We start from the raw sequence: 55498 nt of genomic DNA, 5'->3' as shown, positions 1-55498 counted from the left end.
CTTCGGGAAAGTCGGGTGTACCTCAAAGATACTCGTGGAGAAAGACCGGGACTTCGTACGGGAAAACAGAGTTTGCCTGTTCAGCAGTCATCTCAAACTCTTCCTCAAGTAACTCTGGAACCGGAGTGTCCTGAAGCGCACGTTCGTACTCCTTCAACACTCCAAATAGGATAAACAATGAGAAGTATACATTCTCACCCATTTGAGGCTCGTTATACTTTCCGTCAAGATATGATCCATCAATTCGAAATGGATGCGCTGCTCGTTCACTCAAGTACCCGTACATTTCTCCATAACTCTTATATTCATTTTCAAGTGTATCTTTCCCGCTAGCTCGCCGGCTACGAAGGTAATCGATGTACTTGAAGCCGAAAAATGGGAATTCGTCTGTACCACCGACTAATGCGTCAAGTTGAACACGGAATTCGCGCCACTTTCTCGCTACTCGCTCGGAATCGTCCGTGTTCACTCCTTTTAGCGTGAGGTACGTCTCGTATTGATGTCGGAGTTCACGGTAACAAGAATTGTAACAGTTGTGGCTGAGGAGGATGTAGGTAGACCGGAAACTGTTCACAGCTCTGTGAACGAGTTTGTGCTGAAACTTGTGTCGATCCTCGATGTGTTTCGCGTACTCCTCTTCTGTCTCGATTAGTTGTTTGATCATCCTGAGATTGTAGGTGCAGATGGCAAAGGATTGTACGACCGCATTGGGTGCATTCAGTTCGGAAAAATCTCTTGTGTCTCCGAGTAGCTCTTCGCGGACTTCTTCGTACTTAGACATTCTTATCGTGTTATCCAGGACGGATATGGCTTAAAACCGTATCGTCCGAACAACTCCTACTCTGACTCCTCCACCAACGCCCAAATATTGATACAGGTTTGTTATGGACGATATCAAACGAACACTGCTTATAGGGCGCTCATACGGTATTTAGGCTTAGCCACCGAGTGCTGGATCTTAGATAGAACACCCTCATTTCGACTGCTTCAACTGGAGATATGCGTGCGGAGGCGGGGGCGGGGCGGTGTAATTTTTTGGTCTTGTCCCCTTGGGGACACCCGCCAAGGGGGTTTTCGCGCGAAGCGCGAAACGACCCCGCTGGCGACGCGGTGCGGCTGCGACGCGATCGCGTCGCTCGAGGCGACGACTTCAACAGCACTTGAGTAGCTGCCGCTATAGTCCAACCTGAGTTGCTGAAAGAAAGGCGACGAAAAGCGTTGCCACTACGGGGGTCGGTTCAGCGATCGGCGATGGCGCCGATGAATCCGGTTTCAGTCGTGCCGCCGGGCGTCGTCCAGGTCATCGACGTCCGCCGGAGCACTGCCGGATCGTTCCCCGAACGCGTCCACTTCTCGAGGGCTTCGCTCGCGACGCGCTGAGCGGTCTCAAAGCTGTCCGCTTTGAACCAGGAGAGGATGGTGTCGATCCGGAGGCGCTTCGGGTTGCCTTCCTGGTCGAACTCGAGGTCGGCGCCGTTTTCGGCGAGCCACCGCTGGAAGGGTGAGCACTCGGCGACGTGGTCGGCGAGGCCCATCACGTGCTGGAGGCGGTCGGCGTAGCTGTCGATCGCGTACTCGGCGCTCTCGACGAGCGCACGGATCTCTTCGCGGTACTTCCGCACGCGGTAGGAGACGTGGCCGTCTTCCAGGTCGACGATCTCGCCGAGGTCGGTGATCGCTCGGTAGATCGTCGCGGGGTGTTTCCCCAGCTGGTCGGCGAGTTCGTCGACGTCGGCACCGCCGTCGGTCGCGACGATCTCGGCGATCTCCTCGGCGGTGTTGCCCATGTCGCGAAGCGTCGTCAGCAACAGGTGGTCGGACTTCGCCTCGAGGCGCGGCGTCGGGTCGGGATAGAGCTCGACCGGCGTCTCTCGAGCCACGGCGTCGAAATGGTCGTCCGGGACGTAGACGCCGGTTGCATCGGGTGCGAGCGGGATGTCGTCCCACGCGAGGAAGTTCATCAGCGTCTCGTCGATCTCCTCGACGACGCGCTGTCGATCGGCCCATGCCCATGCCTCGCCGTCGTTCATCTTCTTGTTCGCCAGGACTTCCACCTTCGGGTGGTACGACGGGTGGTCTTTCGACACCGCGTCGGGGTCGGCGAGCTGGTAGATCTCGAACTTTCGGCCGTAGGTGTGCCCCGGCAGCAGTTCGGCCACCGACGCCGGGTCGAGTACGAGCCGGTTCTGGTGGTTAATGACCTCCCGGTTGTCGATTTTCAGCTCGGCTTTCACCCCTTCCATATCCGTCAGGTGGTGCATCACTTTCTGGAGCACGCCCGACTTCACCAGCGTCTCCGCGCGCTCGCGGCGAATACGGACGTACCGCTCGTGTGCCCACTCGCGGCTGTACTCGGGGTGTGGCGGCTTTCGGAAGTACTCGTGATAGATCGGCTCACCCGCCGCTTCGAAGATCGCGGCGTAGAACTCGGGAAGGAGCTCGAGGGCGCGCTCGGGTTCGACGTTCGACGGGGAGTACTCGACGTCGACGCCGTCGACTTCGCCGAACTGCGAATCCCACGGCAGGTTCACGCGATCGCCCGTCTGCCAGTGGCGCATATTCGGGTGGCGCGGGCTGATGTTGAACGATGCTTTCGCCTCGCCAGGCCCGCGGCCGACGATGTCCCACTCGTACAGCCGCGAGGCGTTGATGTTGTCTCGTGGGCGGGGGGCGAACCCCGACTTCGAGTAGGTCACCTGGACGTGCCAGGGCTCGCCGTCGACTTCGAGATCTAGCTCGAGGTGTCCCTCGAACGGCGGGCCGAGCATCACGCTCGAGAGCGCGTCGTAGGGGCCGCGCCCCCAGTCGTCCCACTTCCAGCGGCCGTGGGACTCGTGAGGGGTGGTTTCGACCTGAGTCACGCCAACCCCTCCCGTTCTGCGAAACAGTCCGGACAGAGCGGTACTGACTGGCCGAAGCGGGTGCTCACCTCGTAGCCGACGTACTCACAGTCGAGACACGCTGCCCAGATCGCCGACTCATCGGACTCCTCGTGGGCTATGGGCTCGTCGTCGGCCGGGTCCTGTGGCTCGAGGCCGAAGGCGGTCAGATCGCTCATCACGCACCTCCGGCTCCAGCGAAGTCAGCGAGACTCGCTTCCGGCGACTCATCGGGTTCCTCGAGGGGGATCGTCGACGGGTCCGGGTGGTGGACGACGTCGACGTCCTCGAGGTCGGCGACGATCGCGTTCGCGAGCAGCCGCCGGTGACACCAGCGGGCGTCTTTCTCCCAGCAGACGAGCCAGACGTCACGCTCGCGAGCGCGATCGCGCAGCTCGTCGACGACCAGACTCGGTCCCGGTTGCTCGAGGTGAGCGAGATACCGCGGTTTGTATCGAACAGAGTCCCAGGCGATCGCCGACGGGTTCGGATCGCCGTTCCGGTCGGCCGCGTTCTCGACGGTCTTGAACGCCTCGAGGAGATCGGCCGGAGGCGCAACGGCCGGGATGTTCCGGTCGGTGAGCCGCTCGACGAAGTCCTTCGGATAGCGAACGACGCCGAAGACGTCGTCACCTTCGGCGGGTTCGAATCGGGAGTTCAGCCCGCCGAAGTAGGTCGTTCGAACCGTCACGGTCGCTCACCCCCATCGCGGTCGACCTCGGCCGGATCGAAGATCCGACTCCAGGACAGCTGGGCGTAGTCCGGCCGCTCACCGGCGTCGATCCACGACGACACCAGCTCGTCGACGATCGTCGCCGGGACGATCTTCACCGCGATCACGTCGCGGGAGGGGGCCGGAACACAGACCGCGAACAGGTACACCGCCCCGTGCTCGAGCAGGTGGCGGTGTTGCTGTTCCCGGAGGTAGTAGCGCCCGCGAGCCTGGTTCTCGCCGTAGACGACCATCACCGACTTGATCTCGACGAGCGTGCCGACCTCGAGGACCGGGAGCGCGACGGTCGGCACGTCAGACCGCGCCACCAGGACGTCGGCCACCCGCGCGTCGACGTGTTCGTTTTCCGTATCCTGGACGTACTCGAGTTCCGGAACCCGCTCGAGGACCGCGGCCTCGGCGGTCTCGCCCGCGTGTTTCGACGACGCTCGAGCGGCGCTCACAGCGGACCACCTCGCGCACGACGGACTTCGCGAGCACAGTCGGGACAGAGTCGCCGAGAGACGTCGACGGTGGCCTCACATCGCGCACACTCGTCGGACTCGACGAGACGGCTCATCGCGAACCACCGTCCTCGAGGTTCTCGGTCAGCGACCGCGTGACCACTACCCAGTATTCGGCGCGGCGCTCGCGACGCTCGACGTCGTACAGCCGGTTCGCCGGAACGAACGGTGTCACCGCGGCTCACCCCCGTGGCGTCCTGCGGACGTCTCCGGATCCGGGATCGGAACGTCGACGCCAGCAGCGGAGCCGCGGCTCAGTCGGGCGTAACTGTCACACTCGCCACAGCGGTGGGCACGATCGCGATCGTCACCGAACACTCGGCAGAACTGGTCAGTGACGTGGGAACCACAGTGAAGGCACCTCGAGGTACTGGCCGACTGCCAGGTGTGGACGCTCACGCCGACCACCCCACGTTGGCGCAGTGAATCGCCCGACTGCGAGGGGGTACAACAGGAATCGTACCGATATCAGATTTGGAACCCCCTTCGAAAAACGGCGAAAGTGCAAAAATCGACGGTGTAGAGGTGTCTACGGTCTGGTCTGAATTAGTCGTAAAACGCGACGTCTGCTGACGGGCGCGACGGGATTTGAACCCGCGACATCTTGGTCCGGAACCAAGGACTCTGTCCACTGAGCTACGCGCCCTTACGAGTGGGAAGTTTCCACGCCCCTATAACGCTTCTGACCTGTGATCGGGACCCGAACGCGTTGTCTCGACTACTCGCGCCGTCTGACCTCGTGGCGGCCGAAGCCGTACCGAAGCCGGTTGGCGAGTCGCCTCGAGAACCGTTCGTCCGCCCGCGAGCCGAACCGCTCGGCCAGGGCCGTGTAGAGCAGCGGGACGGGGACTTCCTGCTCGAGGCCCTCCTGGACGGTCCAGGTTCCCGTGGAGCCACCCTCGATGTGGTCGGCGACGTCGCCGAGGTCGGATCCCTCCTCGCGGAAAGCTTCCTCACAGAGCTCGAGTAGCCACGAGCGGATGACGGCGCCGTTGTTCCAGACCTTCGCGACGGCCTCTAAGTCGAGGTCGTACCGTCCCTCGGAGAGGAGTTCGAAGCCTTCGCCGTAAGCCTGCATCAGGGCGTACTCGACGCCGTTGTGGACCATCTTGACGTAGTGGCCCGAGCCGGCGGGACCCATGTGGGCGTGGCCGTCGGGGCCGGTGGCGACGGCGTCGAAGATCGGCGTCAGTTCCTCGTAGGCCTCGGCGGGGCCGCCGATCATGAGCGAAAAGCCCAGCTCGGCGCCGGCAGGGCCGCCGGAGGTGCCACAGTCGAGATAGCGGGCGGGACAGCGTTCCGCCCGGCGGACCGAGTCCTGGAAGTAGGAGTTGCCGCCGTCGACGACGACGTCGTCGGCCGAGAGGTGGTCTGCGAGCGTCTCGAGGGCGGCGTCGACGGGTTCGCCCGCGGGGACCATCAGCCAGATGTGTTTCTGCTCGCCCAGCTGCTCGGCGAGGTCGACCACCGAGTCGGCTGGTTCCGCGCCGGCTTCGGCAGCGTCTGCGATTGCGTCTTCGTCGAGGTCGAAGGCGACGACGTCGTGACCTGCCTCGAGGACGCGCCGTGTGACGATCTGCCCCATCCGTCCGAGTCCGATTACGCCAAGATGCATGTGGTGAGGTGTGCCCGCCGATGTGGTATGGATTGCGATTTCGTGGTTCGGGCGCGTCTCAAGCCGGGACGCCGATCCGTCGTTCGGCGCGTTCTCTGACGGCAGCGTTCATGCGTCGAAAGCCGCGCTCGACGCGCTCCTCGTCGAGCAGGGCGGGAACGAGCGCACCGCGGAACGTCTCGCGCTGGAGCAGTCGGGTCCGTTCACCCCCGTCGATCGGCTCGAGTCGGAACTCGTGGTAGGCGTCGAACGCGAACGGCACCAGCAGGCGACAGAGCCAGGCGAGCCGGCGGTTCTCCTCGGCGACCAGCACCTCCGGTCTGAACGTCATCCCGCGTGACTCCGGCGGTTCCATCCGAATCCTGAGGTGTTCGCCCTCGACCGGGATCCCCTCGATCGAGCGCACGAACGGGTTCCACTCCGGGTAGCTGTCGAACTCGAGCAACACCTCCCAGACGACGTCGGGTGGGGCGTCGATCTCCTCGAACGCCTCGACCTGTCTCATGTGCTAGCTCGACGCACTCGAGTGACATCCCGTTGTCGCCTGCCCGGGGACGGATTAGACGCGTTCGAACTCGAGTCCGAGTGGCGTTCCGTTCCCGACGTTGTCGCTGACCGGACAGCGTTGCTCGACGGCCGCGAGCCACTCCTCGAGCGTCTCGTCGTCCGCGTCGGCGTCGACCGTGAGCGAGATCGTGACCTGCTGGTACCCGGCGCGAGCGTCCGTCTCCTCGCCCAGGAACGCCGCGTAGTCGACGGTGCCCTCGATCGTTCCGGTGAGTTCCTCGAGGTCGATCCCCATGTCGCGGGCGACGAGCGCGCCCGTGGAGTTGACGCAGGCGAGCAGCGATCCCAGGAGGTACTCGACGGGACTGGCGTCGTCGCCGATCACGAATTCGGCGTCGTCGGTCTCGATCCGCATCCGGCGGGGACTCAGGCTGGTTCCCGTGAGCGCGTACGTCGTCAGGTCGTCCTCATCGTCGGTGTTAGCTGCCATCTGAGGATCGTTCACGTGTGTGGGCAAAGTCGGTTCCGATGACCGGCTCGCGGACGCTCGCGTCTCGTCACTCGCTTCTTTCGATCTACTCTCGCGTCCTTCGACCTACTCGCTCCCCTCGGTCGCGGCTGGAGCGAGCGTCCGGTCGACGTACTCGAGAACGTTCGCCGATTCGGCCATCGTCACGCCCCGTTCGTCGTCGACGAGCACGGGGACGAGCCGCTGGCCCGAGACGCGTTTTACCTCGTCGCGCTCGGAGTGAAGCGCCTCGACCCAGACGGAGTCGTAGTCGACGCCCGCCTCCTCGAGTCGATCCGCCACCGCCTCGCAGTAGGGACAGCCCTCGAGTTCGTACAGCGTGATCGCCATACCACCGATTCGAGTCGAGACGGCAAAGTCGTGGCGACGCTTCCGGAAGCCGCTGTCGAACTGGCGAGATCCGGCGAGCAGGTCGCCATCGATTGGAAGTAACGAGACAATTAGCGTCGTTAACGACTGCCGAACTCGGCGGCGAAGCGGGGATTACGTGTTCACTCGACGTACAGGGCAGGCGAGAGATCAGGCCGCAGTGTCCCGATTATGGCTTCCCTCACGGCCTATCGAACCCGCTCCGATTCGTCTGGGGCGGTGTCGTGGATGGGGGAGTGGCTGACGACGAGGCAGGCGGTGGTAATTCGTCCATAGACCACGTCCGAACGCGTTTACAAGACGGATAACTACGTCCCGAGCACGCCACCAGACGGTCATGATCGAGTGTACGAACTGTGAAACCCCCCAGTTCCTACAGATCACCCGAAGCCGCGTCTACTTCGAGGACGGCGAGATGATCAACGAGATAACCGAAACGTACGAGTGTACGCTCTGCGGCGGGACGGGCACCTACACGTTCCACGGCGATGACGACGAGACCAGCGTCACCGGCGACATCGAGGTGACCAGAGAGCGGCCCAGATTCGCCTGACGGTCGGCCCCTCGTCCCCGGGGGCCTCACGTCATCGGCCGGTCGCCCTCCAGCCCTCCACACACCGCCGTTCGAGGTGCATCGTCCTCGCTCTCGCTTCGGGAGGGATTCACGCTCGTCAGCGAACACTCACTCTCGCTCCGTCGAGTGCTCGCTCTCGAGTTCGGATTGCGGAGCCGAGTCGGCGGCCCTCACTCGCCGGCTCGAGCCGCCAGCGACCGCCTCGTCTCGCCGACGATACTGCCGCCGGGCGACAGCCGCCTTCCGCCGACTTGTGTCCCACTCCTCGAAGAGCCCGTACTCGGTCATCGTCTCCATTCCGGCGACGACCGCCGTGAGTTTGATCCCGACGAGCGGAATCTCGGCGACAGAGACGATGACGTCGGCACGGAGGACGACGCCCTCGCGCAACACCACGTCGAGCAGGTCGACGATCGCGTCCTCGTCGCGTTGTGGCTCCACGGTCACCCCCCACTCTCCTCGCCGAACGCCGGCGCGAACGTGTACGGCGGCCACGGTCCCGTAAAGCGGACTTCGAGTCCGGGCTCGGCCGCCACGTCGTCGAGCACCGCGCCGAGCTCGTCCTCCCGGTCGACGTGGGCGAGCAGCGTCAGCCGACAGATCGTCTCTTGCTCACCGCTCTCGCCCTCGTCGCTGCCGCCGCCGGCGATCCCCTCGAGGGACGCCCCCGGCGTTCGCTCGAGTTCGTGGACCTCGCGGGCGTACTCGGCGAGGCGCTCGCGCAGGTCGGCGGTCAGCGCCTCCCGTCGGGCGCGTCGACGCTCCGTCACGCGTCGATCGTACTGCTTCTCGAGCAGGAACGCGGCCCCCTCGTCGGCGTCGTCGATCCGGTCGGCGAGCTCGGCGAGGCGGGCGTCGTCCGCGGCGAGACGTTCCTCGGCGATGGGATCGGTCCTGACGACCTCGATCCGGTACTCGCGGTGGCCGGCGAGGGAGTCGAGGGCGGTGGCGAGGCGCTCACGCTCCTCGCGGAGCCACGCCCGGACCGCCTCGTCGTCACCGCGGACGATCGTATCGAACTGGAACGGTAACGGCGTGTCGAACGCCTCGGTGGCCTCGTCGACGACCGACTGATGGCGAACGACCCACCGGCGGATCCGACCGAGGTCGGCCGAGTCGTACACCTCGTCGGTCTCGTGAACGACTGCCCCGACGCCCGCCGCGGTCACGATCGAGACCGGCTCGTCCTCGATCCCGGTCGCCTCGAACGTCGCGTCCTCGTCGGCCCGGACGACGCAGTAGACGTACCGCCCCTCCTCGAGTTCCGGGAGTTCGTCCTCGCCGGCCGCCGTCGCGTCATCGTTCTCGCTCGAGGTGGCCTCCGTCGGGGGTCGATCGTGGCTCACTCGACATCACCTCCGAAAACCGAGTAGCCGGGTTTTCGGTGGTCCTCGAGGTCGGCGTCGAGACGCTCGATCGCCTCGGAGACCAGCCCGTCGAGGTCACCCCGGAGGTCGTCGACGCTCTTCTCGATCTCCTGGTCGCGCTTGAGTTCTTCGAGCTCCGCCTCGATGGCCGCGAGCTGTCTCCCGAGACGGTCGATCTCCTCGTCAGTGAGCTCGCCCGACTCCATTCGCCGGATCGCCTCCCGTTCTAAGGCGTCGATCAGCAGCTCGACGACGGTCACGACGAGCGCGACGACCCCGTTTGCGGCGTCACCCTCGCCGTCGACCTCGATCGTCGTCATCGGTCACCACCTGCCCCCTCGCTCGAATCGTCTCCGCTCTCGTTCTCGTCACCGCCGTCGCCGCCGTCGCTGTCGTCTCCCTCGCCGCCCACGTCGAGCAGTGACTCGCCGATGCCGCTCGAGCCGTCGTCCTCGGTCAGGTCCATGTCTCCCTCGACGGGGGTGTCGGGGTCCGGTCGCGCACCGAGGCGTTCGGTCCCGCGCTCGCCGTCGGTTCCACCGTCGCTGCTGGTGGCATCCTCGCCGGAATCACCCTCGTTCGAATCGCTATCGTCGGAGTCGCTCCCGCCCGAATCGCCGCCGTCGGAGCTGCTCGAGTCGTCATCACCGTCTACGCTGGAGACGTTGACCCCGCGCGTCGGGTCGATCGGCACCGCGGGCCGGTCCATCTCGGCGAGTTCCGGCTCGTCGACCGCCTGGGCGACCCGTCGCATGTCCGTCCCCTCGGGGAACTCGAGGCCGTACTTCGCCGCGGTCTCGAAGGAGGCGATGGCGGCACGCACCTGGACGCCGAGCAGTTGCGTGTCGCCGATCGAGACGACGATGTCGGCGTTGATCACGACGCCCTTGTCGAGCAGCATCTCGACGACGTCGGCGAGGTCTGACTTTTGTCTACTGGGCTGGAATTCGTCAACCATCGGTCTCACCTCGTCGCTTCTCGAGTTCGCGCTCGAACCGGCGGCCGTAGATTCGGTCGAAGCCGGGAGCCGTCGATCCCTTCACCCGTCGGGGGACGGTCGTGCTCCGGGCGGTGCTCCCCAGGTCGGCTCGCTCCGTCGGCATCGTCGAGACGGCCGTCGGGTTCCGCGAGTGCGTGCTCGTGTCCTGGCGGCGCATCTTCTCGCGGTTGAACTCGTACAGCTTCCGGAACGTCTCGTGCGCGTAGAGAACCGCCTCGCGGAGTTCCTCGACGCCCTCCAGCGCCTGCACCTGGATCATCTCCTGGTAGGCCTGCGTGTCCTCGGCATCGAGGCCGAACGAATCGCCGTCGGCGAGGTCGAACTGCGCTCCGAACTCGTCCTCGACGACGTCACCCACGTCTCCCTCGAGCAACTCGTCGTCCTCGTCGCCGACGAGGGGATCGTCGTCGGTCACACTCCCGGCTACGTCCGTCGCGGTGTCGACCGCCTCGGAGACCACGCCCTCATCCTCGCCGCCGTCGTCGTCGGTCAGCTCCTCCGTCGTCTCCTCGAGATCGCCCTTCGCGTCCCAGAGCTCGTGGACGTCCGCGGCGTTCCAGGCCTCGGTGAGGTCGATCGCCCGGATCAGAGGTCGGAGCTCGACCACGTCCCCGGCGTCGCCGTCGCCGAGCGTGTCGGAGATCTCCCCGAGCTCGATCGCCTCGAGCAGCTCCGTCCCATCGACGACGTCCGGGAGCTCGGTGAGGTCGATCGCGTCGAGGGCGTCCTCGAGCTCGTCGACGAGGTCGACGAGCCGGTCGACGGACCCGAAGAGGTCGTCGAGGTCGTCGTCCCCGAGGTCGTCGACGGACTCGACGCCCTCGAGGCAGTCGTCGACGTCCGCCAGGCAGTCTTCCGCGTCGTCGACCAGCGTCGCCAGCCCGTCGCCCGTGATCGCCGACTCGTCACTCATGGGTAATTGGCTCCACGCGGACGGTGAGGATGCCGTTTCGAATCGCCGCGTCGGCGGACGTCGCCTCCCAGGGCGTCTGCACGCGCTCGAGTTCGTGGCCGTCGACGCCGATCACGAGCGCCGGTCCGTCGAAGCCGACCGTGATCTCGTCGGGGTCGACGCCGGTGAGGTCGGCGGTGACGAGCAACTCGTCGTCGTAGGTGCGAGCGGTGACCGTGCTGTCGACTGACGGCTCGTACCGTCGCCGCGTTCGGGCGCGGTGACTGGACGTCCGGGCTCTCTCCGTGGCAGCGTCGTGGCGTCGAGCGTCGTCGGCTCGCCGCGACTGCAGGTCCTCGAGTGCGGACCGGGCGGAGATCGAGTAGTCGACGACCGACCGCTCCGACTGCCGACGGTCGGTCCAGGCGACCGACTCGAGTCGCTCGAGCGTGGTCAGCAGGTTCGAGAGCCAGCCGCGCTCGCTCGAGCGGCCGTGGTCTGGTGGCGATTCGTCCGGTCGGTCCGGCTCGTCGCCGGGCAGGTCGTCACTCATGTTTTCACCTCTACGCGCCCGCTCGTGAGCTCCTCGTGGACCTCGCGGGCGATCTCGAGCTCCTCCTCGAGTTCCGCTCTGCGGCGTTCGTACGCCTCCTCGGAGCGCTCGCCGAGTTCGTACAGCAGCTGGTTCTCCTTGAGCTCGTCCTCGATCGCCTCGACGTCGTACAGCTCGTCGAGGGCGGCGGTGTGAAGCGCGTCCACGATCCCGACGAGCGGCCGGAACAGGAGGTCGTCGAGGACGAACATCACTGGGCCCCAACGTGGATGTCCACGAAGCTGTAGGGCGCGAACGGCCCCGTGTACCTGAACGTCAATTCCTCGTGTGCTGACTCGAGGCCGGCGACCGTCTCGTCGAACCGTTCGCGGTCGTCTCGGGGGACGAGGTACGACTGATTCATGACCAGTCGATCACTGAACAGGCCGTTCTCGGTCGACGCCTCGGCGATCGCCTCGAGTTCGTTCGCGACCGCTTCCCTGATCGTCGCTTCGTCGACGTCGTCGTCCTCGTCGCGGACGACCTTCAGCCCGAGTTCGACCGTGCCGTCGATCTCGCGCATCGTTCGCCGGAAGGCCGGGCGGGCGCCGCGAAGCACGTTCTTCAGCGCCCGATCGCTCTCGAAGACCATCCCGAAGCGCATCGGGACGACCGTCCGCCCGCCGTCGTACGCCATGATCTCGCGTAACACCTCGTCGTGGCGCGTGGCGTCCTCGTCGGTTCGTTCGGGTTCGGTCGTCTCGACGTTGGAGACGACGGCGGCGAGCCGACGGTGACGGATCGAGTACACCGCCTCGGCGCCCGCGACCGCGTCAGTCTCGAACTCGACGGCGTCGCCCGCGTCGACGACGCCGTAGACGTATCGATTACTCATTATCTGTCCTCCGAACCGTCCCATCGCTACCGGGAGACCGTTCTCGTCTCTCGTTGCATCCCCCCGTTCCTTACGGTGGTGCTTGCACGAGCAACTTCCTGCATCCGCTGTGTGACTGCTTGCACGAGCAGTGTCAACCGTGATACGTGTCGGAACTGGAAACGAGAACGTACCGATGACATCACCACAACGAAGACCGGACTCCTCGAGCCTCGCCGAGGTTCTCGACCGAATCCTGGACAAAGGCGTCGTCATCGACATCTGGGCACGCGTCTCCGTCGTCGGGATCGAGTTGCTCACCGTCGAGGCTCGCGTCGTGGTCGCCTCGGTCGACACGTTCCTGCACTACGCGGAGGAGATCGCAAAAATTGAGCAAGCGACGGCCGAGGGCGACCTCGAGGAGCTCGAAGAACTCGAGATCGAACGGCGGCCGGAGTCGTCACCGGAATCGGCCACGACGGAGTAAGCGAGCAGATGGTCGACGCGTCGCTCTCACACCGGCCGTCGAGGACAGCGGCAACCTCCGGGTGGATTCGGAGGACACACGAGGACCATGGCTGAGGCGGACACGGGCTCAGACGAGCGGTGTAAAGCCCTCACGGGGGACGGAGAGCGGTGTTCGCGGTCGGCCCAGGAGGACGGGTTTTGCCACCAGCACGACGAGCGTGATCAGACAGTGAGCGAAACAGAATCAGCACAGACGGAAGACGCACAGGGAGGAGACCAAGAGCAGGAGCAAGAGCAAGAACAACGAGCCGAGAGCGAGGGCGAGACGACCGACCCCGGTGACGTCGAGATCGAGGAAGTCGACGTCGAGGTCGACGACGATCGGATCGAGGGCCTGATGGCGGTCCGCGAGACGGTCCAGCTGACGGCGACCGACCTCGTCGGCTACGAGTTCAACAGCGTCAGCGAGATCACCGCCACCGAGGACGGCTGGCGGGCGACCGTCGACGTGATCGAACGTCGGGCGGTTCCCGACACCCAGGACATCCTCGGCCGGTACGAGATCGAACTCGACGAGGACGGCGTCGTCGAGGGCTACCGCCGCATCGACCGGTACCGGCGCGGGGATACCCACGCGTTCGACTGAGGTCGGTGCCAGGCCGTAACGACGAAGGCCCCGCCGCTCCTCTCTCGAGCCGTGAGATTCGTCCACGGCGTTCCCGTCTCCGGCGTCGACGTCGATCCCGAAACCCGATGTGCCCACTATCGCGGCGACCGGGACGTCGTCGCGCTCAGGTTCGGCTGCTGTGAGACGTACTTCCCCTGTTTTCGCTGCCACGACGCCGTCGCCGATCACGAACGCGAGCCCTGGCCTCAAAGTCGGTTCGACGAACCAGCAGTTCTCTGTGGCGTCTGTGGCACTGAGTTGACCGCCGAAACGTACCTCGAGCTCGACGAACACGAGTGTCCGCACTGTGACACGCCCTTCAACCCCGGCTGTGTCGACCACGCGCACCTGTACTTCGAGGGAGGTGGGTGACGCGACCCCGAGGCGAGATTCGTCGGCGAGAGAATACTTAAGCGGGTGGGCTCGGCACGTCACGTATGGCGATCGAGACGATCCTGCTCGCGGTCGGCCCGATGGACGCGGTGCGCGCGGAAGAACTCGCTGAGACGACCCTCGAGCTCGCCGAGCCGCTCGAGTCGACCGTGGTGGTCGGCCACGCCTTCTCGGCTGCGGAGTACGAGGAGTTCCGCGAGCGACTCGGCTTCGAGGCGCGCGTCGAGGACGTCGATCCCGACGCCGTCGCCGCGAAGCGTCCGCCGGTCGGGGAACTGCGGTCGATCATCGAAGACGCGGGCGTCGACGTCGAGATTCGAGGGATCCTCGACGGCGTCGACACCGGCGTCGTCGACCTCGCCCACGAGGTAGACGCCGACCGGCTGATCCTCGCCGGCCAGCGAGGCTCGCCCGCACAGCGGGCCGTCCTCAGTTCGGTCTCGAAAGAAATTATGCTCGCCGCTCCCTGTCCGGTCACCTACTACCGCGACCTCGACATTATGGAGTGACCGTTATCGCACCCCTCGAGCGGCGACCGTGATCGTGCCGTCGCCCTCGAGCACCACTCGGTAGCCACCGTACGTGAACCTGAGACAGCCGTCGAACTGGCTGTCGGCGCCGAAGAGGGCGTCGATCGCGTCCGGCTCGACCGCGTCGTACAGCGGCGGGAGCGGATCGGCGCCGCTCCCGTCGGGCACCGGGCTTCGTCCCGACGCCGTGGCGACGGCCTCGACGACGGCGACGCTTACTGATTCACCTGGTTCGAGCCGTCGGCGGACGGCCGGTTCACCCATCGCTTCCTGGTTCGGAGGGCAGTTGATCGACATGGAGTCTCTACCTCGAGAGAGGCCGGCTCGAGACAATAGACTGTAGTTGGTCACTCAACCTGTTTAAGTATCGTCGTCCTCGGGAAGCGTGTGGCGCAGGTGGTTTGCCAGCCCGCGACGAACGAGCGCGGACAGCGCCTGGTCCGAAATCTCGAGTTCGTTGGCCAGCTCCTCGAGCGTCACCCGACGCGGCACCTCGAAGTAGCCGCGCTCGAGTGCCGTCCGGAGCACCTCACGCTGTCGGTGAGTGAGTTCGGAGCCCGCCTGCTCGTCGAGTCCACCCTGGTAGAGCCCGTCGAGCCGGAACGACAGCTCGCGGTCGCGACAGGCCTCACGATAGGCGAGCAGCGCCTCTCGAGAGGGGATCTGCGCGCGGTAACGAACGCCGTTTCCCCGACCACGAATCTCGAGGAACGTGATGCCGAGCTCGACCGCGTCGGTGTAGGTCATCCCGACGACGCCGGTCTCCGAAAGGGCGATCCGATACAGTCGGCGTCCGTCGACCTCGGCGAGTCGTTCGAACGCCTCGATCGACGGGTCGTCCGGGAGCGCGGCTTCGAACCGCTCGAGGTCGGCGGCGTCGCCGATCGTCCAGAGCACCAGCCGCGGCGGCTCGTCGGCGGCGAGCTGTTCGTCCTCGACCTCGACGACCACGTCGGGGACGGCCCGGCGCGTCTCCCGGAGGATCGGGTTCGACAGCTCGAACTCGGCGATGAGACTCATCGGTCGTTCGCGGTGCGTACTCGCCGACGGGTGAAGAATCCTCGCCCGTGGCTCGCGACTGGCCCCTACTATCGCTTCGAATCTCGGCTCGGGGATCTACAGATGAGCAAGGCGAGTTCCTCGGGGCTTGACCCCGAGGCGGTTCACGTGGAGCAACGCTAGAACAACGGCGAGACCACGAGCACGAGTGTGAGCGCGAGCACCGGCACGTCGAGTCGCGAGAACGACAGTGCCGGGAGCGTGGGGTTCCACGAGAAACACCGCGCCTGGAGCGCGAGCGAGAGTCGGTCAGCGCGGGCGAACGCTCGAGAGAGGCCGAGGGTTCCGACTCTCGCCGCACGGTCGATCGGCCCTCGCTGGTCGCCGAGTCGGGCGGCCGACGCCTCGCGGATCGTCCGCAGGTCGGCAAAGAGCACGGGCAGGAAGCGAAAGACGAGGCCGACGCCGACCCCGAGCAGCTGACCGGCTTTCCCCGGGATCGTCCGCTGGATCGCCGCCCGGGAGTCTCGAACCGCCGTCGACCGGACGTAGGCGGCGCTGACGAGCAGGATCAACAGCACGCGGTAGCTCGCCAGCGCCGGAACGATGGCCGCCTCGAGGTCGAGCCACGGCCGTCCGAGGGTGAGCGCCGAGACGAGCGGCGCGGCGGCGAGGGCGACCAGCGCGAACCGGTAGGCGTACAGCGCCCGACGGAGCGGGACGCGGGCGGCCGCCAGGGCGAGCAGGGCGACGACGGTCAGAACGACGAGCGCCCGCGGCGTGATGCGCGCGATCGCGGCGATCGCGAAGCCGACCTGGAAGGCGAGCTTCGACCGCGGGTCGAGCCGGTGGGCGAGCGTCTCGTCGGGTTCGTAGGTCAGCATCGGGGGGCGCGAACGTCGAGTCCCTCGAGCGACTCGAGGGCGCGTTCGGGCGGTTCGTCGACGGCGACTCGGCCGTCGCGCATGACGATCACGCGATCGGCGAGCGCGTGGACGTCGCGGAGGTCGTGGGTCGCGACGATCACGCCGGTGCCGTCGGCCGAGAGCGACTCGAGATGGCTGAGCACCGACCGGCGGGCGGGCTCGTCCAGCCCGGTGAACGGCTCGTCGAGCACGAGGTGAGCGGGTTCCATCGCGAGCGCGCCCGCGATGGCGACGCGGGACTGCTCGCCGCCCGAGAGCGCGTCGATCCGCTCGTCCTCGCGGCCGGTCAGGTTCACCGCCTCGAGGGCGGCCGCGACGCGCCGATCGATCTCTTCGCGGGAGAGGCCGAGGTTCTCGGGGCCGAAGGCAACGTCGGTGCCGACGGTCGCCGAGACGAACTGGTCGCGGGGGTGCTGGAACACCATCCCGACGGTCGTGCGGGCGGCGACCGGATCCTCGGCGACGTCGGTCCCGTCGACCAGCACCTCGCCCTCGTCGGGCGAAAGCAGTCCGTTGCAGTGGCGGATGAGCGTCGTCTTGCCGCTGCCGTTGGCACCCGCGAGCAGGACGAATTCGCCGTCGTCGATCGTCAGCGAGAGTTCCTCGAGGACGGCCACCTCGTCGAAGCCGAAGGAGACCGCGCGAAACTCGATCATGGGCGTCGGAGTCGGGCGGCGATCACGTCGGGTCGACCACGTCGCTCTTGGCGATCGCGACCGTTGCGGCGATCTTCAGGACCTCACCGACGACGAACGGAGCCGCGCCGATCGCGATCGCCTCGCGGAGGCCGATCTCGAGGAGCCACATGAACCAGAGGACGCCGCCGGTGTAGATGACGAGCGTTCCAGCCACGAGCCCCCCTGTCAGCACGGGAATCGACGCGTCGGCCGGGTTTCGAAGGTCGCCGAAGCCGTGGACGGTCGCCCCGATGACGAACGCGGCGATCGGGTACGACCAGAGGTAGCCACCCGTCCGCCCGAACAGGATTCCGAGGCCGGCGTTGCCGTTGGCGAAGATCGGTGCGCCGGCCGCGCCGGCCGCGAGGTACAGCAGTATCGAGACGGTACCCCACCGGGGGCCGAGATAGAGCCCGGCGAGGAAGATGCCGACGATCCCTAACGAGATCGGCGCCAACGAAAACGGAATCGGGATGGAGACGTACGCGAGCGCGCCCGTCAGCGCCGCGAGCAGTGCCGCGCGCGCGAACGATCTGATGACGTCCGCGTCGACGAGTTCGACCGAACGATCCTGTGTTGCCATATCGGTCAACTCTCGTAAACCATAATCAATACGTCGGTTTACGAAGCCGGCCGACCGTGTCGACCGGCCGAGTGACCCCGCAACGTCTTTTTACCGGCCCACGGGGCGTCGACTGCGTTCGTCGACCTGGGGAAATTATCTGAACGGACGAACGTCTCCAGTTCGGCCCGGATGCCACGCGAGCCCCCGATCCGAGCGCCGTGCAATCGACTGTTGTGTCCGCCAGGTGGACGAAACGGACGGGGCGTTTCTTCGGCACCTGCTTCGCCTGTTCCGAATCGTATGCGACTCGATAGGCGGAGCTACAGGGGTCGAACGGGGCGATTGGAACGCAGTAGCGTCGATCGGAGGCGACGGTTCGGATGAGAGCCGTCGCAATCGCGGTGACCGTGCTCGTCGCACTCGGGATGGTCACGAGCGCCGTTGCGTTCCCGATGCTCGGGGGCGGGGGGCTCGCGGTGGCCGACGAGTTCGAGGGCGGTGCCGAAGGCGACGGCGTGCCGGCGGCGAACCCGGGACCGCCACCGGGCGAACTGACGGCCGTTCAGCTCGAGCCCGCGACGGCCGACGCCGACGTGGCGGCGCTCACACAGGAGCAAGAAGACGCCGTCGAGGCCGGCGTCGACGAGGGGATCGAACTCGTCCAGGCCCAGGGCGTCGAGGTGAGCCAGGAGCAACGCGCCGCGGCGCTCGAGGGCGCACTCGAGTCGGCCGCCCAGTACCAGGAGGCCGACGTCGAGCAAGTCCAGCGGGCGACGGCGGGCGCGGTCCACGGGACGTTAGTACAGGACCAGCGCGTCGAGGTCGAACAGGTGCAGGCCGCCGTCGGCGGGTCGACGGGCGGCGCGCTCGCCCAGTCCCAGACGGTGACGGCCACGCAGATGCAGCACGCGACGTGGGGGGCGGCCCACGGAGCGATCGCCCAGAAGCAGGTCGTGACCGTCGAACAGCTCCAGGTGGCGACGTTCGGTGCGGCTGCCGGTGCCGCGGCCGAGGCCGGCGAGAAGGACGTCGACCGTGCGGGGAAGATCCAGGAAGCCGCCCAGGGGGCCGCCTACGGCGTGATCGAACAGTACCAGCGGATCACCGTCGAGCAGCGCCAGCGGGCCACCCTCGAGCACGTCCAGTACGCGGCGGCCGGGGCGGCGTCGGGCGCCCTCGAGGGAGCGACGTTCCTCGAACTCGAGCAGGAACAGATCGTCGAGGTCGAACAGTACCAGGAAGTGACGATCAAGCAGGTGCAAAAGGCAGCGAAGGGTGCCGCGAAGGGCGCGCTCGTGCAGAAACAGGAGGTGACGGTCGAGCAGACGCAGGCGGCCGCCTTCGGCGCCGGTAAGGGTGCGCTCGAGCAGCTCCAGCAGGTGCGGATCGAGCAGGTCCAGCGGGTCGAAATCACGCAGATCCAGGAAGCCTCGTTCGGGGCGGCGAAGGGTGCGATCTACCAGAGTCAGGAGGCGACGATCGAACAGATCCAGGCCGCAGCGGTGGGTGGTGCTGGCGGCGTGCTCGTCCAGCAACAGGAGGTCACCGTCGCGCAAACGCAAACGGCCGCCTTCGGGGCCTCGAAGGGAGCCGTCGTCTCGGCGGTCCAGCACCAGGTCGTCGAGGTCGAACAGATCCAGGCGGCCGCCTTCGGCGCCGGGACAGGGGCCGTGATCCAGAAGCAGGTCGTCGACGTCACGCAGATTCAGGTGCTGGCCGAAGGGGCGTCTGCGGGAGCGCTCTCGCAGGCGCAGGTCGCGACGGTCGAGCAGCTCCAGGTCGCCGCCCAGAGCGCCTGCGAGGCGACCGCGGTCGCGATCCAGTACCAGCGCGTGAGCGTGACCCAGCTCCAGGTCCTCGTCGAGTCGACGGCGGCCGACACGACGGCCTACGCGGCCGACGTCGGCGTCGACGACCTCGAGGAGCTCCTCGAGTTCGCCGCGGGCGACGCGACCGAAAGCGCCGAGGAGATCGAGGAGGTCGAAGGGGAGGCGACGATCACGTTCTCCGACCAGGACGGAGACGGCGAAACGGTCGTCGTCGACCGCGTCGACCTCTCCGAGGGCGGCTTCGTCGCGATCCACGACGAGGTGTTCTACGAAGGCGAACCCGTCGAGAGCGTCCGGGGTGTCTCCGACTACCTTGAACCAGGCGAACACGAGGACGTGATGGTCGAACTCGACGAACCGCTCGAGGAGAACCGGACGCTGACCGCGGTTCCCCACCTCGACACCACGGGGGACGAAACGTTCGCGTACGTCGAGACCGACGGCGACGAAGACGTCCCGTACGTCGGCCAGGCGGGCGCCCCAGTCGTCGACGACGCGTTCGTGACCCTCGAGGAGGAGCCGGTCGACGAACCCGACGTGATCGATTCGGCACCCGAGGCTGTGGGCGCACTCGAGGTCACCGACTACGAGATCGTCGACGACGATCCCGACGCGGAGTTCGTCACGCTCCAGAACGTGGCGAACGAGACACTCGAGATGAGTGGCTGGACCGTCACAGACCGCGAGGACGACGGGCTGGTCGCCGAGGAGACGCTCACCCCCTACGCGTTCCCCGACGGCTTCACGCTCGGGCCCGACGCGGAAGTGACGCTCGTCACCGGCAGCGGCGAGGACACCGACGACACCCTGTACTGGGGCGTCGACCGACAGGTCTGGAACGAGACCGGCGACACCGTCCGCATCTTCGACGCCGAGAGTGAACTCCTCCTCGAGGAGCCTATCGCGGTCGACGTTCCCGAGGCGACGCTTACCGTCGCCGACCAGGAAAGCGACGGCGAGACGCTCGTCGTCGACGAGGCGAGCGCACCGGTCGAGTACGTGTTGACGGTCACGGACGCGGAGGACGAGCGACTCGCCGAGAGCGACCCCTTCGGCGCCGACGAGGTGGCCGAGGACGTCGAACTCGAGATCGAGCCGCCCCTCGAGGACGACGCGACGCTCGAGGTGGCCGTCCGCGACGCCGCCGACGAGGTCCTGACGAACGAGTCGATCGAGTACGCGCTCGAGGAAGTCCCCGACGACGTCGAGGTCGCGTTCGAGTGTACGCGCGCCGAACTCACCGGGACGTTCGAAGAGGGCGACGAGTTCATCGTCGGCCAGGTAGCGTACTACCCGTCCGGAATCGGCACCAGTAGCGACTACTCGGTGAGCTTCGGCGTCGACGAAGCACTCGTGAACGTCGACGCACCGTTCACCGGCACGGTGATCGTCGAACTCGGCGAGGAGTACGCGGTCCTCGAGGAGACGGACGACGAGGTTCTAATCGAGATTCCCGCCGTGGGAGCGTTCGACAGCGCGACGATTGGCATCCTCGAACCGGCGCCCGGTTCCGACGTCTTCGACGGCGAGGCGATCTCGAACCCCGAGGCGAGCGCCTGTCTCGAGGAGGCCCGTCCCGACGCGCCCGAGATCGACGTCGAGTCGGTGAACCCGGACGAGGACGGGGACGTTCTCGAGGTGACCTTCGGCTACGAGAACCCGAACGACGACGAACTCCAGGTCGGGAGTACGTTCGTCGAGGGGACGACCGACGACGAGCCCCCGACGACGCTCGAGCCCGGCGCGGAGACGTTCACCGTCGAGTGGACGCCAGAATCCGACGACGAGCGACTCGTCTGGGAGGTCGACCTGGAGGCGTTCGGGTACGACGAGCCGCTCACCGCAGCGACCGAGCCCGCGAGCGAGTACCTCGAGCCGGCCGCGTTCGCCGTTTCGCTCACCGAGACAAACGCACCGATCGAGGAAGGCGACGAACTCGAGGTGTCGGCGGCCGTCGAGAACGTCGGCGGCGAGGCGGCGACTCAGGACCTGGTCTTCTCGCTCGACGGCGAACCCGTCGAGAGCGAGTCGGTGTCACTCGAGAGTGGTGAGACGACGACGGTGACGTTCTCGACGACGATCGACGAGGCTGGCGAGTACGTCGTCGAAGTCGCCAGCGAGGACGACAGCGACGAGCGCACGATCACTGTCGAGGAAGCCGAGGAACCGGAGCCTGGGCCGCCAGAAGAGCCGGAGCCAGAGCCGCCAGAAGAGCCGGAGCCAGAGCCACCCGAGGAACCGGAGCCAGAACCGCCAGAAGAGCCGGAGCCAGAGCCACCCGAGGAACCGGAGCCAGAACCGCCCGAGGAACCGGAGCCAGAGCCGCCAGAAGAGCCGGAGCCTGAGCCGCCCGAAGAACCGGAGCCAGAGCCGCCAGAAGAGCCGGAGCCTGAGCCGCCCGAAGAACCGGAGCCAGAGCCGCCAGAAGAGCCGGAGCCAGAGCCACTCGAGGAACCGGAGCCAGAACCGCCCGAGGAACCAGAGCCACCCGAAGAAGCCGCCGTCGGCTGACGATCAGACCGACGGTGAGCGCCCGATTGGTCGCTGTGCAGCGGGAGCCGAACCGGCGATCGGGCTCAGTGGTGGTGGCCGGTTGCCTCGGCGAACGTCACGCCGAAGCGCTCCTCGAACAGTTCCATCGCGCGGGCTTCCTGGGCCTCCAGGTCCTCGTCCGCACCCTGGCCGTGGTGGACGACGTGGTGGGCACGGCTCGCGAACGAGAGGAGCGCGACGTCGCCGACGGTCTCGGCCGGCGACTGGTCACCGTCGGCCACGAGGTCGACGAGCCCCGCTGGAAGCGTCACTTCGTCTTCGTCGCCAGATTCGGATTCGATGGTAAACGTGGTGGTTTCGACGTCGTCTGCCATGCCCCCACCGAGGGCCGGCGAACGTAAAGCTGTGGCGACCCGACGAAGCACCGGGTGACCGGTCGGTCCATCACTCGCCCGTCGAGTCGGCTCCCACGGGCGAAACGCGACCGACCGTCGACGCCGCGGGGATCGTAAACCCGACCGTCGTCCCTTCGCCTGGGGTCGAATCGATCGCGATCTGCCCGCCGTGTTCCTCGACGATCTTCTCACAGATCGCCAGCCCCATCCCGGTCCCGTCGCCGTCCCCGATCCCGCCGTCGTCAGTCGTCCGGTTCGCGTGGGTAAACAGCTCGAAGACGTACTCAAGGCGGTCGGGCTCGATTCCAACGCCGTCGTCACTGACGGCGAACGCCCACGCCCCGTCGCGTCGCGTCGCGGTCACGTCGATCGTCGGTGGCTCGTCGCCCGAGTGCTCGAGCGCGTTCGCGAGCAGGTTCTGGAAGAGCCGGCAGAGCAGGTGCTCGACGCCGACGACGGTCGGTAACTCGTCCACCTCGATCGTTGCGTCGCGGTCCTCTACCTCGTAGCGCAGTGCGTCTAGCACGTCGGCCACCACCCGGTTGCAGTCGACCGGTTCGAACTCGTCGTCGGCGGGCCCGACGCGGGAGTACCGGAGCAGGTCGTCGACCATCGCCTGCCCTCGCTGGGCGTTCTCCCGGGCGACCGCGAGGAGTTCGGCGTCGTCGTCGTCCACCGTCCCCTCCAGCCGACGTTCGGCCATCGAGAGGTAGTTGACGGTCGTTCGGAGGGGCTCCCGGAGGTCGTGGGAGACGACGCCCGCGAACGACTCGAGTTCGGCGTTCGACCGGCGGAGCCGCTCGAGGGTCGCCTCGAGGTCGGCCTGAAGCTCCCGGGTTTCGGTGACGTCACGGACGACGATCGACCGGCCGAGGGGGTCGCCGCTGACGTCCGCGACGGGCGTCGATCGGAAGTGGAGAAAGCGCGGGCCGTCGCCACTGTCGACGACGACCTCAGCGTCGGTGACCACGTCGGCTCCGGCGTCGGCTCGGACGAGCGGATGCGGGTGCTCATCCGTCGCTACCATCGGCTCCCCGCCGTTCGTCATGGGTCGACCGGTCGCCACGTCGGGGTCCCGGTCCCCGGACCAGGCGCCTCTCGACCGGCCCGAATCCGCCTCGTGACGTGTCCGATCCGTTGGCTCGAGGTCGAACGGGAGGACCGACTCGAACGGCCGACCGACGACGTCGTCGCGGTCCACCTCGAGCAACCGCTCGGCCGACTCGTTCAGATCCACGACGCGGTCGCTGGTGTCGAGAAAGAGCACCCCCTCCTGGATGTTATCGACGACGAACGCTCGGGCGACCGGGGTGAGGTCGAACAGCCGGTAGTGGTAGATCGAGACCAGGATGAGCGCCCCGGCGATCGGGAAGCTGAACGGCGTCGGGTCCACGTTCGGGATCGGGTTTCGACCCACGAGGTTCACGGTGTTGGCGAGGCCGACGGTGAACGCAGCCAGGATCAGCAGGCCGACCTGGCGACGGTAGACGGCCGACGACCAGAACAGCAGGTGAACGAGGACTACCACTCCCGAGAACAGCAGCAGGTGACCGTACAGTGCGTGTGCGTCGAAGACGGGGCCGAGCGAGTGGACGTAAACGTGCAGCGATCCGCTCTCGACGAGTTCGACGCCGTGTGGTTCCCGGACGAGGTGGTGGTACTGGTTCGTCCAGACGAACCCGAGGTAGACGGCAGGGACGAGGGAGAGTCCGGCGACCGTCCATCGGGTGACCAGGTGGTCGTGCCCGGCGAACTGGAGCGTAAAACAGAGCCAGGCGACCGGGAGGGTCGCGACGCCGACGTGGACGACGTTCGACCAGAAGCGCATCGTCGGTTCGGTCGTTCCGGCCAGGTGAAGCCCGTAGGCGAACGACCACAGCGAGACTGACGCCATCACGACGACGAAGGCGGTCGCTCCCGTCGCGTCGCGGTTGCGCCACGCGTAGAACCCGATTGCTGCCGTGACGAGTGCGGTCGCGATTAACACCGGCGTGAAAGGCGTAAACTCCCAGCCCCAGCCGTGAGCGAGGAGCGGCGTCTCGACCGAGCCTCTGGAACCCGCTGCCTTGATCATGGACGTCACGTGGTCCACCCAGCGGCGTCGGTGTTACTACCGTTCGAGAGCGGAACCGAGGGACTCACTCTCGGCGAGCACCGCGAGTCTCTCATTGTCAGGCGAATACGAAAGTACCGTGAAAGAGTGTTTCGCTCGATACCTCGACAGTTTTTATCACGATTCGGCCCGTTGGGTTCTCGCATGCCACCGATCGAACTCGAGGAGGAGACGATCGAACGACTCGACGCGCTGCGCGTCGACGACGAGTCCTACGACGAGCTCGTCACCGAACTGATCAACATCTACGAAGCGAGCGAGTACACGATGTTCCACGCGGGTGACTGACCGCCCCCTGGGGGCGACCGATCACTCGTCGGCTGCCTGCTCGCGGATGGCGTCCCAGCGTCCTTTCGACTCGAGGTGAGCCTGCAGCTGGTCGGCGTACGCCTGGGTAAGCTCCTCAGCCGCCTCGCGCTCAGCCTCGTAGTCGCCGCCGGTTCCGCCACCCATCCCGAGTGCGCCTTTGATCGAATCGAGGAATCCGCCGCCTCCGCCGCCTGCGCCACCGCTCTCGCCGGGAACGCCGCCCATCGCCCCCATCTGCGACCGGATGTTCTCGAGTTCCGGCAGGATCTGGTCGACCCGCTCCGTGTTCGCGACGAGTCGCGCCTCCTCGGGATCGTCGGGACGTTCGATCTCGAACTCCGTCGCGGTCATGATGAGGCTCCACTCCTGACTCGAAAAGCGAGAACTCGCGATCTTCGGGGAGAACTCCTGGTCGACGGTCATCCGCTCGCCGACGATCTGGTCCGTCCAGCTATTCGCTGTCATGCCGGGTGCTTGGTGGGACGGTGGTATCAGGGTTTCCCCCGCCTATCCGCCCAGGAGAGACTAGAACGCGTTCCCTTCGAAGCTCGCCTCCGCGTGGAGACTCTCTTTCAACGCGTCGTGGACCTTGCAGAGCTCGAATGCACGCTCGACGATCGCCTCCCCCTTCTCGTCGTCGACGTCCGCCTCGACGCGGATGTCGAAGTCGATCGACTCGAGTTTGTCGTCGTCGTTGAGTTCGCCGGTGACGCCGATCTCGATTCGGCCGAGCTCGTCGACGTCGCGCTGCTGGCCGCCGACGCGTAGCGCGGGGACGTAACAGGAGCCGTAGGCGGCGAGTACGGCCTCGAGCGTGTCGGGCGCATCCTCACCCGTGGCGTCGATCTCGGTCTCGAACTCGCGGATGTCGTTCGTCGCGCTGAACCCCTCCTCGGAGGTGGTGGTGACTTCTTTCGCCATTGCAAGCAAACGCACGACGACCGACGGTGTAAACGTTGGTCTCCCCGGTGAATCCGTCCGGAAAAACGAGTGCGACCGTCTCTACAGGTGTCCGTCCAGGTCGAACGGCTCGTCGGCCTCGAGAGCGACGACCTCGGCGTCGCTACCGGTTGCCCGCACTTCGCGCTCGAAGTCTGCGGGGTCCTGCTCGATCGGCGGGAAGGTGTCGTAGTGCATCGGGAAGGCGTAGTCGACGTCGAGCCAGTCGACGGCGACGGCCGCCTGCCAGGGCCCCATCGTGAAGTGGTCGCCGATGGGGACGGCGGCGGCGTCGGGCTCTAAGAAGGGGGCGATGACGTCACGCATCTCGGTCATCAGGCCGGTGTCGCCGGCGTGGTAGAACGTCGTGCTCTCTTCGTCGGCGGTCTGGGTCGGTTTCGTGTTCGAGATGACGAAGCCGGCGGGCATTCCAGCGTCGACGTCGTACTCGGTCATGATGCCGTTGGTGTGATCCGCGCGATGCATCGTCACGTAGGCGTCGCCGCACTCGACGGTGCCGCCGAGGTTCATCCCCATCCCCCCGACGGCGTCCTCGAAGCCGAACTCCTCGGTGGCGTAGGAGACGAGTTCCGGCGTCGCGACTAGCGTCGCCTCTGCGAACTCGCCGGCGTGGGCGATGTGATCGGCGTGGCCGTGGGTCAACAGCACGTAGTCCGGCGTCTCGAGGTCCGCCGGCTCGAGGTCGGTCTTCGGGTTGTCGAAAAACGGGTCGATCAGCAGGTCCGTATCGCCGACGGTGACGTGCCACGTCGAGTGGCCGTGCCAGGTGAGTTGCATAGCACCGCCACCTTCGCGCGTTGCTCACTTATAATTTGTAACCGATCGCGGGTGTAGCCGTCCGTTCCTGGGTCGTTTCCAAGTGATCGTCACCGTTTGGATCCTGACCGGCTAGAAGAACTACCCGATAGGAAGACAGCTACTAAAGATTATGGTTTGGTGCGGAAAATAGATGCAACACTACTCAAACCCTCCTTCTCACCACTGGAATTGAGCGACAGCAAGCGAGAGCCCAGTGGGCTCGAACGGGTGGATGTCCACGAACGGGAAGAGGTGCAGAATACGGAGATTATCGACCGCTACCGCGGCTTCTCGGCCGGAATCGGGGGGTAGTGTTGAAGTCGGACGGGATCGAGGTAGTCGGACGAGATCGCACGCGCAGGTAGCCTGCTGGTGGCAAGCGAGTACCGTCGGAACTCGAATTTCTATGCGATTCAAATATAGTATAAGAAATGATAGGATTAGCAACCACTCGTAATTTTGAGTGAATGTCTGCGGGGGAGTCGGTCCCTCGTACACCAGCGCTGTGGCGTCGTCCAGATCGGCGTTCGATTCGGGGACACAACCTCGCTTGCGGTCAGTTTCGCCGCCCAGTCGGTAGCAGATATCCGGTCGCAGTAGCGACGATATCCCGGCGTCTCAACAGCTCTGACAGTAGCCCTGCCGGAACGCTACGTTACAGCCATACGGCTGTAATTGACCCCTGTTTCAGCATTGTCGGATTCGGGTTGGCATAAACTCCCGACCCGTTTTCTAATTACTGGAGCGCATACTCAAGAGCAAAGTAGGTGATAGCTTCGTATGCGCCGATTCGAAGAAATTTGATTCCAGGGTTAGTGAATTTGCCACGAACATTCATGGTATTTGGTTTCAGCATCGTGGGACCGGCTATCGAGAACGTGTTCAGGGACGTCAGTCGCGGCTTCCCGGTGAAACCGCCGGAGTGCTGCGGTGTGGCCGCCAGCAGTCAGCTCTGTGGCGTCGTTCTCGACCGATCTTCACACCCCGTGGCCGAATGAGGGACCGTTCAAAATTCAGTATAGCCGAAAGTATCATGTGGGTCGCGTTCACAAGGTGTGCCATGGACGACGATGGGACCATCAAATCCGTGGTCAAGGCGTTCGAGATCGTCGAGTCGTTGTCGAGACACGGCGGGCTAACGGCGTCCGATCTGGCTACCGAGCTCGATCTGCCCGTCAGTACCGCACACAACTACCTCAATTCACTCACCCAGACCGGATTCGTCGTTCGTGACGACCTCGAGTACCGCCCGAGTACGAAGTTCCTCGAGATCGGCGAGCGGCGGCGCCAGCGGATGGCCGTCGTGCGAGCCGCCGAGTCCGAACTCCCGAAGCTCGCGGCGACGACGGGCGAACACATCAGCCTCATGATCGAGGAGAACGGGCTCGGCGTGTTGATCAGCCTCGACGAGGGCGAGGAGGCGATCAACATCGACGCGTTCCGGGGCGTGCGCATGCCGCTGCACACCGTCGCGCCGGGGAAGGCCATTCTGGCAGAGTTGCCACACGCACGCGTCGACGCGATTCTCGACCAGCACGGGCTCGAGCGGATGACGAAGAACACGATCACCGACCGGGACGAACTGTACGAAGAACTCGAGCGGACCCGCGAACGAGGGTACGCCATCGACGACGGCGAACGAATGTCGGGGATGACCTGTATCGCCGCGCCGGTACTCGACATGAACGACGAGGTTCGTGCATCGGTCTGCGTCTGTAGCCCATCGTACCGGATCGACGACGAGGAGAGTCTCGAGGAGGTCGCCAGGGCGGTGCAGCGGTCGGCGAACGTCGTTCAGGTGAACCTCGATTACTCCTGACGGGGCCGCCATACTCACCTGGGGCTGCTACTCGTGTCCGACAGTACACACGCTGTGACGGTACGACGATCATTAAGGAGCTACTGTCTCCTCCCCGTTCCCCTCAAGTCGACCAAATGATTTAAATAATATTGGGGTATTTGTGAGGGGTGTACTAGCATGAGGGATGCTGACAACAGCTATGAAAGGGTAACGCACAGCCGCCGCCGATTCCTGCGCAGCACCGGCGGGGTCGCCGCCGCGACGGCCGGAATGGCACTCGCGGGTTGCATGGGTGGCGACGACGAAGAGGGGATCCGGGTCCCCGGCATCTACGACCTGAGTGGCGGGACGGCCGACGTCGGCCGGCCCACGGGCCTCGGTTCCCGTGACGCGATCGCGTGGTACAACGAGAACGACGAACTCGACGAAGAGATTATTCACGACTGGCAGGACTACGCCTACGAGGTCGACGAGGCCCAGCAGCAGTACTCCGGACACACGGCCGACGACTTCCCGCCCGTCATCATCGGCTGGGGGACGGCCGACACCGAGGCGCTCGCCAACGACGCCCACTTCGACGAGGTGGTCTACATCTCGGCGTCCTACAGCGACGCACTGCTGGGCTCGGAAACCCAGTACAACTTCTACACCAACCTCGACTACACCAGTCAGGCGCGTGCGCACCTGCAATGGATCGCCGACAACGACCCCGACGCGACGGTCGCGTTCATCCACAACACGACTGCCTTCGGTGAATCACCGATCCCTGGCGGCGAGGCGTACGCCGAGGAGCTCGGCCTCGACCTCGAGGACAACATCACCCTCGAGCTCGACGAAGGTGATGCGGGAACGCAGGTGCAACGCGCCGAGAATAACGGCGTCGACTACCTCATCCACCAGAACACCGCCGATCCGATGCGGGTGCTCCTCCAGGCGATCGACCAGCGTGGGGCCGATATCACCGTGATGGGGCTCACCTGGACGGTCGACGAGTTCCGCGTTGCGGAGTTCCCGGAGCTGTTCGAGGGCGCCAGGTACGTGAACGCGAACGTCACGTGGGACGAGGCGCTGGCGTTGGACGCCCGCGGTGCCCAGATCATCGAGGAGTCGTTCGAACGCGAGGGTCGCGACATGGATGATCCGGAGGACGCGAACCTCAACTACGTCCGCGGCGTCACCCACGCGGCGCTGGCCATCGAGGGGATCAAGCTGGCCCAGGAGATGGGCAACGACCCCCACTCCGGTGCGGACGTGCGCGAGGCGTTCTTCGAACTCGAGGGCTTCGACGGCGAGGGGCTGCTCCCCCAACCGCTGAACTTCGAAGAAGACGACCGCCGGGCGACGATGACCGGCCAGATGTTCGAGGTCCAGAACGGCGAACTGGTCCACGACGGCGCAGTCGAACTCGAGCGCCGGGATGACTGGCTCCCCGAATAATATGAGCGCAGAACAGGAGTCCCTCGCTGACGTCCCGGTCGTCGAACTCGACAACGCAGAGATCGTCTACGATCGCCACTTCCTGGCGGTGCAGGGCGTCTCGATGGAAGCCGAGCGTGGCGACATCGTCGCACTCCTCGGCCCGAACGGCGCCGGGAAGTCGACGATCCTGAAGATGATCTCCGGCATCGGGCTCACCGAACGCGGCGAGGTCAGCCGCGGCTCGGTCTACTTCGAGGGCGACGACGTGACGAACGCCAGCACCAACGAGATGGTCGACAGAGGCGTCACCCACATCCTCGAGGGACGACGGACCTTCCCCGACCTGACCGTCGAGGAGAACCTGCGGTGTGGACTGTACCGTGGCGGGCGACGGGTGCGTTACGACAAGTCGGACTACGAACTCGCCTTCGAGTACTTCCCCCAGCTCGAGGACCTCCTCGACGTGCAGGCGGGCTACACCAGCGGCGGGGAACAGCAGATGCTCGTCATCGCCCGGGCGCTGATCCACAAGCCGAAGCTGCTGTTGCTCGACGAGCCGTCGCTGGGGCTCGCCCCGAAGCTGGTCCAGGACATCTTCGAGACGCTCAGAGAGATCAACCGCGAGCAGGACATCACGATGATCATCGCCGACCAGAACGCAAAACGGACGCTCGAGATCGCCGACTACGGCTACGTGCTGGAGAACGGCCAGATCGAGCTCCACGACCCCGCGGACGTACTCACCCAGCGCGAGGAGATCAAGGAGTTCTACCTGGGAACGAGCAGCGAGGAGAGCAGGTATTCGGACATTCGACACTACAAGATCCGCAAGCGGTGGACGTAACACGACAGTATTCATGAGTTTATCAGAGTCACCGAACCCCGAACTGCGATCCGGGCCCTACGTGAATCCGGAGGACGCGATCCTCGGCTGCCGAGACGTCACGAAGACGTTCGGCGCGATCACCGCCGTCGACGACGTCTCGATCGGCATCGAGCGAGGCGAGTGGATTTCGATCGTCGGGCCCAACGGCGCCGGCAAAACCACGCTGTTGAACGTCCTCAACGGCTTCTACGATCCGGACCCGGGAGGCCAGGTGTTTTTCAACGCCGAGGACGTCACGCCCGATCCCGCGTACAGGCGAGCACGAAAGGGCCTGGGACGAACCTTCCAGGGACTCGAGCTGTTCGAGGAGGAAGACGCCGTCGAGAACATCATGACCGTCCTCTCGATCAAAGAGCGGCCGACCCTGTGGCAGGCGCTGACGTACCTGGGTCCGGCCCGCCGACTCGAGGCGGAGAACATGCGTCGCGCCGAAGAGATCATCGACTACCTCGAGCTGTGGGAGTACCGTCACAGCCCGATCTCGAGCATGCCGCTTGGCATCCGTCGGCGGGTCGACCTCGCGCGCTCGCTCGCGCTCGATCCCGACGTCTTGTTACTCGACGAGGCGATGAGCGGCCTGACCTTCGACGAGAAGTACGACATGGTGCGGCTGCTCGCTGACCTTCACGAGGACGAAGGGCTGACGCTCGTGATGATCGAACACGACCTCGAGGTCGTCACCGACGTCTCCGAGCGGATGATCGTCCTGCACAAAGGCGGCGTCATCGCTCGAGGTGAACCCGAAGCGGTGACGGACGACCCGGAGGTCCAGAACATCTACACGGGGGTGGACTGAATGTCGGAGGTGGACGAGCAGGTTCCCGACGTCGAACTGGACGGGACGCTCACGATCGAACGGATCGCCTCGGCGCCGGAAGGCGACGTCGAGATCGTCGACGACAAGGCCCTCCCGGAGATCCTGTTGAACCACGTTCAGGAACACCCCGACGAGGTCGCCCTCCGCTGGAAGCGCTACGGCGTCTGGCAGGAGTTCACCTGGACGGAGTACTACGAACGGGTGAAACACTTCGCACTCGGCCTCGAGACGCTCGAGTTCGGTGAGGAGGACGTTCTCTTTACCATCGGCTACAACCGCCCTCATCAGCTGTGGTCGTGGATGGCCGCCCAGTCCCTGGGTGGGATGGCGGCACCGAACTACGAGGACATGCTCCCGGAGGCGATCGGCAACCAGCTCGAGCTCCTCTCGCCGAAAGTCGCCTACGCCGAGGACCAGGAGATGGTCGACAAGCTGCTGTCAGTGGCCGACCAGGCGCCGTCGCTCGAGGCGATCGTCTACCGCGACCCGAAGGGGATGTTCCGCTACGACGACACCGTCGTGCCGGTCGTGAGTTACGAGGAACTCGAGCAACGCGGTCGCGAGCGCTCGACGGGTGGCGAGGTGACCGACGCCGACTTCGAAGCGCGAGTACGGGACGTCGACCCGAACACGCCGGCGATGCTGTCGCCGACGTCGGGAACGACGGGGATGCCAAAGCGCGTCCAGCTGACCCACTTCAACTTCCTCAACCTGGCGAACGCCGCGATCGAGATCGATCCGCTCCCGAAGGGGTCGGATTACTTCTCGTACCTCCCAATGGCGTGGGTGGGCGAGCAGATGATCCTCATCGCCGCGGCGTTCGTCGGTGGCTGGACGGCGAACTTCGCCGAACAGCCCGAAACCGAGAGCGAAGACATGCGCGAGATCGGCCCGGAGATCATCTTCTCCTCGCCGAACGGCTACGAGGGCTGGGTCGCAAACATCAAAGCGAAGATCGAGAACACGACGCGACTCAAACGCTGGGTGTACGAGAAGGCGATGGCGATCGGCAACGAGTACGCCGAGTACGTCAGCGGCGACAAGCGCGGCCAGGAGCCGCCGGCGTCGCTGCGCTTCAAACACTGGCTCGCCTACTGGGCCGCCTACCGGCCGATCCTCGACAAGATCGGCCTCAAGCGCGCGAAGAACGTCTACACCGGCGGTGGTCCCCTCGGCGAAGAACACTTCCAGTACTACCACGCCCTGGGGATTCCGCTCAAGCAGATCTGGGGGCAGTCGGAGGTCTGTGGCTTCGTGACGATGCACCGCAACGAGGATATCCAGGCCGACACCGTCGGCGAGGTGTTCCCCAACGTCGAGGTCGGTATCACGCCCGAAGGCGAGCTGGTCGTCCGGGGTCCAGTCGTCACCTCGGGCTACTACAACCAGCCCGAGAAGACCGCGGAGGCGCTCGACGGCGAGTGGCTCCACACCGACGACTTCGGCGCGATCACCGAGGACGGCCACGTCAAGGTGTTCGACCGGATGGACGACGTGTTAGAGCTCGCCGACGGAACGGCCGTCGCCCCGATCAGCGTCGAGACGAGCCTGAAGTTCAACCCGTACCTCAAGGAGGCGCTCGTCGTCGGCGAAGGACGTGAGTTCCTCACAGCAGTGCTCAACATCCGCTACGAGAACGTCGCCGAGTGGGCCGACCAGCGAGACATCCAGTACGCCGGCTACCAGGACCTCTCACAGCAACCCGAGGTGCTGGAACTCATCAGAGGCGTCGTCGAGGAGACGAACGAGCGCTTAGAGCACCCGCTCGAGCGCTTCGTCGTCCTCTTCAAGGAGTTCGACGCCGACGACGGCGAACTCACGCGGACCGGAAAGATCCGTCGCGAGGTCGTCAACGAGCGGTACGAGGAGCTGATCGACGGCATCTACGGCGACGAGGAGACGATCGAAATGGACGTAACCATCACGTATCAGGACGGCAGGGAGTCCCGCGAACGCGGCGAGATGCGCGTTATCGACGTCGACGACGGGGAATCGCTCGAGCAGCTCATCGAGGGTGAGATCCATGAGTAACATCGCGACCTTCTTCGAGGTCTTCGTCAGGGGACTCGGTCTCGGAGCGATCTACTCACTGGTCGCGATGGGGTTCGTCCTCATTTACAAGGTGACGGGCGTGCTCAACTTCGCCCAGGGACAGTTCGCCCTGCTCGGGGCGTACCTGGTCGCCATCCTGGCGCCGCCGGCGCTCATCTTCCTCGAGCTGCCAGCCGCGCTCGCAGTGGTCGTCACGATCGTCGTCGGGCTGCTGCTCGGCGTCGTGCTCGAGCGGGTGATCTTCAGACACTTCATCGGCGAACCGGTGCTGTCGGTGATCATCGTCACGCTCGCCCTCGGTGGCATCATCACCGGCGGTATCCAGTTCTTCTTCGGTCGTGACAGCCGGGCGTACCCGGCGACGCTCCAGTTCGACTGGAGCGTGCCGCTGCTGTTCGGCGTCGACCTCAACGCCTCGTTCGCGCTGGGCGTCGCCCTCTCGCTCGTGGTCGTCCTCGCGCTGATGGCCTTCTTCCGGTACACCGTGATGGGATCGATCCTCCGGGCGTGCTCGAGCGACCAGCAGGCGGCGATGGTGCTCGGCGTCTCCATCGAGCGAACGATCGTCCTCTCGTGGGCGATCTCGATCGCCATCACCTCCGTGGGTGGGATCCTGCTCGCGATGTCCCAGGGCGGGACGTCGTTCGGGATCTACGGCGTCGGCATCCTCATCTTCGCGGCCGTCGTCTTCGGCGGGCTCGACAGCATCCCCGGGGCGTTCATCGGCGCGATCGTCGTCGGCCTCCTCCAGGAGGTCGGCGACTACTACGTCGCACCGGTCGTCGGCGCCGGCTTCGGTGAAGTCTTGCCGATGCTACTGCTCGTCGTCGTCATCCTCGTCATGCCGTACGGCCTATTCGGAACCGAACGTATCGAGCGACTGTAACTATGAGAAACAGAGCCACGACCTTACACACGACCGCACGACCCGCGACCGAGGCACCGACCTCGAGTACCAGTACCGATCGGACCGACGGAGGGGTGACCGATGCCCTGCGGTGAGTACTTCACCTCCTACGAGGATCGGATGGGGCTCGTCCGCTGGCGGATCGAACGTATCGCGTTCGTGCTCGCGCTCCCTATTCCGTTTCTCATCCCGTTCGTGGTGAGTGGCGGGATGCTGTCGACGATCACGCGGATCTACATCATGATCATCGCCGTCCTGGGACTGCACGTCATCCTGGGGTACGCGGGCGAGATCGTCCTCGCCCAGGGAGCGTTCATGGCGATCGGGGCCTACACCGCCGTCAGGGTGGTAACCGAACTCGGCGCGGGGATGATCCCCGCGATGATCCTCGGCGGCCTGCTGACCGCCATGGTCGCCGTGATCTTCGGACTGCCCTCCTGGCGCGTCAAGGGCTTTTACATCGCCATCTCGACGCTCGCGCTGCAGTTCATCGCCGAGTGGTTCTTCGAGATGGGAGGCCGGTACGAGGTGATCCACGGCGGCACCCAGCAGTCGATGCCCCGCGAGATCGGGCTGATCGGTGACTCGCTCACCATCGCCTCCCGCACCGAACAGTACTTCCTCGCGTTCTTCGTGATGGCGATCTTCGCCATCCTGACGCTGAACCTCAGCCGGACGGGGATCGCCCGAACCTTCCGCGGCATCCACGAGAACGACCTCTCGTCGGCCGTCCTCGGCATCGACGTCTTCCGGAACAAGCTGCTCGCGTACGCCATCGGCGGCTTCATGATCGGCGTCTCCGGGGCGCTCTTTGCCTACTACATCGGCTTCGTCGATCCGACCCACTACACGATCGACATGACCCTCGAGCACTACGTGATGTTACTGCTCGGCGGCATCGGCCGCGTCTGGGGCGTGATCACCGGGGTCAGCGTCATCTCGCTGCTCGAGCGCGGCGTCCGTGACTTCATCGCTGCCTACGCGGCCGACGCGGCGGCGATCGACGCGGTGTTCTTCGGCGTCGTCATCATCATCGTGCTCGCCGTCGAGCCGAAGGGGCTCCTCGCGGCGTTAGGGCAGATAAAAGACTATTTCAGAAAATGGCCGTACGCCTACTGAAGATACAGTAGGCACCGGTTTTCTGACGTCTACGTCACACTCCTGACGTGCGATTCGTGAGTGAGCCACGGATGCGTTCGGCCCGAGTGCACCAGGGTCACTGCCGACACACCTATTTATCAGGCCTGCGATGCCAAACGTGTATGTCAACGATCGTCGCAGGGATCGACACCGACGCCGACCGCGCTAGAGCGCTTGCAAACGGTATCGTCACGCTTCCCGGAGCCGACGGGACCGACGTCGTTCTCGTCCACTCGTTCGACGAGAACCCCGAGGGAGCGTCCGTCGATCAGGTCGGCTCAGTTCGACGGGCACGGGAGATCCTCGAGGAACACAACATCGACGTGACGCTCGACGAGTCGAGCGGCGACACCGCCACGGGACTGCTCGACGCAGCCGATAAACACGACGCGGAGCTGATCGCCGTCGCCGGTCGGAAGCGTTCGCCCACCGGCAAAGCCGTCTTCGGGAGCGTCACCCAGGACGTCATCCTCAGCACCGACCGTCCGGTCCTCGTCTGTGGCACCTCCGAGTGAACCGCGAGATGCCATCGGACGAGCGATCGACGGCTCGTGGCGAGCGGTTCCGACCCGCCATCGACGCACACACGCACCTCTTTCCAGCCCGGCTCACCGGCGCGATTCGCCGGGCGCTCACCGACGAGACCGGCTGGACGTTCGTGCACCCGTCGGGTCGCGAGGAAATCGAGGCCGTTCTGACGGCAGCGGGCGTCGACGCGTACGTCGCCCTGCCGTACGTGCACGAGCCGGGACTCGCGATCGACCTGAACGACTGGCTGCTCGAGCAGGCCGACGCCTCCGAGCGACTGCTCCCGTTCGCGACCGTCCACCCCGACGACGAGGCAGTCGGGGCGATCGTCCGCGAGGCGTTCGAGGCCGGCGCCCGGGGCCTGAAGATCCACTGCCCCGTCCAGGAGTGTGCCCCCGCCGATCCGCGGATCGAACCCGCCCTCGAGGTCGTCGCCGAGTTCGAGTATCCGGTGACGCTCCACGGTGGGACCGCCCCGATGTTCGAGGACAGCCCGTACGTCGGCGCCGAGGCCTTCGAGGCGCTGATCGACTCCTACCCCGAGCTGCGCGTCTGCTGTGCGCACATGGGTACCTACGAGGTCGATCGCTTCCTCGAGCTCGCCCGCGACCACGAGAACGTCTACCTCGACACGACGTTCGCGATGTCGACGCAGGCCGTGGAGACCATGGGGTTCGATCCGACGTCGATTCCCGACGAGACGTTCGTCGAGCTCTCGGAGTCGATCATGTACGGCTCTGACTTCCCGAACGTTCCGTATCCGTACCGCGAAGAACGGGTCGGCTTACTCGAGCGCGACCTCCCCGAGGAGACGTTTCGGGATCTCTTCTACCGGACGGCAGCCGACTACCTGGGTCTCGACGCCTGAGGCCGTACTCGATCCGGGGCTGTCAGTACCGCTCGTCGACGACGCCCGTCTCCTCGAGTTCGTCGACGAACGCGAGTTCGTTCGGCGAGATCAGGATTCGGTCCGCGAGCGCGGCGGCGAGTTCGTCCTCGTCGGCCTCGCCCTCGCAGACGACTTTCAGGTAGTCGGTCGACTCGGGTCTGGACACTTCGAGGCGGAACTCGCCCGTGAGCCCGTCGAACGCCGCGAGGACCGCCGGGATCGACTCGGGGTAGAGCTTGACGCCTTTGACCTTCAGGCGCTCGTCGGTCCGCCCGATGACGCCGTCGGGTAACACGAGTTCGCCGTCGCGTGCCTCGAGTTCGGCCAGGTCACCGGTCCGGTAGCGCACGAGCGGGAAGCCCTCCTTCCGGCGGTGAGTGACGACCACCTCGCCGCGCTCGCCCGGCGGCAGGGACTCGCCGGTGTCCGGGTCGACGAGTTCGACGATGGCGTACTCGTCCACCACGTGAAGCCCGTCTTCCTCGCTCGTTTCGGCGGCGATCGGTAACACGTGTCGGGTGCCGAAGTAGTCGACCGCCGTCTCACAGCTCAGCGCCGCTTTGACCTCCTCGCGGTAGCCCGGAATCGACGTGAACGGCTCGCCGGCGCCGACGAAGACGTCGACCTCCCCGCCGGCTTCCGCGACCTTCAGCGCGAAACTCGGGTTGCCGATCAGCGCGTCGACGCCGTACGTCGAGATCGTCTCCGCCGCCTGCGCTGATTCTCCCGGCCCCGCGGGGATCACCTCGGCGCCGAGCTCCTCGAGTCCCCGCTGGATCAGGTAGCCGGTGCCGAACAGCTCGTAGCCGAAGGTGTTGAGCACGCGGTCGCCCTCTTCGATTCCCATCCGCTCGAAGACCGCGGCGTTGGCTTCGGCCTCGTACTCGAGGTCGGCTTTCGTATCGAACATCGGCGCGAGGTCGTCGCCCAGCGGGGAAAACGAGAGCATGGCTCCTCGCGGCGAGAGCGATCCTTCGGGCGGGTTCGCCTCGAGGTCGGCTTTCAGGTCGTCGGCGGTCGTGAACGGAACGGCCTGAAAGTCCTCCCAGGTTTCGATCGCCGACGGCTCGATCCCAGCCTCCTCGAACGTCTGTCGGTACAGCTCGGACGCCGAGACGCGTTCCAGCTGGTCGCGCAGATCGGCGAGCACTTCGCTATCGTACATCACGACAAACTATGCCTAACGTTCACATAAAACCAGTCGTTTCCCTGGTACGACGGTCGGCCGCCGCCCCCGGGCCGGCAGTACTATCGTGATTCCGTGGGAGTGTGGGGACGATGAAAGACGCCATCCGCCGCAACTTCGACGTGAGCGTCGGCAGCTACGAGGCGTTCGAGTCCGAGACGGGACAGTTCGCGGAACTCGCCGAGCGGCTCGCGACCGTCGTCGACGACGCCACGGGCGACCTCGAGTCGCTCCTCGACGCCGGGGCCGGCACGGGCGCGAGCACGCGACGGCTCGAGGGGCTCGCTGAGGCGGTCGTCGCCCTCGACATCAGTTGGCCGATGCTTCGGGAAAACCCCGCGGGTCGGCGCGTCCAGGCCGACTTCGACCACCTGCCCTTTGGGAACGGGAGCTTCGACGCGGTCGTCTTCACCGCCTCGCTGTTTCTCACCCCCGACCCCGACCGCGCCGCGAGCGAGGCCGCGCGCGTCCTCCGCGCCGGCGGCGTCGTCGCCGCCGTCGCCCCCCAGGGCTGGACCACCGCCGACGGCCGGGACGCCTTCGCGGACCTCTCTCGCGACTCGCGCTCGCCAAGCGCCGCAGCCGAGGTCGAATCCGCACTCGCCGGTCGATTCACCCTCGAGACCGGCGCCTGGACGGACGAGGTCTCCGCCGAGCGACTGCGTCGATTTCACTCGATTCCCGCGGTCGCCGCCCGGCTCTACCCGACCCTCCCGCCGGACGAACGCGTCCAAGAGGCGCGCGCGCTGCTCGCCGACGTCGAAGGGCCGCTCGAGCAGCGCTGGCGGTGGCTGATCGGACGCCAGGCGTGAGAGTCGGAAAAACGAACCGAACCGCCGACGCGACCGCGCTCAGTCCCCGTTCGGCCGCTTCAGCGAGAGGACGGTCCGCTCGAACGAACAGACGAGCGGTTCGTCCGGCTCGTTCATCTTGAACACCTCGACGCGCATCGTGACGACGCCGCGCTCGCCGTCGCTCGTCTCGCGTTTGTCAGTCACGGTCGACTGGACGCGGATGGTGTCGCCGTGGAAGACCGGCTCGGGGTGCTCGACGTTGTCGTACGAGAGGTTGGCGACGATGGTGCCGTCGGTCGTCTCCGGGATGGTGATGCCGACGGCCAGCGCCATCGTGTAGATGCCGTTGACCAGCCGCTCGCCGAAGGGCGTCTCGGCCGCAAACTCGGCGTCTAAGTGCAGCGGCTGCTGGTTCATCGTCATATCACAGAAGCGCTGGTTGTCGCTCTCCGAGATCGTGCGACGGCGCTCGTGCTCGATCGTTTCGCCGACCGTAAACTCTTCGTAGTACAGCCCCGGCATGGTCAGAGGATCGTGCCGTGTTTCTTGTTCGGCAGCTGTTTCTCGACGGTCTCGTAGAACGCAAAGCGGGCCTCGAGCTCCTCGCGCAGGGTGCTCGGGGGAACGATCTCGTCGATGACGACCTCGCTGGCCATCCGGTGGACGTCGATGTCCTCGCGGTACTCCTCGCGTAACTCCTGTTCCATCTGCGCGCGCTCGTCGTCGTCCTCGATCGCCGCCAGCTTGTTCGCGTAGACGGCGTTGATCGCCGCCTCGGGGCCCATGATGGCGATCTCTCCCGACGGAAGCCCGATGATGCTCTCGGGATCGTACGCCGGCCCCGACATGGCGTAGATGCCCGCGCCGTAGGCCTTGCGCACGACGACGGACTGTTTCGGGACCGTCGCGCTCGAGGTCGCGTAGATCATCTTCTTGCCCTGCTCTAGGATCCCGTCTTTCTCGACCTGCGAGCCGGCCATGAAGCCGGGCGTGTCACAGAGGTAGAGCAGGGGGATCCCGTAGGCGTCACAGGTCCAGATGAACTGGGCGGCCTTCTCGGCGGCGTCGGGGAAGATCGCGCCCGCCCGGTGGTTGGGCTGGTTGGCGACGATGCCGATCGGTCGGCCGTCGATGCGAGCGAAGGCCGTGACGATCTCTTTCCCGTACTCGGGACGGAGCTCGAGCACCGAGTCGGCGTCGACGACGCGCTCGATCACGTCGAACATGTCGTAGCCGCGATTGGGCTCCTGGGGGATGACGCCGTCGATGCCCTCGGGGGAGAGCCGCGGGGCGCGTCCCTCTGTCCGTGGGGGCTTCTCGTCGCAGTTGTCGGGCAGATAGCCGATGAGCTTCGCGACCAGTTCGCGGGCGTGTTCTTCGTCCTCGGCGACGAGGTCCGCGCTGCCCGAATGCTGGGCGTGCACGTCGGGGCCGCCGAGGTCGTCCATCGAGATGTCCTCGCCGGTGACCATCTGGACCATCCGCGGGCTGGCGATCGCCATCGCGGACATGTCCCGGACCATGATCGTGAAGTCGGCGAAGACGGGCGTGTAGGCGGCCCCGGCGATACACGGCCCGTAGAGGACGCAGATCTGGGGGACGCGACCCGAGAGCATCGAGTGGTTGTAGTAGTACTTCCCGATGCCCTCGCGGTTGGCGAAGAAGCCCGTCTGCTGGTCGATCCGCCCGCCCGAGGAGTCCATCAGGTACAGCACGGGCTTGCCCGTTTTGAGCGCCCGCTGTTGCATCCGCAGGAATTTTTCGACCCCGCGCTTGGCCATCGACCCCGCCTTCACGGAGAAGTCGTTGGCCATGAAGTGGACGTCCCGGCCCTCGAACTCCGCAGCACCGGTCAGAAGGCCGTCCGCAGGCAGCCGATCCTCGGCGTCGAAGTGAGCGAACTTCCCGTCTTCGAATTTGAGCCCCTCTTCGCCGAACCAGAGATCGAGCCGGTCGCGGACGAACAGCTTGCCCTGCTCGCCTAGGCGCGCTTTGTACTTCTCGGGGCCGCCCTCGAGGATCTCCTCGATCTCCGTCCACAGCAGCTCCTCGCGTTCGGTCGGCCCGAGGTCGTCGTCGGCGGGGCTCGGTCGGCTGCCGGCGCCGTTGCTAGCGGACGCCACGCCCGCGCTCGCGGGTGCCGACGCGCTCGCGACCGGCTCGTCGCCGTCACCCGCGTAGAGCTCGACGTCGTCGTCGAAGTGCGACGCAAGCGCCTCCGCGATCGCCTGTGCCTCCTCGTCCGTCGTGGATTCGGTCACTCTCAGTTCCATGGGATCACTCCAGGACGACGAGCGGGTCGCCCATGTCGACGGCGTCGCCCTCGGCGACGGGCACCTCGGCGACGGTGCCGCCGGCCGGCGCGATCACGTCGTTTTCCATCTTCATCGCCTCGATGACGCAGACGACCTCGCCGCCCGACAGGTCCTCGCCGGGTGAGACGTTCACCGAGAGAACGGTCCCCTGCATCTCGGCCGTGACGGCGTCGCCCGCGGCGACCTGCGTGGCCCCGCCGGCGTTCGAGGCGGCCCCGTTCCCGCCGGTCGTACCGCCGGCGTTCGCGGGGTCGGCCCCTGCGGCCGCCCGCGGGAGCCCGTCCTCGACGACGACCTCGTACCGGCGGCCGTCGACCTCGACGGAGACCTCGTTCGTCGTGGCCGTCCCGTCGGCCGCCGTCTCGACGTCAGGCGAACCCCAGCGCTCGACCGCTTCTCGCAGCTCATCGTCGTCGACCTCCTCGTCGAGGTACTTCGTCGTGTGCTCGCCGGCGCGGAACGTCTCGTCTGTGAGCATCAGCCGGTGGAACGGGATCGTCGTCTCCACGCCCGCGACCTCGAACGCTTTGAGCGCCCGCGCCGAACGCTCGAGACAGCGTTCACGCGTGGGGGCGCGGACGATCAGCTTCGCGATCATCGAGTCGTAGTCGCCGCCGATCTCGTCGCCCTGGCGCAGGGCATCGTCGATCCGGACGCCGAAGCCGCCCGGCGGGTCGTAGCGTGCGAGCGGGCCGGGCGTCGGCGCGAAGCCGTCGGCGGGGTTTTCGGCGTTGATCCGGAACTCCAAAGCGTGACCCTCGATCTCGACGTCCTCCTGGGAGATGGGGAGCTCCTCGCCCGCGGCGACCCGGAGCTGCTCGCGGACGACGTCGACCCCCGTGACCTCCTCGGTGACGGGGTGTTCGACCTGGATTCGGGTGTTGACCTCCATGAAGTAAAAGTCCCCGTCCTCGACGAGGAATTCGACGGTTCCGGCGTTCGTATACCCCGCCTCGCGGACGCCCCGGCGGGCGGCCTCACCGATCTCCTCGCGCAGGTCGTCGTCGAGCGCAGGGCTCGGCGCCTCCTCGACGATCTTCTGGTGACGGCGCTGGAGCGAGCAGTCGCGCTCGCCTAAGTGCAAGACGGTGCCGTGCTCGTCGGCGAGGATCTGGACCTCGACGTGTCGCGGCGCCTCGAGGTACTTCTCGACGTACACCGACTCGTTGTCGAAGTAGGCCTTCCCCTCGCGTTTCGCGCTCGAGAGCGCGTCGCCGGCTTCCTCGGCGCTGCGGACGATCTTCATGCCGCGGCCGCCGCCGCCGCCCTCAGCTTTGATCGCGAGCGGGTAGCCGTACTCCTCGCCGAGTTCGCGGACCTCGTCGGCGGAAGTGACGGGGTCGGTCGTCCCGGGGACGACGGGGACGTCGGCCGCTTGCATGAGCTTCCGGGCCGTGGTCTTCTCGCCGAGGGCCTGCATCGCCTCGCTCGAGGGGCCGACCCAGGTGATGCCCTCCGCCTGCTCGACCGCCCGGGCGAAGTCGGCGTTCTCCGCGAGGAAGCCGTAGCCGGGGTGGATGGCGTCCGCACCGGCGCGGTCGGCGGCCTCGAGGATCGCCTCCTGGTTCAGGTAGGACTGGCTCGCCGCCGCGGGGCCGACGTTGTACGCCTCGTCGGCGTACCGGACGTGGCCGGCGTCGCGGTCGGCGTCTGAGTAGACGGCGACCGTTCCGACGCCGAGTTCCTCGCAGGCCTGCATGATCCTGACGGCGATCTCGCCTCGGTTCGCGACTAGCAGTTTCTCGAACATGGTCAGTAAGACTTCGGGAAGCCGAGTTGCTGGGCGATGTGGTTGTATGCCATCTGCTGGGAGACGGGGGCGAGGCGGGTGAGGTTGATCTCACGCCACCAGCGCTCGACGTCGTACTCCTCGGCGTAGCCCCAGCCGCCGAAGGCCTGCATCGACTGCTTGACGGCCTCGATGCCGGCCTCGACGGCCGTGGCCTTCGCGACGTTCGTCTCGTAGCCACACTCCTCGCCGCGGTCGTAGAGCCAGGCAGCCTTCTCGCGCATCAGCGCCGCCGCCTCCATCCGGGCGTACGCCTTCGTGATGGGGAACGAGACGGCCTGGTGGGAGCCGATCGGCGCGTCGAACACCTCGCGGTCGTTGGCGTACTGGATCGCCGTGTTCGCCGCGAGCTTGCCGATGCCGGTGCCGGCGGCGGCGAAGCCGATCCGTTCGGGGTTGAGCGTGTCGACGAGCGCCCACCAGCCGTCGTCCTCGGTGCCGAGCAGGTTCTCCTTCGGGACGCGGACGTCCTCGAAGAACACTTCACACGACTTCGAGTAGTTGATGCCGTGTTTCGGGATCGGCGAGACGTCGATGCCGGGGCTGTCCATGTCGATGATGAACAGGCTGATCCCGTCGGTGCCCCGATTGACGTCCTCGCGCGGGGTCGTCCGCGTCACGAGGACCATGTTGTCCGCGCGATCCGAGTAGGTGATCCACGCCTTCTGTCCGTTGATGACGTACTCGTCGCCGTCCTTCTCGGCCCGTGTCGCCGCGTTGAGCGTGTTCGTCCCGGCGTCGGGTTCGGTGATCCCGATCGAGAAGTTGCGCTTCCCGTCGGCGATGTCCGGCAGGTAGGTCTCTTTCTGTTCCTCGGTCCCGTGCTCGCGGATGCCGACGGCCGCCATCCCCGCGGTCAGCACGAGGTACCAGGTGCCGGCCATCCCACACCCTTCCGCACAGAGGGTCTCCATCGCCAGCCCCATCTCCTGCATGCCCATCCCCGCCCCGCCGTACTCCTCGGGGATCAGCAGGCCGTGGAAGCCGGCCTCGGCGAGTTCGTCCCAGAACGCCTCTGAGAACTCCCCCTTCCGTTCTTTCTCGCGCCAGTGCTCCGGTCCGTACTCGGCGGCCACCTCTTCGGCCGTCGATCGAATCAACGCTCGTTCCTGTGAGGGTTCGAAATTCATGGCTGTGTGCTCTGCGTCGTCTCGGCCGCCAGACCGTGCCCCGGGCCGACCTCCTGTTCCCGGGACACCCAGTGCTCCGGGCCGAGAGCGTACATCCGTGGACGTTCTCCCTCGAGTATTAACTACTTCGGTGAATTTCGCCGCATTCGTCCGGGAATTAACCACCGCCCGTCCCCGGATCTGACCCCACCCCGACGCAGTCTTGCGTAAACAGTGTTGTAAACGTCAGAACGGCGGCCGATCGGCGAGCATGGCCGATCGCGATGAGCACGGCTCCGGCGTCGAGCAGCGCTGGGGCCGGCTCGCTCACGCGACGTCCGGCTCGTCCTCGAACCCGAGGTCGGTCCACGACTCGAGGACGGCGTCGCGGATCTCGGGCGGGAAGGAGTCTGTAACCGAGACGCGAGGGGCGACGAACTCGGGTTTCCAGCGAGGATCCCACGTCGCGTCGACGTAGAGGCGAGCGCCGGTGTCGTCTCGGCTGTACGTCGGCATGCGGGCTGCTGGCGCGTTGGGTTCACTGAACAGCCAGTCTCGCGAGGGGTGGGCTTTGACCCAGAGGTCGCCGAGGACTCGGCCGAGCGCTCGCGGGCTCGCCTCGGCGTCGACGACGACGACCGTGTCGAAACAGCGAGAGAGCGAAAAGAGGAGGTTCGCCAGTTGCCACTCGAAGCCGGGGTACAGCACTTCGGTCGCGACGAGGCAGATCCCGAGCCGTCCCTCGGCAGGGAGCAACACCCACTCGACCGGTGAGACGCCCCAGTAACCGTTCACACGTTCGTAGAGTCGCGCCGCGATCGCCAGCGCCGTGAGGCCGAGGTCGTCCGACAGCGGCGTTCCCAGGGGCGTGAACGGAACGACGGGATCCTCGCGAGTGAACACGTGTCGGACGTCGAGCGTGAGCGTCGTGGCGTCGACGAGGCGCTCCCAGAACTCCCGTTTCTCCGAGCGCGTCTCGGGCTGGCGCGCCGCGACGGTCGTCTCGAGGACGACCTCCGAGGAGCCGGGGACGACCCCGCCGGCGGTCGGGACGACGGGGACCGTCGAGCCGACGCCGCGGGCTTCGATCGGCGTCGAGAGCCGGTCGGTGACGGCGAGCAGGTGCGTGGTCGCGAGCGCCGCCGCGGGGACGCCGAGTGCGATCGTCACCGCGTCGCCCCTGCGCAGCTGCCCGGAGAGCGCTTCGGGGACGCGGGCTCGAACGGTGTCCCCGTCGAGGACGGTGCCGTGGATCGGCCCCCAGTACGAGCCGTCGTCGCTCCCGATCGAGCAGAGCCCCAGCGTAAAACGGGGCCAGGCCTCGTCCGGCGGCGTCGGTAACTCGAGGTCGCGGAGGCCGCGGTCGGTCGCCGACGCGGCACGCGGGACGTACGTAACGTCGCGGTCGTCGACTCGCCCGCCGAGTTCGATCAGTTCCTCGAGGACGTCGACGTAAGCCGGATCGCGGTCTACGCCGAGCCCGATTCCCAGCCGCGTCCACGGATACCGATTCCGGCGTTCCAGTTGGTCGACGCCGCCGTAGACGCCGCTCGCGAGGCCAACCCCGCCGCCGGCCGGCGTGAACTCGAGCGCCGGTCCGTTGGCTCGCATCGCTTCGGCGGCGACGACCTGCGGCGACGGCGAGTCGGGCCGCTCGAGCCGCTGGCAGTCGTCGGTTCGGTGGAGAAACTCGAGGTGGGTGCGAAACGCGGTCATCGATCCACCGCCGGTGAGTCGTCGCGAGCGAACGCCGGTGTGATCCCCGCCTCGACGAGGAGGTTACGGGCACGCTCGCGCGAGGCGCGGCTGCCGATCGTCTGCGTCGGCCGGTCACCGTCTGACAGCGCGTCGACGTGCGCTTTCGCCGTCTTCGCCTTCGACGTGCCGACGTCGGCGCTCCCCTTCTCATCGGGCGTCTGGTAGATGTTCAGCGGCACCTTCGGCATTCGCTCGACGCCGAACTGGTGGAAGTCAGTCGCCGGGTCGGCCTGGAGCGCGATCGCCTCGAAGACGGCCCGGGGATCGAGCGGGTTCACGTCCGCGTCGACGAAGATCAGGAAGTCGATGTGGAGCATTCCCCACGTCGTGAATACGAAGTTCGCGAGTTCGTGGAGGTAGCCGGGGTAGGGCCGGTCGGTGGCGATCGTCCAGGCCGTCCGCGAGGAGAACGGCCAGGGCGCGGCCATCGCGACCTCGTAGCCGGCAGCCCGGAGGCCCAGGGTGGCGTCGGGGCCCCCGGCGGCGACCTCGAGCGTGCTCGTGGAGTTGTGGCCGTAGCCGACGCCGGTCCCCTCGACGCAGAAGGGGAGTCTCGGCGCCCGGCGGTGGGTGATCGCATCGACCTCGAGCGCTGGCATCGAGCGACGGGGACCGTTCACGTAGCCGAAATAGTCGCCGTAGGGACCTTCGTCGAGCCGTTCGCCGGGACGGACTCGACCCTCGATCACCACCTCGGCCGAGGCCGGGACGTAGAGGTCGTTCGTCTCGCAGGCGACGAGGTCGACCGGCGACTCCTGGAGGCCGCCCGCGAACGCCGCCTCGCTCTTGCCGACTGGAATCCACATCTCCGCGGCGCACTCGACGGCCGGCCCCGCACCGAGGACGAGCGCGACGGGCATCGGCTCGTCGCGACGTTCGTACTCGTAGTAGTAGAGGTTGGGGACCTGCTCGCCGGCGAGAAAGAGCAGGCTCGCCCCCGTGGCGTCGTGGATCATCGCGCGGTGGCGCGACCATCGGCCCCATTCGCTGTCGGCGTCCGGTGCGACGAGCGTGTTCAGCGTGGCGTAGCGGCCGCCGTCACCCTGGTGAACGTACGGCCACGGGAACTCGAGCAGGCTGGCGTCCGCCCCCGTCCGGACGACCTCCTTACACGGCGCCGTCGCCGGGTCGACGACGGTCGGCTCGCACGGTTCGCGGAGCCGCTCGACGACCGCCTCGTAGTAGGCTGGCCCCGGGAGCGCCGACGGCAGTTCGAACGCGCGAGCGAGGTGTGCCCAAGGGCGGCGACACGGCCCTCGGTACGGGTCGCCCACGAGCCAGGTGCCATCGATGCCGGCGTCGACCCGCTCGAAGGCGGGAATTCGCTCGTCGGTCTGGTTGGCCAGCGCCGTGATCGCGCTCGCTTCGAGGTCCCACGAGACGCGGTCGGCGATCCGGTTCAGCTGCCCGGCGTCCTCGAGCAGGGCCAGGAACTCACGGAACGTCTCGGCGGTCATCGTCTCACGCGTCGCTCGGTGTCACAGCAGGGTTTGGGCGCGCGCTCTCCGACGCCCGTCGACACACCGCTGACGAATTCGACCAGTGCCGAAGGCCGCTGTGACGAATCGTACACGCCCATGAACCCCGAGGCTCCGGGGTGGTCGGACAGGCTGCTCGAGGCGGCCGGCGTCCGTCGTGCAGTTCCGATCTGAGGGCGTACTGACTCGACATGCGTCTGGGTTCGAATTCGATCCACGTCTTCCAATTGTCGACACTCGCCGTGGCGACGTGATAATACCTTCGACGCGTCCGCCGCCGACGTCCCCCTCGTCCGGCTCGACACGGGATGACCGGCTGGCGGTGAACGTCGCAGAGTTCTAATTTAGACACACATATATAGAATATGCCCATAGTTGATTCGGCCGCCCGTTCTTGCTGCAACCCAGTTCGACGCGTTCCACGTCAGAAATCCGCCCAGACAGGAGTTAAACCTGATTCGATCACGAACGTACGGGAACCCGTCGATCGGTACCGGTCGAAACGGGTCGCCGACGGTCGGCCGGCACCATCACCCCCAGACGGCAGAAACTCGAGGAGTAACGGCTCCTACTCGCGTCGAGCCGACTTCAGTGACGTTCTCGACTCGGATGGGTAGCCACCACCTCTTAATCCAATCTAGATGACCACTTTGGGATACACTCAGCTTTCAAACATCTGATCTGGCGTCCGCCAGTCGGCCCGACGAGGCACACCGTCCCGACGTCCACCACCAGTGACCGAGAATGGCACCCGCTGTTCGGGCACCTGGACGCTCGAGGCGACTGCTCGGCGCTCGAGTCTTGTCCGGAGGCCGGTCGAGATCCGGCCGGAGCCCCGTCGAGACCCGACCGGAGCCCCGTTCTGAGTCGCGCCAGCGCCACAGCTACCGGCAGAAACGAACGTGTACGGACACCCACATTTATATATCGAGGCCCGAAACGGTGACAGGCCGCAAGACCGATGACACATCACGCGGCCAGTCGGTCGCGACCGCGACCGAGGGAAACAGGGGACACGGCATGACCGTGTCGTTTTTTGCATGGGTGTCGTAGGGCGAGCATGCTCGCACTGGAACTCGAGGAGTTCATGATCGAACTGAAAGAGGGAGCGATCGCGAACGTCGGGCCGACGAACAAGGCTGCGACGGCGAAGCTGTTCGACGTCGAACACGCCGAGGCCCGGGAGTTCGGCGACAAGCGGGTCAAACTCGTCTTCGAAGATGGCGAGGGGAACGAACTGCAGGTAGCGCTGTTCCCCGAGGACGTCCGGAAGGTCGTCCGCGACGTCGAGGCGCTCGAGGACGATTCACCCGTCTTCGAGTGACTGATCGGCGGAAATCGCCAGCCGTGAGCCGGTTACGGGGTGATCGGACGGCGGCGATCGTCGCGGACGTATTTCGACAACCGTTTTAGGGCGAAACTGTTTGTCACCAGTAGATGGGTAAGTGTATCATCTGTGGCAAGCCCGTCGACGGGCTGATCTGTGAGTTCCACGAGGAGGACGTCGTCTTCGAGTTCGAAGGCACCTCCCCCTCCCAGCTCACTCCCGGTCGGTACTACCGGGGCACCGTCGATGGCTACGCCGATTTCGGCGTCTTCGTCGACGTGGGCGATCACGTGACGGGTCTGCTGCACCGAAGCGAACTCGACCGCCGGCTCGAGAGTCTCGACTGGGAGCCCGGCGACACCGTCTACGTACAGGTACTGGACGTCAGAGACAACGGCAACGTCGACCTCGGCTGGTCGATCCGGCAGGCCGACCGTGAGTTCCGTGGCTCGCTGATCGACGCGCCCGACGGCGAGTACCGTCCGGGCGAGCGCGACGCCGAGGACGAGTCGTCGTCCGCGGACGACGACTCGACGACGGCCGATGCGGGGCCCTCCACCAACGGTGGGGACGCGACCCCGGACGAGCCGGCCGAACCGGCCGAACCGGCGGCCACGCCGACCATGGAGATCGAAGAGCCCGACGCGCCGCTCAAGCGGACGACCGTCGACGCGCTCGACGACCAGGTCGGCTCGATCGTTCGCCTCGAGGGCGAGATCACCGGCGTCCGCCAGACCGGCGGCCCGACGGTGTTCGAACTGCGCGACGAGACCGGCACCGTCGAGTGCGCTGCATTCGAAGAAGCCGGCGTGCGCGCCTACCCCTCGGTCGAGGTCGAGGACGTCGTCGCCCTCGAGGGCGAGGTCGAACGGCGCTACGGCGACCTTCAGGTCGAGACGGAGACGCTCGAGGTCCTCGCCGACGACGAACGCGAGACGGTCGCGACCAGGCTCGAGGAGGCGATCGAGCAGCAGGCCCGACCGGAGACGGTCGAGCCCCTCGCCGACGACGAGGCAGTCGCCGCGCTCGAGAACGAACTCGTCGACGCCGCGACGACGATCCGCAAGGCCGTCGTCGAGGCCCGACCGGTCGTCGTCAGACACAGCGCGACCGCCGACGGCTACGTCGCCGGTGCGGCGATCGAACGCGCCGTCCTGCCGCTGGTCCGCGACCAGCACACCCGCGACGACGCCGAGTATCACTACTTCGAGCGCCGACCGCTCGAGGGCACGGTGTACGACATGGACGCCGCGACCGGCGACGTCACGTCGATGCTCGAGGCCCGCGACCGCCACGGCGAGCAGCTTCCGCTGGTCGTCCTCGTCGACGCCGGCTCGACGGTCGAGTCGACCGACGGCTACGACCTCCTCGAGGTCTACGACGTCGACCGGCTCGTGATCGACGACAGCCACGCCGACGAAGCGGTCGTCGACGCGGTGTCGGTAGCCGTCAACCCGACGCTCGCCGAAGCGAACGGCGGTGCCGTGACCTCGACGGCGCTCGCAGCCAACGTCGCCGCCCACGTCAACGAAGCCGTCCGCGACGACCTCGAACACCTCCCTGCCGTGAGCTACTGGGAGGAGCCACCGGCGGCGTACGTCGACCTCGCGACCGAGGCCGGCTACGACGAGACGGCCGTGACCGAACAGCGGGAGGCGGTCGCGCTCGAGGCGTACTACCAGTCGTACAAGGACAAGCGCGAACTCGTCGCCGACCTGCTGTTCGGTGACGAGCGCGACCTCGCCGCCCACGTCTCCGAGCAGTTCCGGGACAAACTCGAGGCCGAACTCGAGACGGCCCGCGAGAACCTCGAGACGACGTCGATCGACGGCGTGACCGTCGCGACGCTCGACACGGCGGCGTTCACCCACCGCTTTGACTTCCCGTCGGCGAACCTCCTGCTCGACGAACTCCACCGGCGCGAACGCGACGACGGGCCGTTCGTCACGCTCGGCCTCGGCGAGGACGAACTCCACGTCCGGACGACTACTCCCGTCGACGTCCGCGAACTCGGCGAGACGGTCGCCGACGCCGTCCCCGACGCTGGCGTCCGCGTCGTCGGCGGGCGCGACGGTCACGTCGAGTTCCTCGTCGGCGAACGCGACTCGGTTCGTGAGGCCGCCCTCGACGCGCTCGCCGAAACGCTCGCGTAACGAACCCGCGCAGTTCTCCGACCGACCCGCTCGAGCAGTGACGACCACGCGATTCCACACCGTTTATCTCGCTCGGTCGCGCCTCTCCGACAATGACGAACCAGGAGCTCATCGATGCCCTGCGAGACGCCGACGCTGTCCAGTTCGGCGAGTTCGAACTCGCCCACGGCGGCACGAGCGAGTACTACGTCGACAAGTATCGCTTCGAGACCGATCCGCGCTGTCTCGAGACGGTCGCCGAGGCGTTCGCCGACCGGATCGACGACGACACCAAACTCGCGGGCGTGGCCCTCGGGGCCGTCCCGCTCGCCGCGGCAACGAGCGTCGTCGCCGGCGTCCCGTACGTCATCGCGCGCAAGCAGCGCAAGGAGTACGGCACGGCGAACCTGATCGAGGGCCGACTCGAGGAGGGCGAGGAGGTCGTCGTGCTCGAAGACATCGTCACGACGGGGACGAGCCTCGTCGACGCGATCGAGGCGCTGCGCGAGGCGGGTGCGACCGTCGAGCGCGCACTCGTCGTCGTCGACCGCGAGGAGGGTGGCCGCGAGAACGTCGAGGAGGCGGGCGTGGAACTCGAGGCGCTCGTGACGGCCTCGGAACTCCTCGCCGACCGCGAGTAAGCAGATCGCCGTCGCGAGGGCCGACCGACGACTGGCTCGCGTCGTGCGGGGACGACCACACCATCACAACGTTTTTATCCCGCTCGAGATTACTCGGGGATACGATGGTAGGTGTCCGCTTTACAGGGCCGCTCGCCCGATTTTGACTCACACCTACCGTTCGCTGTGTCGATCCCGAACGACCAGCGGACGGTATCTGAGCCCCTCGCCGCGGACGCGCCACCGAACGTTTTACCACAGCCATGTCAGAACCAGCATCACAGGGACAGATAGCGGTCGTACTGCCCGACGGATCGGAACTCGAGGTCGACGCCGACGCGACGGTCGAAGACTGCGCCTACGAGATCGGCCCCGGTCTCGGGCGGGACACGATCGCCGGCAAGCTCGACGGCGAACTCGTCGCCAAAGAGGAGCCGGTGTACGACGGGGCGGCCCTCGAGATCGTTACGGACCAGTCAGACGAGTACCTCGAGGTGATGCGCCACTCGGCGGCGCACTGTCTCGCCCAGGCCGTCGAGCGCCACTTCGACGACGTCAAACTCGCCATCGGGCCGCCGACGGACGAGGGCTTTTATTATGACTTCGACGACCTCGAGGTCGACGAAGCCGACCTCGAGACGCTCGAAGGAGAGATCGAGGAGATCGTCGAGGCCGACTACGAGATCGAACGCGAGGAGGTCTCGGTCGAGGAAGCCAAAGAACGGCTCGCGGACGAACCGTACAAACTCGAGTTACTCGAGGAACTCGCCGAAGACGGCGAGCAGGTAACCTTCTACAGCCAGGGCGAGTGGGAGGACCTCTGTGCCGGCCCGCACGTCGACTCGACGGGTGAGATCGGCGCGGTGAAACTACTCGAGATCGCCGGCGCCTACTGGCGTGGCGACGAGGAAAATCCGATGCAGACGCGCATCTACGGTACGGCCTTCGAGGACGAGGGCGGCCTCGAGACGTTCTTAGAGCGCCGCGAGGAGGCCAAAGAGCGCGACCACCGAAAGATCGGCAACGAGATGGACCTCTTCTCGATCCAGGACGTGACGGGCCCCGGGCTGCCGCTGTATCACCCCGCCGGGAAGACGATCCTGCGCGAACTCGAGCGCTTCGTCGAGTCGGTCAACGAGGCGTCGGGCTACGACTACGTCGAGACGCCCCACGTGTTCAAAACGGAGCTGTGGCACCGCTCGGGTCACTACGAGAACTACGCCGAGGACATGTTCATCTTCGACGTGAACGACGACGAGTTCGCGCTGAAGCCGATGAACTGCCCCGGCCACGCCGCCATCTTCCAGGATCACTCCTGGAGCTACCGCGACCTGCCGATTCGCTACGCGGAAAACGGGAAGGTGTACCGGAAAGAACAGCGCGGCGAGCTCTCGGGACTCTCGCGCGTCTGGGCGTTTACGATCGACGACGGCCACCTGTTCATCCGCCCCGACCAGATCGAACGCGAAGTCGAGGGGATCATGGACGCCATCGACGAAGTGCTCTCGACGTTCGACCTCGAGTACGACGTCGCGCTCGCGACCCGGCCCGAGAAGAGCGTCGGCAGCGATGAGATCTGGGAAAAGGCCGAGTCACAGCTCGAGGCGGTCCTCGAGAAGCGAAACGTCGACTACGACCTCGAGCCGGGAGACGGCGCCTTTTACGGCCCGAAGATCGACTACTCGTTCGAAGACGCCATCGGTCGGAGCTGGGACGGGCCGACGGTCCAGCTCGACTTCAACATGCCCGAACGCTTCGAGATGAGCTACGTCGGCGAGGACAACGAGGAACACCAGCCGGTGATGATCCACCGGGCGCTCTATGGCTCCTACGAGCGCTTCTTCATGATGCTCATCGAGCACTACGAGGGGAACTTCCCGCTCTGGCTCGCCCCCGAACAGGTGCGCGTCCTCCCCATCTCGGACGCCAACCTCGGCTACGCCCACCGGGTCGCCAACGAGTTCGACGGCTTCCGCATCGAGGTCGACGACCGCGACGCCACGCTCGAGCGCAAGATCCGCGCGGCCCACGACGACCGCGTCCCCTACCAGATCATCGTCGGCGACAACGAGGAGGAAGCCGGCACCATCTCCGTGCGTGACCGCTTCGAAGCACAGGAGTACGACGTCGAGCTCGAGGACTTCAGAGCCCACCTCGAGAGCGAACGCGACGAGAAGCGGAGCGAGCCGGACTTCCTGGCTGAGTGACCGATCGGGCGTGCGAGCGATCCACGTTCGTGTGCTTTCAGCCCCGCAGAGCGGACCGAAATATCCATAGTTGCAGAATCGTGCATACCAGTATGAACAGAGCCGAGAAGGCTGCCTTGCAGCTACGCGCCGTCGACGTGTTGCGGATGCTCAAGGAGACCCGCACGTACGACGAGCTGGCCGACCGAACCGGGCTCCCGCCGGGTGACCTCAACCGCTACGTCAACGGACACGTCCTCCCGAGCGCCGACCGCGCCCGGGCGGTCGTCGAGGATATCGGCCACGGCGCGCTCGCAGAGGAGCTCGACGCGCGGATTCGCCTCGACGACGAGGGCTACGTCGACACCTCGGGAGCGGTGTTCGACCAGCCGTTTCTCGACCTCGTCGCGCCGGTCGCCGCCGACGCCTTCGACTTCGGCCGGCCGGACGTCGTCCTGACGGCTGCGACCGACGGCATCACGCTGGCCGCCTCGCTCGCGAGCTACTACGGCGTCCGCTGTGCGTACGCGAAAAAGCGCAAGGAGACTGCCGTCGAGGAGTTCATCGAGGCCCGGGAACGACTCGAGTCGGGGATCGAACTCACCTACTACCTGCCGGCGTCGGCGATCGATCCGGGCGAGTCGGTGCTGGTGGTCGACGACCTCATCCGATCGGGCGAAACCCAGGAACTGTTGCTCGACATCGTCGAGTCCGCCGGCGCCGAGGTCGCCGGCGTCTTCGCACTCATCGCCGCCGGGGACGACGGCATCGAGCGCGCTCGAGATCGGACGGACGCGCCGGTCGGCGCGCTCACGCAGGTCTGAGCGGGAACCGATACGCTCTCCCCACGTTCCAATCTGCCGGCCACGGGCGCTCGAGGTCGCAGTGTCGGTTTCATTGCAGTAACGTTTACTTCCTGCCCGAGGACCCCGTGAGCAGTGACTGACGGAGGAGACGCCGACGCTGGCGACGCCGCCGACGCTGCCGCGGCCGCGAGCTATCGCGGCGAAGCCACGCCGGAGAAACTGCTCGAGATCGCCCGGTACTTCCTCTTCATCGGCATCGTCGGCTTCGGCGGGCCGCTCGTTCACATCGCGATGATGGAAGACGACCTGGTGGGCGAGGAGCGCAAGGGCTGGACCGACCAGTCGACGTTCATGGAGGGGCTGGCGATCTGTAACACGCTCCCGGGGCCGGCCTCGACCCAGCTGGGGATCTTCATGGGCTGGATCTACGCCGGCACTCTGGGGGCGGTCGTCGCTGGCGTCTTCTTTATGCTCCCGACGTTCGTCATCGTCGTCTTCTTCTCGTGGCTCTACTTCGCCTACCAGGCGCTCCCCGCCGTCGAGGCGGTTTTTTACGGCGTCAATCCCGTTGTGATCGGACTCATCGTCGGGGCGTGTTACTCGATGGCCCACAGCGCGTTCGCCGAGGGGCGGTCGGACTACGAGTTCGAACTCGGTTCCGACACGTGGTCCGTCGATTACTTCCTCCTCGCCGTGCTCGTCGTCGCGACGCTCGTCGTCGCGCTCCTCAACCCGAACCCTGTGGTCGCGTTCGTCGCCGCGGGCGTGATCGCTGTCGCGGTCTACCGTTCCGACTGGGTGCGTGCAAACGCGCGGAAAGCCACGCTGTGGGCGATCGCGGGCGTCGTCGCCGGCGTGCTCTTTTCGCTCCGGGATCGGTTCCTCGACCTGCTCGGACCCGCCGCGAGGGAAGCGCTCGAGGCCAGTCCGATCTGGGGGTACGCGCTCGCGCTGTGGGCGAACGAGTGGGTCAAACTCTTCTTCTTTATGATCTACACCGGGTCGTTCATCTACGGCGGCGGACTCGTGCTCATCCCCTTCATCGAACTCTACGTCGTCCGGG

General features: G+C 66.1%; 59 protein-coding genes and 1 tRNA gene (1 of these 60 only partly in view). 23 read left to right on the top strand and 37 right to left on the bottom strand.

The window, feature by feature from the left end:
* Positions 1-22: 22 nt before the first annotated feature.
* The 12 genes from NMQ09_RS07440 to NMQ09_RS07385 form a co-directional block, all read right to left on the bottom strand.
* Positions 23-781: a DUF5677 domain-containing protein gene (locus tag NMQ09_RS07440; protein WP_255193965.1), complete on the bottom strand. Its 759-nt coding sequence runs from the start codon at positions 779-781 to the stop codon at positions 23-25.
* A 457-nt stretch (positions 782-1238) separates the two neighbouring features.
* Positions 1239-2861 (bottom strand): DUF7845 domain-containing protein, encoded by a 1623-nt coding sequence (locus NMQ09_RS07435; RefSeq protein ID WP_255193964.1) that lies wholly within the window; start codon positions 2859-2861, stop codon positions 1239-1241.
* Entirely contained in the window at positions 2858-3058 is a 201-nt protein-coding gene (locus NMQ09_RS07430) for a hypothetical protein (RefSeq protein WP_255193963.1), read from the bottom strand. Before NMQ09_RS07430 ends, NMQ09_RS07435 begins: the two co-directional genes overlap by 4 nt.
* Positions 3058-3570, bottom strand: coding sequence for a DUF488 family protein, N3 subclade (locus NMQ09_RS07425; RefSeq protein ID WP_255193962.1), 513 nt, complete (start codon positions 3568-3570; stop codon positions 3058-3060). Before NMQ09_RS07425 ends, NMQ09_RS07430 begins: the two co-directional genes overlap by 1 nt.
* A complete protein-coding gene (locus tag NMQ09_RS07420) occupies positions 3567-4055 on the bottom strand; it encodes a PD-(D/E)XK family putative nuclease (protein ID WP_255193961.1) in 489 nt (162 codons plus the stop codon). The genes NMQ09_RS07425 and NMQ09_RS07420 overlap by 4 nt, the downstream gene beginning before the upstream one ends.
* A gap of 112 nt (positions 4056-4167) precedes the next feature.
* Positions 4168-4290 (bottom strand): hypothetical protein, encoded by a 123-nt coding sequence (locus NMQ09_RS07415; protein WP_255193960.1) that lies wholly within the window; start codon positions 4288-4290, stop codon positions 4168-4170.
* Positions 4287-4523 (bottom strand): DUF7563 family protein, encoded by a 237-nt coding sequence (locus NMQ09_RS07410; protein WP_255193028.1) that lies wholly within the window; start codon positions 4521-4523, stop codon positions 4287-4289. Before NMQ09_RS07410 ends, NMQ09_RS07415 begins: the two co-directional genes overlap by 4 nt.
* A gap of 165 nt (positions 4524-4688) precedes the next feature.
* Positions 4689-4761: transfer RNA gene (locus NMQ09_RS07405), tRNA-Arg, on the bottom strand.
* Between the two features lie 72 nt (positions 4762-4833).
* Entirely contained in the window at positions 4834-5730 is an 897-nt protein-coding gene (gene gnd / locus NMQ09_RS07400; protein ID WP_255193959.1) for a phosphogluconate dehydrogenase (NAD(+)-dependent, decarboxylating), read from the bottom strand.
* A gap of 58 nt (positions 5731-5788) precedes the next feature.
* Positions 5789-6235, bottom strand: a complete 447-nt coding sequence (locus tag NMQ09_RS07395) for an SRPBCC domain-containing protein (protein WP_255193958.1) — start codon at positions 6233-6235, stop codon at positions 5789-5791.
* Between the two features lie 54 nt (positions 6236-6289).
* Complete coding sequence (locus NMQ09_RS07390; RefSeq protein ID WP_255193957.1) at positions 6290-6727, bottom strand: OsmC family protein; 438 nt, start codon at positions 6725-6727, stop codon at positions 6290-6292.
* Positions 6728-6832: 105 nt separating this feature from the next.
* Entirely contained in the window at positions 6833-7096 is a 264-nt protein-coding gene (locus NMQ09_RS07385) for a glutaredoxin family protein (RefSeq protein WP_255193956.1), read from the bottom strand.
* A 376-nt stretch (positions 7097-7472) separates the two neighbouring features.
* On the opposite strand from NMQ09_RS07385, the gene NMQ09_RS07380 reads away from it, so the two are divergent.
* A complete protein-coding gene (locus NMQ09_RS07380) occupies positions 7473-7688 on the top strand; it encodes a hypothetical protein (RefSeq protein WP_255193955.1) in 216 nt (71 codons plus the stop codon).
* A 129-nt stretch (positions 7689-7817) separates the two neighbouring features.
* On the opposite strand, the gene gvpM is transcribed toward NMQ09_RS07380, so the two are convergent.
* Genes gvpM through NMQ09_RS07340 form a run of 8 tightly spaced genes read right to left on the bottom strand, consistent with a single transcriptional unit; the run spans position 7818 to position 12395 of the window.
* On the bottom strand, positions 7818-8150 hold the full coding sequence (gene gvpM, locus NMQ09_RS07375; RefSeq protein ID WP_255194566.1) for a gas vesicle protein GvpM: 333 nt from the start codon (positions 8148-8150) through the stop codon (positions 7818-7820).
* Positions 8151-8152: 2 nt separating this feature from the next.
* On the bottom strand, positions 8153-9055 hold the full coding sequence (gvpL, locus tag NMQ09_RS07370) for a gas vesicle protein GvpL (protein WP_255193954.1): 903 nt from the start codon (positions 9053-9055) through the stop codon (positions 8153-8155).
* Entirely contained in the window at positions 9052-9396 is a 345-nt protein-coding gene (gene gvpK / locus NMQ09_RS07365; RefSeq protein WP_255193953.1) for a gas vesicle protein GvpK, read from the bottom strand. The genes gvpL and gvpK overlap by 4 nt, the downstream gene beginning before the upstream one ends.
* Positions 9393-10034, bottom strand: coding sequence for a gas vesicle protein GvpJ (gene gvpJ, locus NMQ09_RS07360; protein WP_255193952.1), 642 nt, complete (start codon positions 10032-10034; stop codon positions 9393-9395). The genes gvpK and gvpJ overlap by 4 nt, the downstream gene beginning before the upstream one ends.
* Positions 10027-10989: a hypothetical protein gene (locus NMQ09_RS07355; protein ID WP_255193951.1), complete on the bottom strand. Its 963-nt coding sequence runs from the start codon at positions 10987-10989 to the stop codon at positions 10027-10029. Before NMQ09_RS07355 ends, gvpJ begins: the two co-directional genes overlap by 8 nt.
* Positions 10982-11521, bottom strand: a complete 540-nt coding sequence (locus tag NMQ09_RS07350) for an Hsp20/alpha crystallin family protein (protein WP_255193950.1) — start codon at positions 11519-11521, stop codon at positions 10982-10984. Before NMQ09_RS07350 ends, NMQ09_RS07355 begins: the two co-directional genes overlap by 8 nt.
* A complete protein-coding gene (gene gvpF, locus NMQ09_RS07345) occupies positions 11518-11772 on the bottom strand; it encodes a gas vesicle protein GvpF (RefSeq protein WP_255193949.1) in 255 nt (84 codons plus the stop codon). Before gvpF ends, NMQ09_RS07350 begins: the two co-directional genes overlap by 4 nt.
* Positions 11772-12395 carry a GvpL/GvpF family gas vesicle protein gene (locus NMQ09_RS07340; RefSeq protein ID WP_255193948.1) on the bottom strand — a complete coding sequence of 208 codons (624 nt, stop codon included), beginning with the start codon at positions 12393-12395 and terminating at the stop codon, positions 11772-11774. Before NMQ09_RS07340 ends, gvpF begins: the two co-directional genes overlap by 1 nt.
* Positions 12396-12570: 175 nt before the next feature.
* Here NMQ09_RS07340 and gvpA point away from each other — a divergent pair, with 175 nt between their 5' ends.
* The 4 genes from gvpA to NMQ09_RS07320 all read left to right on the top strand — a co-directional run bounded on the left by gvpA (position 12571) and on the right by NMQ09_RS07320 (position 14411).
* Positions 12571-12861 (top strand): gas vesicle protein GvpA, encoded by a 291-nt coding sequence (gvpA, locus tag NMQ09_RS07335; RefSeq protein ID WP_255193947.1) that lies wholly within the window; start codon positions 12571-12573, stop codon positions 12859-12861.
* 87 nt (positions 12862-12948) lie between these two features.
* On the top strand, positions 12949-13488 hold the full coding sequence (gvpO, locus tag NMQ09_RS07330) for a gas vesicle protein GvpO, halophile-type (protein WP_255193946.1): 540 nt from the start codon (positions 12949-12951) through the stop codon (positions 13486-13488).
* A 51-nt stretch (positions 13489-13539) separates the two neighbouring features.
* Entirely contained in the window at positions 13540-13881 is a 342-nt protein-coding gene (locus tag NMQ09_RS07325) for a CHY zinc finger protein (protein WP_255193945.1), read from the top strand.
* 65 nt (positions 13882-13946) lie between these two features.
* Entirely contained in the window at positions 13947-14411 is a 465-nt protein-coding gene (locus tag NMQ09_RS07320) for a universal stress protein (RefSeq protein WP_255193944.1), read from the top strand.
* Positions 14412-14414: 3 nt separating this feature from the next.
* On the opposite strand, the gene NMQ09_RS07315 is transcribed toward NMQ09_RS07320, so the two are convergent.
* The 5 genes from NMQ09_RS07315 to NMQ09_RS07295 form a co-directional block, all read right to left on the bottom strand.
* Positions 14415-14729, bottom strand: a complete 315-nt coding sequence (locus NMQ09_RS07315; protein WP_255193943.1) for a HalOD1 output domain-containing protein — start codon at positions 14727-14729, stop codon at positions 14415-14417.
* Positions 14730-14792: 63 nt separating this feature from the next.
* A complete protein-coding gene (locus NMQ09_RS07310; RefSeq protein WP_255193942.1) occupies positions 14793-15452 on the bottom strand; it encodes a helix-turn-helix domain-containing protein in 660 nt (219 codons plus the stop codon).
* A gap of 158 nt (positions 15453-15610) precedes the next feature.
* On the bottom strand, positions 15611-16315 hold the full coding sequence (locus NMQ09_RS07305; protein ID WP_255193941.1) for an energy-coupling factor transporter transmembrane component T family protein: 705 nt from the start codon (positions 16313-16315) through the stop codon (positions 15611-15613).
* Entirely contained in the window at positions 16309-17013 is a 705-nt protein-coding gene (locus NMQ09_RS07300; RefSeq protein ID WP_255193940.1) for an energy-coupling factor ABC transporter ATP-binding protein, read from the bottom strand. The genes NMQ09_RS07305 and NMQ09_RS07300 overlap by 7 nt, the downstream gene beginning before the upstream one ends.
* A 22-nt stretch (positions 17014-17035) precedes the next feature.
* Complete coding sequence (locus tag NMQ09_RS07295) at positions 17036-17617, bottom strand: biotin transporter BioY (protein WP_255193939.1); 582 nt, start codon at positions 17615-17617, stop codon at positions 17036-17038.
* A gap of 362 nt (positions 17618-17979) precedes the next feature.
* On the opposite strand from NMQ09_RS07295, the gene NMQ09_RS07290 reads away from it, so the two are divergent.
* Positions 17980-21939: a DUF7282 domain-containing protein gene (locus tag NMQ09_RS07290; RefSeq protein ID WP_255193938.1), complete on the top strand. Its 3960-nt coding sequence runs from the start codon at positions 17980-17982 to the stop codon at positions 21937-21939.
* Between the two features lie 65 nt (positions 21940-22004).
* Here the strand turns inward: NMQ09_RS07290 and NMQ09_RS07285 are convergent, their stop codons facing one another.
* Together NMQ09_RS07285 and NMQ09_RS07280 are read right to left on the bottom strand one after the other, a co-directional pair.
* Entirely contained in the window at positions 22005-22295 is a 291-nt protein-coding gene (locus NMQ09_RS07285) for a DUF7545 family protein (RefSeq protein WP_255193937.1), read from the bottom strand.
* A 70-nt stretch (positions 22296-22365) separates the two neighbouring features.
* Positions 22366-24390 carry a histidine kinase N-terminal 7TM domain-containing protein gene (locus NMQ09_RS07280; protein WP_255193936.1) on the bottom strand — a complete coding sequence of 675 codons (2025 nt, stop codon included), beginning with the start codon at positions 24388-24390 and terminating at the stop codon, positions 22366-22368.
* Positions 24391-24573: 183 nt separating this feature from the next.
* On the opposite strand from NMQ09_RS07280, the gene NMQ09_RS07275 reads away from it, so the two are divergent.
* On the top strand, positions 24574-24717 hold the full coding sequence (locus NMQ09_RS07275; protein WP_255193935.1) for a DUF7557 family protein: 144 nt from the start codon (positions 24574-24576) through the stop codon (positions 24715-24717).
* 21 nt (positions 24718-24738) lie between these two features.
* Here NMQ09_RS07275 and NMQ09_RS07270 read toward each other — a convergent pair whose 3' ends face one another.
* From NMQ09_RS07270 to NMQ09_RS07260, 3 genes are all read right to left on the bottom strand, one after another.
* Positions 24739-25203 carry a DUF5799 family protein gene (locus tag NMQ09_RS07270; RefSeq protein ID WP_255193934.1) on the bottom strand — a complete coding sequence of 155 codons (465 nt, stop codon included), beginning with the start codon at positions 25201-25203 and terminating at the stop codon, positions 24739-24741.
* 60 nt (positions 25204-25263) lie between these two features.
* A complete protein-coding gene (locus tag NMQ09_RS07265) occupies positions 25264-25659 on the bottom strand; it encodes an OsmC family protein (protein ID WP_255193933.1) in 396 nt (131 codons plus the stop codon).
* 81 nt (positions 25660-25740) lie between these two features.
* A complete protein-coding gene (locus NMQ09_RS07260) occupies positions 25741-26475 on the bottom strand; it encodes a metal-dependent hydrolase (RefSeq protein WP_255193932.1) in 735 nt (244 codons plus the stop codon).
* A gap of 1081 nt (positions 26476-27556) precedes the next feature.
* Between NMQ09_RS07260 and NMQ09_RS07255 the strand changes: the two genes are divergently transcribed.
* The 9 genes from NMQ09_RS07255 to NMQ09_RS07215 all read left to right on the top strand — a co-directional run bounded on the left by NMQ09_RS07255 (position 27557) and on the right by NMQ09_RS07215 (position 36914).
* Positions 27557-28315, top strand: coding sequence for an IclR family transcriptional regulator (locus NMQ09_RS07255; protein WP_255193931.1), 759 nt, complete (start codon positions 27557-27559; stop codon positions 28313-28315).
* 159 nt (positions 28316-28474) lie between these two features.
* A complete protein-coding gene (locus NMQ09_RS07250) occupies positions 28475-29734 on the top strand; it encodes an ABC transporter substrate-binding protein (protein WP_255193930.1) in 1260 nt (419 codons plus the stop codon).
* A gap of 1 nt (position 29735) precedes the next feature.
* On the top strand, positions 29736-30560 hold the full coding sequence (locus NMQ09_RS07245; RefSeq protein WP_255193929.1) for an ABC transporter ATP-binding protein: 825 nt from the start codon (positions 29736-29738) through the stop codon (positions 30558-30560).
* Positions 30561-30573: 13 nt separating this feature from the next.
* Positions 30574-31398 (top strand): ABC transporter ATP-binding protein, encoded by an 825-nt coding sequence (locus NMQ09_RS07240; protein WP_255193928.1) that lies wholly within the window; start codon positions 30574-30576, stop codon positions 31396-31398.
* Entirely contained in the window at positions 31399-33450 is a 2052-nt protein-coding gene (locus tag NMQ09_RS07235) for an AMP-binding protein (RefSeq protein ID WP_255193927.1), read from the top strand.
* Positions 33443-34357: a branched-chain amino acid ABC transporter permease gene (locus tag NMQ09_RS07230; RefSeq protein ID WP_255193926.1), complete on the top strand. Its 915-nt coding sequence runs from the start codon at positions 33443-33445 to the stop codon at positions 34355-34357. The genes NMQ09_RS07235 and NMQ09_RS07230 overlap by 8 nt, the downstream gene beginning before the upstream one ends.
* A gap of 102 nt (positions 34358-34459) precedes the next feature.
* Positions 34460-35497, top strand: coding sequence for a branched-chain amino acid ABC transporter permease (locus NMQ09_RS07225; RefSeq protein ID WP_255193925.1), 1038 nt, complete (start codon positions 34460-34462; stop codon positions 35495-35497).
* Positions 35498-35640: 143 nt separating this feature from the next.
* A complete protein-coding gene (locus NMQ09_RS07220) occupies positions 35641-36033 on the top strand; it encodes a universal stress protein (protein WP_255193924.1) in 393 nt (130 codons plus the stop codon).
* Between the two features lie 8 nt (positions 36034-36041).
* The gene (locus NMQ09_RS07215; protein WP_255193923.1) at positions 36042-36914 is read left to right on the top strand and encodes an amidohydrolase family protein; all 873 of its coding nucleotides are present in this window, start codon (positions 36042-36044) and stop codon (positions 36912-36914) included.
* A gap of 22 nt (positions 36915-36936) precedes the next feature.
* Here the strand turns inward: NMQ09_RS07215 and NMQ09_RS07210 are convergent, their stop codons facing one another.
* A complete protein-coding gene (locus NMQ09_RS07210; RefSeq protein WP_255193922.1) occupies positions 36937-38100 on the bottom strand; it encodes a phenylacetate--CoA ligase family protein in 1164 nt (387 codons plus the stop codon).
* A gap of 113 nt (positions 38101-38213) precedes the next feature.
* Between NMQ09_RS07210 and NMQ09_RS07205 the strand changes: the two genes are divergently transcribed.
* On the top strand, positions 38214-38933 hold the full coding sequence (locus tag NMQ09_RS07205; protein ID WP_255193921.1) for a class I SAM-dependent methyltransferase: 720 nt from the start codon (positions 38214-38216) through the stop codon (positions 38931-38933).
* 39 nt (positions 38934-38972) lie between these two features.
* Here NMQ09_RS07205 and NMQ09_RS07200 read toward each other — a convergent pair whose 3' ends face one another.
* From NMQ09_RS07200 to NMQ09_RS07175, 6 genes are all read right to left on the bottom strand, one after another.
* On the bottom strand, positions 38973-39437 hold the full coding sequence (locus tag NMQ09_RS07200) for a MaoC family dehydratase (protein ID WP_255193920.1): 465 nt from the start codon (positions 39435-39437) through the stop codon (positions 38973-38975).
* Between the two features lie 2 nt (positions 39438-39439).
* Positions 39440-41188: an acyl-CoA carboxylase subunit beta gene (locus NMQ09_RS07195; protein WP_255193919.1), complete on the bottom strand. Its 1749-nt coding sequence runs from the start codon at positions 41186-41188 to the stop codon at positions 39440-39442.
* Positions 41189-41192: 4 nt separating this feature from the next.
* Positions 41193-42980: an acetyl-CoA carboxylase biotin carboxylase subunit gene (locus tag NMQ09_RS07190; RefSeq protein WP_255193918.1), complete on the bottom strand. Its 1788-nt coding sequence runs from the start codon at positions 42978-42980 to the stop codon at positions 41193-41195.
* Between the two features lie 2 nt (positions 42981-42982).
* Entirely contained in the window at positions 42983-44149 is a 1167-nt protein-coding gene (locus tag NMQ09_RS07185) for an acyl-CoA dehydrogenase family protein (RefSeq protein ID WP_255193917.1), read from the bottom strand.
* Positions 44150-44455: 306 nt separating this feature from the next.
* Positions 44456-45844: a UbiD family decarboxylase gene (locus tag NMQ09_RS07180; protein ID WP_255193916.1), complete on the bottom strand. Its 1389-nt coding sequence runs from the start codon at positions 45842-45844 to the stop codon at positions 44456-44458.
* The gene (locus tag NMQ09_RS07175) at positions 45841-47343 is read right to left on the bottom strand and encodes a UbiD family decarboxylase (RefSeq protein ID WP_255193915.1); all 1503 of its coding nucleotides are present in this window, start codon (positions 47341-47343) and stop codon (positions 45841-45843) included. The genes NMQ09_RS07180 and NMQ09_RS07175 overlap by 4 nt, the downstream gene beginning before the upstream one ends.
* Before the next feature lie 1081 nt (positions 47344-48424).
* Here NMQ09_RS07175 and NMQ09_RS07170 point away from each other — a divergent pair.
* The 6 genes from NMQ09_RS07170 to chrA form a co-directional block, all read left to right on the top strand.
* A complete protein-coding gene (locus tag NMQ09_RS07170) occupies positions 48425-48688 on the top strand; it encodes a hypothetical protein (RefSeq protein ID WP_255193914.1) in 264 nt (87 codons plus the stop codon).
* Positions 48689-48801: 113 nt separating this feature from the next.
* Complete coding sequence (locus tag NMQ09_RS07165) at positions 48802-50844, top strand: DHH family phosphoesterase (protein ID WP_255193913.1); 2043 nt, start codon at positions 48802-48804, stop codon at positions 50842-50844.
* A gap of 92 nt (positions 50845-50936) precedes the next feature.
* Entirely contained in the window at positions 50937-51464 is a 528-nt protein-coding gene (gene pyrE / locus NMQ09_RS07160; protein WP_255193912.1) for an orotate phosphoribosyltransferase, read from the top strand.
* A gap of 242 nt (positions 51465-51706) precedes the next feature.
* The gene (gene thrS, locus NMQ09_RS07155; protein ID WP_255193911.1) at positions 51707-53650 is read left to right on the top strand and encodes a threonine--tRNA ligase; all 1944 of its coding nucleotides are present in this window, start codon (positions 51707-51709) and stop codon (positions 53648-53650) included.
* A 92-nt stretch (positions 53651-53742) separates the two neighbouring features.
* Positions 53743-54453 (top strand): phosphoribosyltransferase family protein, encoded by a 711-nt coding sequence (locus NMQ09_RS07150; RefSeq protein WP_255193910.1) that lies wholly within the window; start codon positions 53743-53745, stop codon positions 54451-54453.
* A gap of 114 nt (positions 54454-54567) precedes the next feature.
* Positions 54568-55498: the 5' portion of a chromate efflux transporter gene (gene chrA, locus NMQ09_RS07145; protein ID WP_255193909.1), read on the top strand. The gene runs 494 nt beyond the window's last position; the window shows 931 of its 1425 coding nt (coding positions 1-931); the start codon lies at positions 54568-54570; the stop codon falls past the right edge of the window.

The organism is Natronobeatus ordinarius, assembly GCF_024362485.1.
Classification (GTDB): Archaea; Halobacteriota; Halobacteria; order Halobacteriales; family Natrialbaceae; genus Natronobeatus; species Natronobeatus ordinarius.
Note: the sequence above shows the minus strand (reverse complement) of the source record. Positions and strands in the feature narration are given on the sequence as shown.

Bases quoted from the DNA above. Each gene is read 5' to 3' on its own strand.
- NMQ09_RS07440 (WP_255193965.1), bottom strand. From the start codon at position 781: ATGTCTAAGTACGAAGAAGTCCGCGAAGAGCTACTCGGAGACACAAGA.
- NMQ09_RS07430 (WP_255193963.1), bottom strand. From the start codon at position 3,058: ATGAGCGATCTGACCGCCTTCGGCCTCGAGCCACAGGACCCGGCCGAC.
- gnd (WP_255193959.1), bottom strand. From the start codon at position 5,730: ATGCATCTTGGCGTAATCGGACTCGGACGGATGGGGCAGATCGTCACA.
- NMQ09_RS07395 (WP_255193958.1), bottom strand. From the start codon at position 6,235: ATGAGACAGGTCGAGGCGTTCGAGGAGATCGACGCCCCACCCGACGTC.
- NMQ09_RS07390 (WP_255193957.1), bottom strand. From the start codon at position 6,727: ATGGCAGCTAACACCGACGATGAGGACGACCTGACGACGTACGCGCTC.
- NMQ09_RS07385 (WP_255193956.1), bottom strand. From the start codon at position 7,096: ATGGCGATCACGCTGTACGAACTCGAGGGCTGTCCCTACTGCGAGGCG.
- NMQ09_RS07380 (WP_255193955.1), top strand. From the start codon at position 7,473: ATGATCGAGTGTACGAACTGTGAAACCCCCCAGTTCCTACAGATCACC.
- gvpK (WP_255193953.1), bottom strand. From the start codon at position 9,396: ATGACGACGATCGAGGTCGACGGCGAGGGTGACGCCGCAAACGGGGTC.
- gvpJ (WP_255193952.1), bottom strand. From the start codon at position 10,034: ATGGTTGACGAATTCCAGCCCAGTAGACAAAAGTCAGACCTCGCCGAC.
- NMQ09_RS07355 (WP_255193951.1), bottom strand. From the start codon at position 10,989: ATGAGTGACGAGTCGGCGATCACGGGCGACGGGCTGGCGACGCTGGTC.
- NMQ09_RS07350 (WP_255193950.1), bottom strand. From the start codon at position 11,521: ATGAGTGACGACCTGCCCGGCGACGAGCCGGACCGACCGGACGAATCG.
- gvpF (WP_255193949.1), bottom strand. From the start codon at position 11,772: ATGTTCGTCCTCGACGACCTCCTGTTCCGGCCGCTCGTCGGGATCGTG.
- NMQ09_RS07340 (WP_255193948.1), bottom strand. From the start codon at position 12,395: ATGAGTAATCGATACGTCTACGGCGTCGTCGACGCGGGCGACGCCGTC.
- gvpA (WP_255193947.1), top strand. From the start codon at position 12,571: ATGACATCACCACAACGAAGACCGGACTCCTCGAGCCTCGCCGAGGTT.
- gvpO (WP_255193946.1), top strand. From the start codon at position 12,949: ATGGCTGAGGCGGACACGGGCTCAGACGAGCGGTGTAAAGCCCTCACG.
- NMQ09_RS07320 (WP_255193944.1), top strand. From the start codon at position 13,947: ATGGCGATCGAGACGATCCTGCTCGCGGTCGGCCCGATGGACGCGGTG.
- NMQ09_RS07315 (WP_255193943.1), bottom strand. From the start codon at position 14,729: ATGTCGATCAACTGCCCTCCGAACCAGGAAGCGATGGGTGAACCGGCC.
- NMQ09_RS07310 (WP_255193942.1), bottom strand. From the start codon at position 15,452: ATGAGTCTCATCGCCGAGTTCGAGCTGTCGAACCCGATCCTCCGGGAG.
- NMQ09_RS07305 (WP_255193941.1), bottom strand. From the start codon at position 16,315: ATGCTGACCTACGAACCCGACGAGACGCTCGCCCACCGGCTCGACCCG.
- NMQ09_RS07300 (WP_255193940.1), bottom strand. From the start codon at position 17,013: ATGATCGAGTTTCGCGCGGTCTCCTTCGGCTTCGACGAGGTGGCCGTC.
- NMQ09_RS07295 (WP_255193939.1), bottom strand. From the start codon at position 17,617: ATGGCAACACAGGATCGTTCGGTCGAACTCGTCGACGCGGACGTCATC.
- NMQ09_RS07290 (WP_255193938.1), top strand. From the start codon at position 17,980: ATGAGAGCCGTCGCAATCGCGGTGACCGTGCTCGTCGCACTCGGGATG.
- NMQ09_RS07285 (WP_255193937.1), bottom strand. From the start codon at position 22,295: ATGGCAGACGACGTCGAAACCACCACGTTTACCATCGAATCCGAATCT.
- NMQ09_RS07280 (WP_255193936.1), bottom strand. From the start codon at position 24,390: ATGATCAAGGCAGCGGGTTCCAGAGGCTCGGTCGAGACGCCGCTCCTC.
- NMQ09_RS07275 (WP_255193935.1), top strand. From the start codon at position 24,574: ATGCCACCGATCGAACTCGAGGAGGAGACGATCGAACGACTCGACGCG.
- NMQ09_RS07270 (WP_255193934.1), bottom strand. From the start codon at position 25,203: ATGACAGCGAATAGCTGGACGGACCAGATCGTCGGCGAGCGGATGACC.
- NMQ09_RS07265 (WP_255193933.1), bottom strand. From the start codon at position 25,659: ATGGCGAAAGAAGTCACCACCACCTCCGAGGAGGGGTTCAGCGCGACG.
- NMQ09_RS07260 (WP_255193932.1), bottom strand. From the start codon at position 26,475: ATGCAACTCACCTGGCACGGCCACTCGACGTGGCACGTCACCGTCGGC.
- NMQ09_RS07255 (WP_255193931.1), top strand. From the start codon at position 27,557: ATGGACGACGATGGGACCATCAAATCCGTGGTCAAGGCGTTCGAGATC.
- NMQ09_RS07250 (WP_255193930.1), top strand. From the start codon at position 28,475: ATGAGGGATGCTGACAACAGCTATGAAAGGGTAACGCACAGCCGCCGC.
- NMQ09_RS07245 (WP_255193929.1), top strand. From the start codon at position 29,736: ATGAGCGCAGAACAGGAGTCCCTCGCTGACGTCCCGGTCGTCGAACTC.
- NMQ09_RS07240 (WP_255193928.1), top strand. From the start codon at position 30,574: ATGAGTTTATCAGAGTCACCGAACCCCGAACTGCGATCCGGGCCCTAC.
- NMQ09_RS07235 (WP_255193927.1), top strand. From the start codon at position 31,399: ATGTCGGAGGTGGACGAGCAGGTTCCCGACGTCGAACTGGACGGGACG.
- NMQ09_RS07230 (WP_255193926.1), top strand. From the start codon at position 33,443: ATGAGTAACATCGCGACCTTCTTCGAGGTCTTCGTCAGGGGACTCGGT.
- NMQ09_RS07225 (WP_255193925.1), top strand. From the start codon at position 34,460: ATGCCCTGCGGTGAGTACTTCACCTCCTACGAGGATCGGATGGGGCTC.
- NMQ09_RS07220 (WP_255193924.1), top strand. From the start codon at position 35,641: ATGTCAACGATCGTCGCAGGGATCGACACCGACGCCGACCGCGCTAGA.
- NMQ09_RS07215 (WP_255193923.1), top strand. From the start codon at position 36,042: ATGCCATCGGACGAGCGATCGACGGCTCGTGGCGAGCGGTTCCGACCC.
- NMQ09_RS07210 (WP_255193922.1), bottom strand. From the start codon at position 38,100: ATGTACGATAGCGAAGTGCTCGCCGATCTGCGCGACCAGCTGGAACGC.
- NMQ09_RS07205 (WP_255193921.1), top strand. From the start codon at position 38,214: ATGAAAGACGCCATCCGCCGCAACTTCGACGTGAGCGTCGGCAGCTAC.
- NMQ09_RS07200 (WP_255193920.1), bottom strand. From the start codon at position 39,437: ATGCCGGGGCTGTACTACGAAGAGTTTACGGTCGGCGAAACGATCGAG.
- NMQ09_RS07195 (WP_255193919.1), bottom strand. From the start codon at position 41,188: ATGGAACTGAGAGTGACCGAATCCACGACGGACGAGGAGGCACAGGCG.
- NMQ09_RS07190 (WP_255193918.1), bottom strand. From the start codon at position 42,980: ATGTTCGAGAAACTGCTAGTCGCGAACCGAGGCGAGATCGCCGTCAGG.
- NMQ09_RS07185 (WP_255193917.1), bottom strand. From the start codon at position 44,149: ATGAATTTCGAACCCTCACAGGAACGAGCGTTGATTCGATCGACGGCC.
- NMQ09_RS07180 (WP_255193916.1), bottom strand. From the start codon at position 45,844: ATGACCGCGTTTCGCACCCACCTCGAGTTTCTCCACCGAACCGACGAC.
- NMQ09_RS07175 (WP_255193915.1), bottom strand. From the start codon at position 47,343: ATGACCGCCGAGACGTTCCGTGAGTTCCTGGCCCTGCTCGAGGACGCC.
- NMQ09_RS07170 (WP_255193914.1), top strand. From the start codon at position 48,425: ATGCTCGCACTGGAACTCGAGGAGTTCATGATCGAACTGAAAGAGGGA.
- NMQ09_RS07165 (WP_255193913.1), top strand. From the start codon at position 48,802: ATGGGTAAGTGTATCATCTGTGGCAAGCCCGTCGACGGGCTGATCTGT.
- pyrE (WP_255193912.1), top strand. From the start codon at position 50,937: ATGACGAACCAGGAGCTCATCGATGCCCTGCGAGACGCCGACGCTGTC.
- thrS (WP_255193911.1), top strand. From the start codon at position 51,707: ATGTCAGAACCAGCATCACAGGGACAGATAGCGGTCGTACTGCCCGAC.
- NMQ09_RS07150 (WP_255193910.1), top strand. From the start codon at position 53,743: ATGAACAGAGCCGAGAAGGCTGCCTTGCAGCTACGCGCCGTCGACGTG.